The organism is Microbacterium sp. SLBN-146, assembly GCF_006715145.1.
GTDB lineage: Bacteria > Actinomycetota > Actinomycetes > Actinomycetales > Microbacteriaceae > Microbacterium.
In genome coordinates, this window is the sequence record NZ_VFMR01000001.1 from 2,124,437 (window position 1) to 2,180,033 (window position 55,597).

The 55,597-nt window shown below is 68.2% G+C and carries 57 protein-coding genes and 2 tRNA genes (2 of these 59 cut by a window edge); 35 read left to right on the plus strand and 24 right to left on the minus strand.

Features of this window, described 5'->3' with window-relative positions; translation table 11 throughout:
* Positions 1-380: the 5' portion of a hypothetical protein gene (locus tag FBY39_RS09140; RefSeq protein ID WP_141932012.1), read on the minus strand. It extends 94 nt beyond the left edge of the window; only the first 380 of its 474 coding nucleotides appear in the window; its start codon is at positions 378-380; its stop codon lies off the left edge, out of view.
* Between the two features lie 188 nt (positions 381-568).
* Between FBY39_RS09140 and FBY39_RS16845 the strand changes: the two genes are divergently transcribed.
* From FBY39_RS16845 to FBY39_RS09170, 7 genes are all read left to right on the plus strand, one after another.
* A complete protein-coding gene (locus tag FBY39_RS16845; protein WP_396652299.1) occupies positions 569-697 on the plus strand; it encodes a hypothetical protein in 129 nt (42 codons plus the stop codon).
* Between the two features lie 196 nt (positions 698-893).
* Positions 894-1,289 carry a hypothetical protein gene (locus tag FBY39_RS09145; protein ID WP_260837507.1) on the plus strand — a complete coding sequence of 132 codons (396 nt, stop codon included), beginning with the start codon at positions 894-896 and terminating at the stop codon, positions 1,287-1,289.
* A gap of 32 nt (positions 1,290-1,321) precedes the next feature.
* Entirely contained in the window at positions 1,322-3,622 is a 2,301-nt protein-coding gene (locus FBY39_RS09150) for an efflux RND transporter permease subunit (RefSeq protein WP_141932013.1), read from the plus strand.
* The gene (locus FBY39_RS09155) at positions 3,619-4,197 is read left to right on the plus strand and encodes an isochorismatase family protein (RefSeq protein ID WP_141932014.1); all 579 of its coding nucleotides are present in this window, start codon (positions 3,619-3,621) and stop codon (positions 4,195-4,197) included. Before FBY39_RS09150 ends, FBY39_RS09155 begins: the two co-directional genes overlap by 4 nt.
* Positions 4,194-4,646, plus strand: a complete 453-nt coding sequence (locus FBY39_RS09160) for a GNAT family N-acetyltransferase (RefSeq protein WP_141932015.1) — start codon at positions 4,194-4,196, stop codon at positions 4,644-4,646. The genes FBY39_RS09155 and FBY39_RS09160 overlap by 4 nt, the downstream gene beginning before the upstream one ends.
* Before the next feature lie 130 nt (positions 4,647-4,776).
* Entirely contained in the window at positions 4,777-5,403 is a 627-nt protein-coding gene (locus tag FBY39_RS09165) for a serine hydrolase (protein WP_141932016.1), read from the plus strand.
* Positions 5,390-6,271 carry a serine hydrolase gene (locus FBY39_RS09170; protein ID WP_141932017.1) on the plus strand — a complete coding sequence of 294 codons (882 nt, stop codon included), beginning with the start codon at positions 5,390-5,392 and terminating at the stop codon, positions 6,269-6,271. The genes FBY39_RS09165 and FBY39_RS09170 overlap by 14 nt, the downstream gene beginning before the upstream one ends.
* An 8-nt stretch (positions 6,272-6,279) precedes the next feature.
* Here the strand turns inward: FBY39_RS09170 and FBY39_RS09175 are convergent.
* Positions 6,280-6,355, minus strand: a tRNA-Lys gene (locus tag FBY39_RS09175).
* A 127-nt stretch (positions 6,356-6,482) separates the two neighbouring features.
* A complete protein-coding gene (locus tag FBY39_RS09180; RefSeq protein WP_141932018.1) occupies positions 6,483-7,145 on the minus strand; it encodes a fasciclin domain-containing protein in 663 nt (220 codons plus the stop codon).
* 203 nt (positions 7,146-7,348) lie between these two features.
* On the opposite strand from FBY39_RS09180, the gene sigK reads away from it, so the two are divergent.
* The 6 genes from sigK (at position 7,349) to FBY39_RS09210 (ending at position 11,486) form a co-directional block, all read left to right on the plus strand.
* On the plus strand, positions 7,349-7,939 hold the full coding sequence (gene sigK / locus FBY39_RS09185) for an ECF RNA polymerase sigma factor SigK (RefSeq protein ID WP_141932019.1): 591 nt from the start codon (positions 7,349-7,351) through the stop codon (positions 7,937-7,939).
* Complete coding sequence (locus FBY39_RS09190) at positions 7,936-8,826, plus strand: anti-sigma factor domain-containing protein (RefSeq protein ID WP_141932020.1); 891 nt, start codon at positions 7,936-7,938, stop codon at positions 8,824-8,826. The genes sigK and FBY39_RS09190 overlap by 4 nt, the downstream gene beginning before the upstream one ends.
* An 80-nt stretch (positions 8,827-8,906) precedes the next feature.
* Complete coding sequence (locus FBY39_RS09195) at positions 8,907-9,254, plus strand: helix-turn-helix transcriptional regulator (RefSeq protein ID WP_141934057.1); 348 nt, start codon at positions 8,907-8,909, stop codon at positions 9,252-9,254.
* Positions 9,255-9,301: 47 nt separating this feature from the next.
* Positions 9,302-9,709, plus strand: coding sequence for a VOC family protein (locus FBY39_RS09200; protein ID WP_141932021.1), 408 nt, complete (start codon positions 9,302-9,304; stop codon positions 9,707-9,709).
* A 54-nt stretch (positions 9,710-9,763) separates the two neighbouring features.
* Positions 9,764-10,399, plus strand: coding sequence for a DNA-directed RNA polymerase subunit beta (locus FBY39_RS09205; RefSeq protein WP_141932022.1), 636 nt, complete (start codon positions 9,764-9,766; stop codon positions 10,397-10,399).
* Positions 10,400-10,598: 199 nt separating this feature from the next.
* Positions 10,599-11,486: an aminodeoxychorismate lyase gene (locus FBY39_RS09210; protein ID WP_141932023.1), complete on the plus strand. Its 888-nt coding sequence runs from the start codon at positions 10,599-10,601 to the stop codon at positions 11,484-11,486.
* Positions 11,487-11,507: 21 nt separating this feature from the next.
* Here FBY39_RS09210 and pstB read toward each other — a convergent pair whose 3' ends face one another.
* The 7 genes from pstB to FBY39_RS09245 form a co-directional block, all read right to left on the minus strand.
* A complete protein-coding gene (pstB, locus tag FBY39_RS09215; protein ID WP_141932024.1) occupies positions 11,508-12,287 on the minus strand; it encodes a phosphate ABC transporter ATP-binding protein PstB in 780 nt (259 codons plus the stop codon).
* A 39-nt stretch (positions 12,288-12,326) separates the two neighbouring features.
* On the minus strand, positions 12,327-13,430 hold the full coding sequence (gene pstA, locus FBY39_RS09220) for a phosphate ABC transporter permease PstA (RefSeq protein ID WP_141932025.1): 1,104 nt from the start codon (positions 13,428-13,430) through the stop codon (positions 12,327-12,329).
* 1 nt (position 13,431) lies between these two features.
* The gene (gene pstC / locus FBY39_RS09225) at positions 13,432-14,385 is read right to left on the minus strand and encodes a phosphate ABC transporter permease subunit PstC (RefSeq protein ID WP_141932026.1); all 954 of its coding nucleotides are present in this window, start codon (positions 14,383-14,385) and stop codon (positions 13,432-13,434) included.
* A gap of 75 nt (positions 14,386-14,460) precedes the next feature.
* Entirely contained in the window at positions 14,461-15,576 is a 1,116-nt protein-coding gene (gene pstS, locus FBY39_RS09230; protein WP_141932027.1) for a phosphate ABC transporter substrate-binding protein PstS, read from the minus strand.
* A 138-nt stretch (positions 15,577-15,714) separates the two neighbouring features.
* The gene (locus FBY39_RS09235; RefSeq protein WP_141932028.1) at positions 15,715-16,653 is read right to left on the minus strand and encodes an NUDIX domain-containing protein; all 939 of its coding nucleotides are present in this window, start codon (positions 16,651-16,653) and stop codon (positions 15,715-15,717) included.
* Positions 16,650-18,815, minus strand: coding sequence for an RNA degradosome polyphosphate kinase (locus FBY39_RS09240; RefSeq protein ID WP_141932029.1), 2,166 nt, complete (start codon positions 18,813-18,815; stop codon positions 16,650-16,652). Before FBY39_RS09240 ends, FBY39_RS09235 begins: the two co-directional genes overlap by 4 nt.
* A gap of 142 nt (positions 18,816-18,957) precedes the next feature.
* Positions 18,958-19,656: a response regulator transcription factor gene (locus FBY39_RS09245; RefSeq protein WP_141932030.1), complete on the minus strand. Its 699-nt coding sequence runs from the start codon at positions 19,654-19,656 to the stop codon at positions 18,958-18,960.
* A gap of 116 nt (positions 19,657-19,772) precedes the next feature.
* Between FBY39_RS09245 and FBY39_RS09250 the strand changes: the two genes are divergently transcribed.
* The 4 genes from FBY39_RS09250 (at position 19,773) to FBY39_RS09265 (ending at position 22,999) form a co-directional block, all read left to right on the plus strand.
* Positions 19,773-20,063 (plus strand): hypothetical protein, encoded by a 291-nt coding sequence (locus FBY39_RS09250; RefSeq protein ID WP_141932031.1) that lies wholly within the window; start codon positions 19,773-19,775, stop codon positions 20,061-20,063.
* A 133-nt stretch (positions 20,064-20,196) separates the two neighbouring features.
* Positions 20,197-20,799, plus strand: coding sequence for an FABP family protein (locus tag FBY39_RS09255; protein WP_141934059.1), 603 nt, complete (start codon positions 20,197-20,199; stop codon positions 20,797-20,799).
* Positions 20,799-21,902, plus strand: a complete 1,104-nt coding sequence (locus tag FBY39_RS09260; protein WP_141932032.1) for a folate-binding protein YgfZ — start codon at positions 20,799-20,801, stop codon at positions 21,900-21,902. The genes FBY39_RS09255 and FBY39_RS09260 overlap by 1 nt, the downstream gene beginning before the upstream one ends.
* 47 nt (positions 21,903-21,949) lie before the next feature.
* On the plus strand, positions 21,950-22,999 hold the full coding sequence (locus tag FBY39_RS09265; protein ID WP_260838065.1) for an aromatic acid exporter family protein: 1,050 nt from the start codon (positions 21,950-21,952) through the stop codon (positions 22,997-22,999).
* A gap of 20 nt (positions 23,000-23,019) precedes the next feature.
* Here FBY39_RS09265 and FBY39_RS09270 read toward each other — a convergent pair whose 3' ends face one another.
* Entirely contained in the window at positions 23,020-23,862 is an 843-nt protein-coding gene (locus FBY39_RS09270; protein WP_141932034.1) for a class I SAM-dependent methyltransferase, read from the minus strand.
* A 42-nt stretch (positions 23,863-23,904) separates the two neighbouring features.
* Here FBY39_RS09270 and FBY39_RS09275 point away from each other — a divergent pair, with 42 nt between their 5' ends.
* Positions 23,905-24,654, plus strand: coding sequence for a phosphoglyceromutase (locus tag FBY39_RS09275; RefSeq protein WP_141932035.1), 750 nt, complete (start codon positions 23,905-23,907; stop codon positions 24,652-24,654).
* 74 nt (positions 24,655-24,728) lie between these two features.
* Here FBY39_RS09275 and phoU read toward each other — a convergent pair whose 3' ends face one another.
* Positions 24,729-25,430, minus strand: a complete 702-nt coding sequence (gene phoU / locus FBY39_RS09280; RefSeq protein ID WP_141932036.1) for a phosphate signaling complex protein PhoU — start codon at positions 25,428-25,430, stop codon at positions 24,729-24,731.
* 185 nt (positions 25,431-25,615) lie between these two features.
* On the opposite strand from phoU, the gene FBY39_RS09285 reads away from it, so the two are divergent.
* Together FBY39_RS09285 and FBY39_RS09290 are read left to right on the plus strand one after the other, a co-directional pair.
* Positions 25,616-26,830 carry a cell wall metabolism sensor histidine kinase WalK gene (locus FBY39_RS09285; protein WP_141932037.1) on the plus strand — a complete coding sequence of 405 codons (1,215 nt, stop codon included), beginning with the start codon at positions 25,616-25,618 and terminating at the stop codon, positions 26,828-26,830.
* Positions 26,827-27,510, plus strand: a complete 684-nt coding sequence (locus FBY39_RS09290; RefSeq protein ID WP_141932038.1) for a response regulator transcription factor — start codon at positions 26,827-26,829, stop codon at positions 27,508-27,510. Before FBY39_RS09285 ends, FBY39_RS09290 begins: the two co-directional genes overlap by 4 nt.
* Positions 27,511-27,564: 54 nt before the next feature.
* On the opposite strand, the gene FBY39_RS09295 is transcribed toward FBY39_RS09290, so the two are convergent.
* Positions 27,565-28,092, minus strand: coding sequence for a DNA modification methylase (locus FBY39_RS09295; protein ID WP_141932039.1), 528 nt, complete (start codon positions 28,090-28,092; stop codon positions 27,565-27,567).
* 169 nt (positions 28,093-28,261) lie between these two features.
* On the opposite strand from FBY39_RS09295, the gene FBY39_RS09300 reads away from it, so the two are divergent.
* Entirely contained in the window at positions 28,262-28,744 is a 483-nt protein-coding gene (locus tag FBY39_RS09300; RefSeq protein ID WP_141932040.1) for a CarD family transcriptional regulator, read from the plus strand.
* Positions 28,745-29,712: 968 nt separating this feature from the next.
* Positions 29,713-30,930, plus strand: coding sequence for a 2-C-methyl-D-erythritol 4-phosphate cytidylyltransferase (ispD, locus tag FBY39_RS09305; RefSeq protein ID WP_141932041.1), 1,218 nt, complete (start codon positions 29,713-29,715; stop codon positions 30,928-30,930).
* A 19-nt stretch (positions 30,931-30,949) separates the two neighbouring features.
* Here the strand turns inward: ispD and FBY39_RS09310 are convergent, their stop codons facing one another.
* Entirely contained in the window at positions 30,950-31,882 is a 933-nt protein-coding gene (locus FBY39_RS09310) for a DMT family transporter (protein WP_141932042.1), read from the minus strand.
* Positions 31,883-31,914: 32 nt separating this feature from the next.
* Between FBY39_RS09310 and cysS the strand changes: the two genes are divergently transcribed.
* The 4 genes from cysS (at position 31,915) to FBY39_RS09330 (ending at position 37,645) form a co-directional block, all read left to right on the plus strand.
* Positions 31,915-33,327, plus strand: a complete 1,413-nt coding sequence (gene cysS, locus FBY39_RS09315) for a cysteine--tRNA ligase (protein ID WP_141932043.1) — start codon at positions 31,915-31,917, stop codon at positions 33,325-33,327.
* Positions 33,320-34,303 (plus strand): 23S rRNA (guanosine(2251)-2'-O)-methyltransferase RlmB, encoded by a 984-nt coding sequence (gene rlmB / locus FBY39_RS09320; RefSeq protein ID WP_141932044.1) that lies wholly within the window; start codon positions 33,320-33,322, stop codon positions 34,301-34,303. Before cysS ends, rlmB begins: the two co-directional genes overlap by 8 nt.
* A gap of 175 nt (positions 34,304-34,478) precedes the next feature.
* Positions 34,479-36,920: a glycogen/starch/alpha-glucan phosphorylase gene (locus tag FBY39_RS09325; protein ID WP_141934061.1), complete on the plus strand. Its 2,442-nt coding sequence runs from the start codon at positions 34,479-34,481 to the stop codon at positions 36,918-36,920.
* Between the two features lie 83 nt (positions 36,921-37,003).
* Entirely contained in the window at positions 37,004-37,645 is a 642-nt protein-coding gene (locus FBY39_RS09330; RefSeq protein WP_141932045.1) for an NAD(P)-dependent oxidoreductase, read from the plus strand.
* Positions 37,646-37,673: 28 nt separating this feature from the next.
* Here FBY39_RS09330 and FBY39_RS09335 read toward each other — a convergent pair whose 3' ends face one another.
* Both FBY39_RS09335 and FBY39_RS09340 read right to left on the minus strand, forming a co-directional pair.
* A complete protein-coding gene (locus tag FBY39_RS09335) occupies positions 37,674-38,981 on the minus strand; it encodes a DUF4032 domain-containing protein (protein ID WP_141932046.1) in 1,308 nt (435 codons plus the stop codon).
* A 68-nt stretch (positions 38,982-39,049) separates the two neighbouring features.
* Complete coding sequence (locus tag FBY39_RS09340; protein ID WP_141932047.1) at positions 39,050-40,153, minus strand: ABC transporter ATP-binding protein; 1,104 nt, start codon at positions 40,151-40,153, stop codon at positions 39,050-39,052.
* Between the two features lie 333 nt (positions 40,154-40,486).
* Here FBY39_RS09340 and FBY39_RS09345 point away from each other — a divergent pair, with 333 nt between their 5' ends.
* Complete coding sequence (locus FBY39_RS09345) at positions 40,487-41,446, plus strand: thioredoxin domain-containing protein (RefSeq protein WP_141932048.1); 960 nt, start codon at positions 40,487-40,489, stop codon at positions 41,444-41,446.
* Between the two features lie 33 nt (positions 41,447-41,479).
* Positions 41,480-41,552: transfer RNA gene (locus FBY39_RS09350), tRNA-Thr, on the plus strand.
* A gap of 54 nt (positions 41,553-41,606) precedes the next feature.
* Here the strand turns inward: FBY39_RS09350 and FBY39_RS09355 are convergent.
* Positions 41,607-42,242 carry a hypothetical protein gene (locus FBY39_RS09355; RefSeq protein ID WP_141932049.1) on the minus strand — a complete coding sequence of 212 codons (636 nt, stop codon included), beginning with the start codon at positions 42,240-42,242 and terminating at the stop codon, positions 41,607-41,609.
* Between the two features lie 469 nt (positions 42,243-42,711).
* On the opposite strand from FBY39_RS09355, the gene FBY39_RS09360 reads away from it, so the two are divergent.
* On the plus strand, positions 42,712-43,674 hold the full coding sequence (locus tag FBY39_RS09360; RefSeq protein WP_141932050.1) for a DMT family transporter: 963 nt from the start codon (positions 42,712-42,714) through the stop codon (positions 43,672-43,674).
* Between the two features lies 1 nt (position 43,675).
* Here the strand turns inward: FBY39_RS09360 and FBY39_RS09365 are convergent, their stop codons facing one another.
* Both FBY39_RS09365 and msrB read right to left on the minus strand, forming a co-directional pair.
* Positions 43,676-44,233 carry a nitroreductase family protein gene (locus FBY39_RS09365; protein ID WP_141932051.1) on the minus strand — a complete coding sequence of 186 codons (558 nt, stop codon included), beginning with the start codon at positions 44,231-44,233 and terminating at the stop codon, positions 43,676-43,678.
* Complete coding sequence (msrB, locus tag FBY39_RS09370; RefSeq protein ID WP_141932052.1) at positions 44,230-44,637, minus strand: peptide-methionine (R)-S-oxide reductase MsrB; 408 nt, start codon at positions 44,635-44,637, stop codon at positions 44,230-44,232. The genes FBY39_RS09365 and msrB overlap by 4 nt, the downstream gene beginning before the upstream one ends.
* Positions 44,638-44,728: 91 nt before the next feature.
* On the opposite strand from msrB, the gene FBY39_RS09375 reads away from it, so the two are divergent.
* The 5 genes from FBY39_RS09375 (at position 44,729) to groL (ending at position 48,701) form a co-directional block, all read left to right on the plus strand.
* Complete coding sequence (locus FBY39_RS09375) at positions 44,729-45,727, plus strand: DUF2332 domain-containing protein (protein ID WP_141932053.1); 999 nt, start codon at positions 44,729-44,731, stop codon at positions 45,725-45,727.
* A gap of 9 nt (positions 45,728-45,736) precedes the next feature.
* Complete coding sequence (locus FBY39_RS09380) at positions 45,737-45,988, plus strand: DUF3263 domain-containing protein (protein WP_141932054.1); 252 nt, start codon at positions 45,737-45,739, stop codon at positions 45,986-45,988.
* Between the two features lie 9 nt (positions 45,989-45,997).
* A complete protein-coding gene (locus FBY39_RS09385) occupies positions 45,998-46,573 on the plus strand; it encodes a LytR C-terminal domain-containing protein (RefSeq protein ID WP_141932055.1) in 576 nt (191 codons plus the stop codon).
* A 136-nt stretch (positions 46,574-46,709) separates the two neighbouring features.
* A complete protein-coding gene (locus tag FBY39_RS09390) occupies positions 46,710-46,910 on the plus strand; it encodes a cold-shock protein (protein WP_141932056.1) in 201 nt (66 codons plus the stop codon).
* A 171-nt stretch (positions 46,911-47,081) separates the two neighbouring features.
* On the plus strand, positions 47,082-48,701 hold the full coding sequence (gene groL / locus FBY39_RS09395) for a chaperonin GroEL (RefSeq protein ID WP_141932057.1): 1,620 nt from the start codon (positions 47,082-47,084) through the stop codon (positions 48,699-48,701).
* A 68-nt stretch (positions 48,702-48,769) separates the two neighbouring features.
* Here groL and FBY39_RS09400 read toward each other — a convergent pair whose 3' ends face one another.
* The 3 genes from FBY39_RS09400 to FBY39_RS09410 all read right to left on the minus strand — a co-directional run bounded on the left by FBY39_RS09400 (position 48,770) and on the right by FBY39_RS09410 (position 51,678).
* Entirely contained in the window at positions 48,770-49,057 is a 288-nt protein-coding gene (locus FBY39_RS09400) for a WXG100 family type VII secretion target (RefSeq protein WP_141932058.1), read from the minus strand.
* 142 nt (positions 49,058-49,199) lie between these two features.
* Positions 49,200-50,960 carry a cell wall metabolism sensor histidine kinase WalK gene (locus FBY39_RS09405; RefSeq protein WP_141932059.1) on the minus strand — a complete coding sequence of 587 codons (1,761 nt, stop codon included), beginning with the start codon at positions 50,958-50,960 and terminating at the stop codon, positions 49,200-49,202.
* Between the two features lie 25 nt (positions 50,961-50,985).
* On the minus strand, positions 50,986-51,678 hold the full coding sequence (locus tag FBY39_RS09410; RefSeq protein WP_141932060.1) for a response regulator transcription factor: 693 nt from the start codon (positions 51,676-51,678) through the stop codon (positions 50,986-50,988).
* A 109-nt stretch (positions 51,679-51,787) separates the two neighbouring features.
* On the opposite strand from FBY39_RS09410, the gene FBY39_RS09415 reads away from it, so the two are divergent.
* Positions 51,788-52,789, plus strand: a complete 1,002-nt coding sequence (locus tag FBY39_RS09415) for a CPBP family intramembrane glutamic endopeptidase (RefSeq protein WP_260837534.1) — start codon at positions 51,788-51,790, stop codon at positions 52,787-52,789.
* Positions 52,790-53,127: 338 nt separating this feature from the next.
* Here FBY39_RS09415 and FBY39_RS09420 read toward each other — a convergent pair whose 3' ends face one another.
* Together FBY39_RS09420 and FBY39_RS09425 are read right to left on the minus strand one after the other, a co-directional pair.
* Positions 53,128-54,771 (minus strand): DNA repair helicase XPB, encoded by a 1,644-nt coding sequence (locus tag FBY39_RS09420; protein ID WP_141932061.1) that lies wholly within the window; start codon positions 54,769-54,771, stop codon positions 53,128-53,130.
* A gap of 50 nt (positions 54,772-54,821) precedes the next feature.
* Positions 54,822-55,597, minus strand: the 3' portion of a protein-coding gene (locus FBY39_RS09425; protein ID WP_186336940.1) for a helicase-associated domain-containing protein. It continues 931 nt past the right edge of the window; 776 of the gene's 1,707 nt are visible here — the last part of the coding sequence; its start codon lies off the right edge, out of view; it ends in the stop codon at positions 54,822-54,824.

Below are 55,597 nucleotides of genomic sequence, written 5' to 3' on the forward strand. Positions count from 1 at the left end.
TTGAGGAGCTGGTTCAGCACGTCGGACTGCGCTTCGATGTAGGGCACGATCGTGGGATCAGCGTTCCGTGACGCCCCGTCGAGGGAGCCGACTGTGGTGTCGAGCTCGTCCTCCGTCACGGTCGACAGGTCGGGTGCCTCGACGAACCGGGTGATGATGTCGGCAGCCTCCGTGACTGGACCGTCCACATTGGACCCGAAGAGGAGCCCGCATGTCGTCTCGAGGGAGACGGTCGGGAGGGCCTCTTCTGTGGCTGTCGGCGATGGAGCGTCTTCCGACTCCCGGGCGCCAGCGGCGGAGCGATCGACACCCGCGCAGCCTGACAGCACGAGCACCGACACGGCTGTGACGAGAGCGGCCGACTTGAATCGATGAGCCATGAACTTCCCCTTGATCGTGACGCGTCCTTCCCCAAGGACGACAATTCGCCGAGTGTATCGGCGTGCGCAGACCCCGCGCGAGCATCAATGTCGGAGGGTCAGACCAGGATCGGCTCTCGATTACTGCTGCGATCCTGCTCGACTTCGGGCGCACCTGGCCCCGTCACTCGAGCGCGTAGGAAGAGACCATCCGCGAGCAGCTCAAGCTGACGCCGGCGCGCTGCTACGTGCTACTCGCTCGCGCGGCCGCGTCGCACGAAGGACTGGCGCATGACGCCGTGACGGCTCATCGCGTGCTCCGCCGCACTGCCGCGTGAGCACCCACGTTTCACCCACAGACGCCTGGCGAGCAGCGCGGTTCCGCGGGTGTCGATGGATATGATCGGTGAGAGATTTCAAGACCAGGTCAGTGATGGATAGCCGCCGGATGGGGTTCGATTCCCTTAGGTGGCTCCAAACCGGAGGCGGCCACGAAAGTGGCCGTTTTCCGCATCCGTGGGGAGGTTCCGCGACGTGAGCGAACGAGCGATCGATGCGATCCTCGAGATCTTCACCTGGACGGGCTTCGGTGGTGCCGTCGTTTTCGGTCTCGTGGCGGTCATCGGGCTCATCGCGGACGGCTCGTGGGTTGCCGCTCAGATCGTCATCGCCGACGACGAGCACGGTCGCATCGCCCGCTGGTTCGGGAATGAGGGCAGAGTCGGTCAGGCGCGGCTGACACACGACCAGGTGCGTGCGCTCGCAGGGCGCGAGACCGCGGACGCTTTCGTGAGGCTCGGAACGCGCGACAAGGTGCGACTCACGCGCGGTTCGCCTTTCGTCCGCCTCTTCTTCTGGCTCTCGATGGGAATGCTCGCCCTCGGGATCCTGTCCGCCGGCGCATCCCTCGCGGTGCTCTTCATGCGATAGCGCTGAATCATGTAGCTAGATAATCTAGCTAGATGGTTCAGCCGCACCACGCCTCGCGCACGCCCGGCCGGTGGGTCCGGATCGGCATCCCCGTCATCCTGGTCCTCGTCTGGCTCGTCGGCGGTTCCATCGGGGGACCGTACTTCGGCAAGGTCGATGAGGTCTCCAGCAACGACCGGTCGAGCTTCCTCCCGCAGAGCGCGGATGCCACCCAGGTCAACGAGCGGCTTCCCGACTTCCTGGGCGACGACAGCATTCCGGCAGTCGTCGTCGTGGCATCCGATACGGCGCTCACCGACGACCAACTCGCCGAGGTGCAGACCCTCGCCGACGACATCTCGGGCATAGACGGGGTGCAGGAGGGTGTCTCGCCGCCGATCGCCTCGGAAGACGGTCTCGCTGCGCAGATCTTCGTGCCGATCGACGCCGAGGGCGAGATCGCCGAGATCGTCGGAGAGATCAGGACGCTCCTCGTCGACGATCTGACCGGTGATCTGGAGGGGTGGGTCACCGGTCCGGCAGGCTTCACCGCCGACCTCGTGGCAGGGTTCCTCGGCATCGACGGGCTTCTACTCGCCGTCGCGCTCATCGCCGTCTTCGTCATCCTCGTCATCGTCTACCGATCGCCGCTCCTGCCCGTCCTCGTTCTCCTCACGAGCGTCTTCGCCCTGTGCGTCGCGCTGCTCACGGTGTGGTGGCTCGCGTTCGCGGGGATCGTCGTCCTCAACGGGCAGGTGCAAGGCATCCTCTTCATCCTCGTGATCGGCGCCGCGACCGACTACGCACTCCTCTACGTCGCGAGATATCGCGAAGCCGTCGCGATGGGGGAGAAGCGGTGGGATGCCACGATCCGCGCGTGGCGAGGGGCGTTCGAGCCGATCCTCGCTTCGGGCGGCACGGTCATCGCGGGCCTCCTGTGCCTCCTTCTCTCCGACCTCGCCACCAACCGTGCACTCGGGCCCATCGCATCGATCGGCATCGTCTTCTCGATGCTGTCGGCTCTGACATTCCTCCCCGCGCTTCTCGCGCTGACCGGCAAGGCGGCCTTCTGGCCGTTCATCCCGAAGCACGCCATGGCTGAAGTTCCGGATGACCTCAGCGTGCCGGTGAAGGGCATCTGGCCACGCCAGGCCCGCTTCGTCGCGCGGCACGCGCGGGCGGTGTGGATCGTCTGCACCGTCGTGCTGCTCGCGGGTGCCGTGGGCATCACTCAGCTCAAGGCCGATGGGGTGCCGTCGAGCGATCTCGTCCTCGGTGCGTCGCAGGCGCGCGACGGGCAGGACGTTCTGGCCGAGCACTTCCCCGCTGGTTCGGGAAGCCCCGTCTACGTCGTGGTCGCGGAGGACGAGCTGCCGGCGGTCGTCGAGGCGCTCGACACCTCCGACGGTGTCGATGCCATCGCCGTCGCCTCGGAGGACTCACCGTCGGGCCAGGCGACCGTGACGCTCGAGGACGGCGAGGTGACGTTCGCCGCAGCCGGTCCGCCGGGAACCCCGGCCCCGGCGCCGACCGTCTCGGAGGGCGATGTCCTCGTCATCGGCACGCTGACGGATGCCGCGGACTCGATCGCCGCAGAAGACACCGTGCGCGAGCTGCGCACGACGTTCGACGACTCTCTCGGCGAGGGCGTCGCGCTCGTCGGGGGTGAGACGGCGACCGACATCGACACGAACGACACATCGATCCGAGACCGGACACTCATCATCCCCGTCGTGCTCATCGTCGTGCTGGCGATCCTCATGCTGCTCCTCCGTGCCGTCGTCGCGCCGGTGATCCTGATCCTGACGGTCATCGTGTCGTTCGGAACGGCGCTCGGCGTCTCGGCGCTCGTCTTCAACGGCATCTTCCAGTTCCCGGGCGCCGACCCCGCCGTTCCGCTCTACGGATTCGTCTTCCTCGTCGCCCTCGGCATCGACTACAACATCTTCCTCATGTCGCGCGTGCGGGAGGAGTCGATCCTGCACGGCACGCGTCGCGGCATCCTGCGAGGTCTCGTTGCAACGGGCGGCGTCATCACGTCGGCGGGTCTCGTGCTCGCCGCGACGTTCGCGGCCCTGGGAGTCATCCCGATCCTGTTCCTCGCGCAGATCGCGTTCATCGTCGCGTTCGGTGTTCTGCTCGACACGTTCGTCGTGCGCTCGCTTCTCGTGCCCGCCCTGTCGTACGACATCGGCCGGGCGATCTGGTGGCCCTCAAAGCTCTCGCGCTCGCCGCAGCCCGTTTCCGGTCCCGAACAGCCGCCCGCGATTCCCGACGCGACAGACCCCGATCTCGTGACCGACGGCGGACGCCCCCTCACGCGCGGTGAGTACCGGCGTACGCTCGAATCATGAGCAAGGCACTGTTCATCGTCGACGTACAGAACGATTTCACTGAAGGCGGCGCACTCGGCGTGACAGGAGGCGACGCCGTCGCGGTCGCGATCACGCGCCATCTCGAGGCGCATGCCGGCGACTACGCCGTCATCGTGGCCTCGCGTGACTGGCACCACGGGCACACCGACAACGGCGGGCACTTTCACCCCGAACCCGACTACGTCGATTCGTGGCCCGTGCACTGCGTCAGCGGTACGGAGGGGGCCGAGTACGACCCCGGCCTGACGACGGATGCCGTCACCCACCACGTCAAGAAGGGTCAGGGCGTGCCCGCCTACAGCCTCTTCGAGGGCATGACGGACGACGGCATCACCGTTGCGCACCTCCTGGAAGAGCACGGCGTCCTCGAGATCGACGTGACCGGAATCGCGACGGACTATTGCGTGCGCGCCTCCGCGCTCGACGCGATCGCGCACGGGCGCAAGGTGCGGATCTTCACCGACCTCGTCGCGGGCGTCGCGCCGGAGTCGAGTGAGGCAGCGCTCGCGGAGCTCGCCCACGCGGGCGCCGAGCTGACGGAGTCGGGCGCGTGAGCGGCGTGCGGATCGAGCGGCTCGTCGATGCCGACCGCGACGACTGGCTGCCGCTGTGGCTCGGGTACCTCGAGTTCTACGAGACGGATCTGAGCGCCGAGCAGACGGCCCTGACGTTCGCCCGGATCACCGACCCCGACGACGTCGTCCACGGCGCGATCGCGCGTGACGACGAGGGGAGGGCGGTCGGCTTCGTGCATTGGCTGACGCACGCGAGCACGTGGTCGGAGGGCCCGTACTGCTACCTCGAGGACCTGTTCGTCTCGCCGGAGGCGCGAGGAACCGGCGCAGGCCGGAGTCTCATCGCACACGTGACGACGTGGGCGCGCGCGGCGGCGTGCGCGAAGGTCTACTGGCTCACCCAGTCGCACAATGCGACCGCTCGCGCCCTGTACGACGCCGTCGCGACCGACACCGGATTCGTCCACTACGAGATCGACCTGGCCTGAGCCCGAGCTGCGGCTCACGGTTCGGGCGACTCCCGATTCGTTGACAGGGAAGTCTCGTTGCCCTTGACTGACGGGAGGATCTGGTGACGCAGTCGCATCTCCGCTCCGCCCCGGATGGAGGACGACAGCCGTGCCTACGCGCTCCCCGCGACGTCACCCCCGAAGGTCTGCGGCGTTCATCGCGGCGCTCGTCACCCTCTCGCTGAGCGCGACGACGCCTGTCGAGGCGGCCGATGCGGCATCCGTCGGCGTCGTCCACCTGACGCCCGAGCTCGAGCGGCAGATCCAGACCATGATGGTCGACTACCGGCGCGAGTATGGAATCCCGGGGATCTCGGTCGCCGTCGTGACGCCGCATCCGCTCGGAACGGGCCCCTCGGTCACGTACTACGTCGACGGTGTCCCGGAGTTGGAGTCCCCGACGCCGGTCGTCTCGTCGACGCAGTTCGAGTTGGGGTCGGAGACGAAGATCTTCACGGCCGACCTTCTGGCATTCCTCGTCGCCTCGGGGCGCGTGTCGCTCGATGACCAGGTGCAGGCCTACTCGCCGGACGGCTACGTGGTGCCGGAGTACGTCGACCCTGCCGACCGGAGAGCGCACCCCGATCACTCTGGGGCATCTTGCCACCCATCAGGCGGGTCTGCCCGACGATCCGGCGAACGCCGAGCGGGGATGCCCGGATGCCGCGGTCGTCTGCGAGAACTGGCGGCCGGGCTACACGTAGACGCTCCTGTGGGAGGCGGTGGGAGGACTTGAGCTGCCATGGCAGCCGGGAACGAATTTCCTCTACTCGGACTTCGGCTTCGGGCTGCTCGGCACCATCCTGTCGAACCTCCTCGTTCCCGACGTGCCGATGTCGGATCCGCCACCGTTCCAACGGGCGCTGGACACCGCGTTCCTCGACTCGCTCGGCCTGAGCTCGACCGTGCTGGAAACCCCCGACACGAACCCTGCCACGCCCTACTCCGCCAGCGGTGTCCCGACGTTCCGATGGGACAACACCAACGCCTTCAGCGGGGGAGGCGGCCTCATCTCGAGCGCCGAAGACATGGGGACGATGGTGGCGAGGCACCTCGACTATCCGGCGCCGGATGCGCCGCTCGGAGTGCGCACGATGGCGGAGACGGTACGGCCCGTCAGCGCCATCACCACCGCGTGCGCGACCACGTCGCTGGACAGCTGCGCTCCGGCATCGTTCCAGATGGGCCTCGCCTGGCAGCTCTATGGGCCCTCGGAAGACATCCCGGTTCCGACGGCGTACAAGAACGGCGGCACGGCCGGCACGAGCACCGATACGCTCCTCGCGCCGACGATGGGGATCGGCGTCACGACGATGTTCAACCGGACGGGCATCCACGTGCAGCTCGCGAACGCCATCCTGCGTCTGCTCGTCGCGAGTGCGCCGAACCCGACCCCCGCCCCTCCGACACCCGCTCCCGAGGGCGGTGGCGCGGCTCTGGCGGAGTCCGGTGGAACGACGGGCGGGCTTCTCGTCCCTCTGTCCGTTGCCGCCGTCCTGCTGGCGGCCGGCGGGATCGCGCACCTGAGGAGATCCGCGATTCTGAGGGCGGATGCTCGGTGGTCGCCTTCAGATCTGCGGATCCCCTCAGAAACGCGCGAGTAGGCGCAAGATGGTGGGCCCCGTGGGGCTCGAACCCACGACCCGCGGATTAAAAGTCCGATGCTCTACCGACTGAGCTAGAGGCCCCTGTGACAAGCCTACTTCGACGGAACATCGTCGCGCGCACACGACGAAGCCGCCGGTGCGAGGACTTCCAGGTCAGCACCGGCGGCTTCGCCGCTTACCGCCACCCGTCAGGCGGCGTCGACAGTCGTCACATCGCGGGCATGAGCACCGTGTCGATGAGGTAGACCGTCGCGTTGGCGGTCTTGACGCCACCGCAGATGACGCTCGCGTCGTTGACCATGAGGGCATCGGTCGAACCGGAGACCTCGACGTCGCCGCCCTGGACCGTGGTGTGCGTGCCGGCGATGTCAGCGGGGTCGATCTGGCCGGGGACGACGTGGTACGTGAGGATCGACGTCAGAAGGTCAGAGTCGGTCTTCAGGGTCTCGATCGTTGCGGCGTCGATCTTCGCGAAAGCCTCGTCCACGGGTGCGAAGACGGTGAACTCGCTGCCGTTGAGGGTGTCGACGAGGTTGACGTTCGGGTTGAGCTCACCCGACACCGCCGAGACGAGCGTCGTCAGGAGCGGGTTGTTGGATGCCGCGGTCGCGACCGGGTCGAGGGCCATGCCTTCGATCGATCCGTCGCCCGAGGGAACCTGCTCGGCGTAGGCGGCGCAGCCGGGGCCGACGAGGCTCGCCATGTCCATGTCCATGTCTTCTTCCATGGCGGGGGTGGTCTCTTCGGTCATGGGGGCCGACGACTCTTCCGACGGTGCCGACGAGGATCCACCGGCGCAGGCGGAGAGCGTGAATGCGGCGACGAAAGCGAGTGCGACGCCGGCCGTGACCTTCTTGGTTGTGCTGAGCATGACTTCCTCCGAATGTCTGAGTCCCGAGGGACTTCGCTGTGTCTTACCGCCGTGATGCGGTGTACGAGGCTTCTTCGACGCCCTCGGGGGATCGGATTGGAACGGATGAGAATTCGTTCCGTTGAGCGGCGGTGGAGCCTCCGGTTCGCGCCTCGCCTCGCGCGCGCGTCAGAAGAGGGGGGAGAGTAGGGCATGCTGGAGGGATGGTGATCGACGGGCTGGAGGTGTCTGAAGGCGACTCCGCGCCGATCGACCATGTCGGCATCCTTCTCGAGCGCATCGCGCAAGGTGAGCAGCGGGCCTTCGCCCGCCTCTATGACATGCTTTCGGGCCGTGTCTTCGGTCTCATCCTTCGCGTCCTCGTCGATCGATCGCAGAGCGAAGAGGTGCTGCAAGAAGTCTTCCTCGAGATCTGGCAATCCGCCTCTCGGTTCGCTCCGAACAAGGGTCAAGGAAGATCGTGGGTGCTCACGATCGCACATCGCCGAGCTGTCGACCGCGTGCGGGCGTCACAGGCGAGCAGCGATCGTGACGTACGCGTGGGCTTCCGGGATCTCGATGTCGCGCATGACAGCGTGGCCGAGCAGGTGGAGCTGCGAGTCGAGGGTCGGAAGGTCGCGGGGGCGCTCTCGACCCTCCCCGAAGCCCAGCGCGAGGCTCTGACTCTCGCGTACTACGGCGGATACAGTCAGAGCGAAATCGCGGCACTCGTGGGAGTACCGCTGGGGACGATAAAGACGAGGATGCGCGACGGGCTCTCCCGCCTGCGCACAGAGATGGGGGTGACGACGTGAACATCGAAGAGTTCGCCGAACTCGCCGCCGGCGCTGCCCTGAACGCGCTCTCCGACGAGGATCGTCAGGCGTTCGAGGCGGCTCTCGCCGAGAACCCGGAGTGGCAGGGCATCGTCGACATGGATGCCGCCACGGCAGCCGTGCTCGCGGACTCCGTTCCCGCCGAGGCACCCCCGCTCGCTCTTCGCGGCACGCTTCTGTCCAGGATCGCGACGCTCCCGCAAGACACCGATGCCGCGGTGGCCGACGCACCTGCGCCGATCGCGATGATCCCCGACGCACCCGAACGTCCCGCCGAGCCTGCCCAGACCACGGGAGACGTCGGCCAGGGACTCTTCGACGCGCGGGTCGCGGATACGGGACAGAACGATGCGGCGGGGGAGCCGCCTCTCGACACGACGGCGATCCAAGCCGTCTCTCGAGGTCGCTGGACTCGCGGGCTCTTCGGCCTCGCGGCATCGCTGGTGATCCTGGTCGCACTGGGATTCGGCGCCGTCAATCTCAACGAGTGGGTGAATCGCCCGGCGGCAGTCGTCGCTCTCGATGAGATCGAGAACGCGCCGGATGCCGAGTCGGCCACTGTCGAGCTCGTCGACGGAAGCGGCAGTGCGACGGCGTACTGGTCGCCGTCGCTGGGCAAGGTCGTCCTCGTGACCGATGGCCTGCCGACCGTCGCGAGCGGTGAAACTTTCGAGATGTGGTTCGTCCGCGAAGACGGTACCCCCGTCTCGGCGGGCACGTTCGAGGCCGCGGGCCCGACGACCACGACGTTGCTGGACGGTGCCGTAGAGGCGGGTGACACGATCGCCGTCACCGTCGAGCAGGCCGGAGGGTCTGAGACGGGCGCACCGACGACCGAGCCGATCGTCGCGATTCCCACCGTCTGACCCGCGGGTAACGTGAAGGCGTGGCATCCGCGTCGCAACACATCCAGACTCTCGTGCATTTGCGACGTGCACGCGATCTGATGGACCGTGGGTACGCGCAGCCACTGGATGTGCCGACGCTCGCGGCGAAGGCACTCATGTCGCCGGCCCACTTCTCGCGAGAGTTCAAGGCTGCGTACGGGGAAACCCCGTACGGCTACCTCATGACGCGACGCATCGAGCGGGCGATGGCGTTGCTGCGGGCTGGTTCGAGCGTCACGGATGCGTGTATGGCGGTCGGAGCGACGTCTCTGGGCTCGTTCAGCTCGTCGTTCACCGAGATCGTCGGCGAAACGCCGAGCGCCTACCGTTCACGTCCGCATGAGGCAGCCGAAGCAATGCCACTGTGCATCGCGCGGATCCTCACGCGGCCCGCCCGTTACGTCTGAGCAGGATCGGAGAAGCGGCGGAGAGTCAGCGGTCGTAGCGTTGCCCCATGACGACCATCTCCCTCGCCTTCTGTCCCATCACCGTCGACGACGTCGACGCGGCGATCCCGTTCTATCGCGACGGCCTCGGCCTCGAGATCGTCAACGACGTCTCGTACGAAAGCCATCGCTGGGTCAGCTTCGGCCTTCCGCAGCAGGCCGGACTCGCGGTGGTCCTGTCCAACCCGCAAGCCGGCCGATCACCCGAGGACGGCGAGGCGCTGGAGCGGCTCGTCGTGAAGGGCTCGGCTCCGGGGCCCTACGTCTTCTCGACGGACGATCTCGATGCGACGTTCGAGCGGCTCCGAGCGTCGGGAGCCGAAGTGCTGCAGGAGCCGATCGCTCAGGACTGGGGACCCCGCGACTGCGCGTTCCGCGACCCTGCCGGCAACCACATCCGCATCAACCAGGTGTGATCCCGGCTGTCGAGGCCCGCGCCGGGGGCGGCGTCCGCGGGTAGCCTGGTTCGAATGAGTGACGCCCGCGACTTCCATAAGCCCGTCCGGCGCCCCGCCGAGCTGTTCGACCGGCTCTTCGCCGCCGAGGACCCGGCCGAGGTCTCGCGCATCGCCCATTCGACGGCTCATGCGCTGCTCGCCCGGGTGCGAGAGGACCCGTCGGGCGAGGTCGTCGACCGCCTCATCGCTTTCACCGACGACCACGGCATCGATGACATCGCCGAGCTGTGGTCGAGGTCGCCGGCGAAGACTCTCCCCGGCGCTCTCTGGCGTCTGTACCTGCTGCAGTTGATGATCCACGACGATCCCCAGACGGCGGCCCTCCTGTACGAGCGCGGGCGCCTCGAGCTCGATTCCGTCGATCCCGTCGTCGCGGGTGCGCCCGTGCCCGCGGGTCCGGACGAACTCGTCGCGCTCATCGACATGATCCTGAGGGGCCTGTTCGAGGGGGACTTCGCGGTGGCACTCGATCGCGCGGCGGCCTTCTGCCGCGTGCAGGCATCCGGCTCGACGCACCTCGCCGACGATTACGAAGCGACGGAGCCCGAGCGCGCTTCGACGCTCACGACGCGGGCTCTCCGCTTGTCGACATACGCGGGCGATCTTGCCGCGGCAGCCGCGCTCTGGCGCCGGGACGGCCTCACTTGACGGCGGTGCTTGACGACCTTCGGCGGCGGAGCACCGGGGAAAAAGAAGATGCCGGGCCGCAGAACGCCTCTCGGCGCGGAGCCGCTCGTAGCGGCAGATGATGGAGCCCGGGGTTACTGCGGCCCGGCCGTTCCATAATAACGGACCTGTGCCGTGAGGCATTCCCGAGGCGACGGATATCAGCATCTAGGCTCGGGACATGACTTGGCGTTTCGCGCTCGTGATCGTCCCCGCGGCATCCGATGATCGTCGCATCGACTTCGCCGACACCTTCCGCGAGATCGATCCGTCTGCACCCGCACTGAGCGTGGGGGAGTTGAGCACGCAGCGCGGCGACGGCATCTTCGAATCGATCGGCGTCGTCGACGGGCACGCGCAAGAAGTCGCGGCGCACCTCGACCGTCTCGCGCACTCGGCCGACATCTGCGATCTGCCGCGCCCGAACCGTGAGCAGTGGCGGCAGGCCGTCGTGCTGGCGGCCGCACAGTGCCCGCCACGAGGGGAGGGCGTCATCAAGCTCATTCTCAGCCGAGGAGTCGAGCACGGGCCGGCACCGACGTCGTGGGTCACCGCGGCCGAAGCGCCCGACAATACGGCGGTCCGTGAGCGCGGAGTGCGCGTCGTCACGCTCGACCGCGGGTACGGCAGCGACGTTCCCGGCCGTGCACCGTGGCTGCTGCTCGGGGCGAAGACGCTGTCGTACGCCGTCAACATGGCGGCGATCCGTGAGGCGAAGCGTCGCGGGGCGGACGACGCGATCTTCCTCACGACGGACGGTTTCGTGCTCGAGGCTCCGACGGCCTCCCTCATCCTGCAGCAGGGCCGCCGGTTCGTCACTCCGGCGCCGAACGGCGGCATCCTGCACGGGACGACGCAGCTGAGCCTCTTCGAGCACCTGCGCGAGGGTGGTTACGAGACGGCCTACGAAACGATCCCCGTGGCGGATCTCACAACCGCGGATGCCGCGTGGCTCGTGTCCAGCGTTCGGCTCGCAGCACCGGTATCGGCGATCGACGGCAGAGAACTGCGTGTCGATCGCGGCCTGACGGCGTCGTTCAACCGCTATCTGTTGTCACCCCGCACCTGACTCCGGGTCAGGTGCGGACGGTCACCCGAATCGACCGGAGACGTAGTCTTCGGTCGCCTGAACCGACGGCGTCGTGAAGATCGTCTTCGTGTCGTCGTATTCGATGAGCTTGCCCGGCTTGCCGGTGCCGGCGATGTTGAAGAACGCCGTCTTGTCGCTCACGCGCGAGGCCTGCTGCATGTTGTGCGTCACGATGACGACGGTGTAGTCGTTCTTCAGTTCGCCGATGAGCTCTTCGATCGCGTAGGTCGAGATCGGGTCGAGAGCCGAGCACGGCTCGTCCATCAGGATGACCTCGGGGGAGACGGCGATGGCACGCGCGATGCACAGACGCTGCTGCTGTCCGCCTGAGAGGCCGGACCCCGGCTTGTCGAGGCGATCCTTGACCTCGTTCCAGAGGTTCGCGCCCTTGAGGGACGTTTCGACGAGCGCGTCGGCGTCGGACTTCGAGATGCGCTTGTTGTTGAGCTTGACGCCCGCCAGCACGTTCTCCTTGATCGACATCGTCGGGAACGGGTTCGGGCGCTGGAAGACCATGCCGACTTGGCGGCGGACCAGCACGGGGTCGACGTTCGCGCCGTAAAGATCGTCGCCGTCGAGCAGCACGCTGCCTTCGACGCGGGCTCCCGGAATGACCTCGTGCATGCGGTTGAGCGTGCGCAGGAAGGTCGACTTGCCGCATCCGGACGGGCCGATGAAGGCCGTCACACTGCGCGGCTCGATGTCGAGCGAGACGCCCTCTACGGCGAGGAAGTCACTGTAGTAGACATTGAGGTCGTTGACTTCGATGCTTTTTGACACGGGGTCCTCTGGTTCTTTCGGGTGAGAGTGGGTGGGGCCTCAGCGGCCGAGCTTCGGGGCGAAGACCTTCGCGACGAGTCGCGCGACGAGGTTCAGCGCCATGACGATGACGATGAGGACGAGCGCAGCGGCCCATGCCCGATCGATGTATGCCGAGGCGGGAATGCCCTGGTTCATGTACTGCGAGTAGGCGAAGACGGGAAGCGTCATCATTCGCCCGTTGAAGAGGTCGTAGTTCATGGATGCCGTCACGCCCGCTGTCAGCAGCAGTGGTGCCGTCTCGCCGATGACACGAGAGATCGACAGCATGACGCCTGTCGTGATGCCCGCGATCGCCGTGGGGAGGACCACCTTGCTGATCGTGAGCCACTTCGGCACACCGAGTGCGTAGGAGGCCTCGCGGAGCTCGTTCGGCACGAGGCGGAGCATCTCCTCGCTCGAGCGCACGACAACGGGGATCATCAGTACGGCGAGGGCGACAGAGCCCATGATGCCCATGCGGATGCCGGGGCCGAAGAAGAGGGCGAACAGGGCGTACGCGAAAAGACCCGCGACGATCGAGGGGATGCCGGTCATGACGTCGACGAGGAAGGTGATCCCGCTGGCGAGCTTCTTGCCTGCGCCGTACTCGACCAGATAGATCGCGGTGAACAGGCCGATGGGGATCGAGATGACGGCTGCAGCGAGCGTGATGAGCAGCGTCCCGACGATGGCGTGGAGCGCTCCGCCGCCCTCGCCGACGACGTTGCGCATGGAGCTCGTGAAGAACTCGGCAGAGATCCCCGCGACGCCGTTGGCGACGACGGTCCACGCCACCGAGACGAGCGGGACCATCGCGATGAGGAACGCCGCGCTGACCACGCCGGTCACAAGGCGGTCGACGCCCTTCCGGCGGCCCTCGACGAGGCTCGAGATGACGGTGATGAGCACGAGGTAGAGGAGTGCTCCGACGACGGCCACGCCGGCGACGTTGATCGTGTTGCTCTCGACCACGGCGAGGACGCCGAACGCGATGAGGCTGAGGCCGATGCTCACACCGAGGATGGCCCACGGGGCCCACTTCGGCAGGCGTCCCGACGTGAGGGAAAGGTGCTCGCGGGTGAGGCCGGAGGTCGGCTCGACGGGAGTGGAGGTGAGGGTCATGTCAGTTCGCTCCCGAGAATTCCTTGCGGCGGCTGACGATCCAGCGCGCGAGTGCGTTCACCGCGAAGGTGACGACGAAGAGGATGAGACCCGTCGCGATCAGGACGTTGATGTTGATGCCGTAGGCCTCGGGGAAGGTGAGCGCGATGTTGGCGGGGATGGTGCTGGGGTTCTCGGAGGTGAAGAGCTGGAACGTGATGACCCCCGTCGCCGAGAGCACCATCGCGACGGCCATGGTCTCACCGAGGGCGCGGCCCAGACCGAGCATCGAGGCCGAGACGATGCCGCTGCGGCCGAACGGGAAGACAGCCATCCGGATCATCTCCCAGCGCGTCGCGCCGAGAGCCAGAGCCGCCTCTTCGTGGAGCACGGGGGTCTGGAGGAAGATCTCGCGACAGATCGCCGTGATGATCGGCAGGACCATGACGGCGAGGACGATGGAGGCGGTGAAGATCGTGCGGCCCGTGGCCGATGCCGTGCCGCTGAAGAGCGGGAACCATCCGGCGTTCGTCGTCAGCCAGACGTAGACGGGCTGGACCGCCGGAGCGAGGACCAGGATGCCCCAGAGTCCGAAGACGACCGAGGGGACCGCGGCCAGCAGGTCGACGATGTAGCCGAGACCCTGTGCCAGGCGGCGCGGGGCGTAGTGCGAGATGAAGAGCGCGACCGCAACCGAGAGCGGGACGGCCATCAGGAGCGCGAGCAGCGATGCCCAGACCGTGCCGAAGGCGAGCGGCCAGACGTACTCCCAGAAGTTGCCGCCCAGGAGCGACGCGTTCTCGCTCGTCGCGGTGAGACCGGGGATCGACTGCACGATGAGGAAGATCGCGACGGCGGCCAGGGTCACGAGGATCATGGACCCCGCGAACAGCGCAGTGCCCGAGAACCAACGGTCACCGGGCCGTTGCTTCGGCTTGGGCTTTGCCTCCACAGCGGGGGCGGTAGTCGTGCTCATGAGATCCCGTCTCGGGTGTTCACTATCGGGAAGATGCCGGGCCCGCTGCGCGCAACGGGCCCGGCATCTGGCAGATTACTCCGCGACGATCAGATCGATCGCGGCGTTGACCTGGTCGCGGAGCGTGTCCGAGATCGGGGCGCTACCGGCTGCGGCAGCGGCGGCGTCCTGTCCCTCGGCGCTGGCGATGTACTGGAGGAAGCTCTTCACGATCGGGCCCGCGGCCGCGTCGGTGTACTCCTCGCAGGCGATCATGTAGCTGATCAGGACGATCGGGTACACACCGGCAGCGTCGCTCGTGCGCTCGAGGGCGATCGCGAGGTCGCCCTCGGTGCGGCCCTCTTCGAACGGCGATGCGTCGACGATTGCGGCAGCGGCCTCGGGCGAGTACTCCACGAACTCGTCGCCGACCTTGACGGCGGCGGTGCTGAGACCCTCTTCAGCGGCGCGCGACGCGTCGGCGTAGCCGATGGTGCCGTTTCCGCCGGAGACGGCCGACACGACACCTGAGGTGCCCTGCGCGGCTTCACCGCTGGACAGCGGCCAGACGCCGTCGGGCTCCGACGACCAGGTGCCGCCCGACGCCTGGAACAGGTAGTCGGTGAAGTTCTCGGTCGTTCCCGAGTCGTCGGCGCGGTGCACGGGCGTGACAGCGAGGTCGGGCAGTTCGACGCCCTCGTTCAGCGCGGCGATCGCGGGGTCGTTCCAGTTCGTGATGGTGCCGGCGAACAGGCTGCCCATCGTCGCAGCGTCGAGGTTGAGCGAGTCGACACCCTCGAGGTTGAAGATGACGGCGATCGGCGAGATGTAGGTCGGGAGCTGGACGATGCCCGAGCCGTCGACGCAGCCGTCGAAGGGACCCTCGGCGATCTCGTCGGTCGTGAACGCGCGGTCCGAACCGGCGAACGGGAAGGCCCCGGCCTGGAAGGACTCGCGGCCGGCACCCGAGCCAGAGGGGTCGTACGTGATCGTGACGTCGGGGTTCGCCGTCTGGAAGCCGGCGGTCCAGGCCTGGACGGCGACCTCCTGCGACGACGCGCCACCACCGGCGATCTCGCCCATGAGTGACGAGCCACCGTCGGCGGGCTCGGAGGAGGAGCCTCCGGACGTTTCGTTGGAGGCGCAGCCGGCGAGAGCGAGTGCCGCGATGGCGGCAATGGCGCCCACCTGGGCGATGCGGGGAATCTTCACTGTGAATCCTTCACGTGTCAGAGGATGAGGGTCCGTTCGAGGACCTTCGGGTGTTCGGCCCGGTGCAGGGCACGCACTGACCGTAGGTGCGGACTGTTAAGAGAGTCCGCTGGACGGGTGAACGGAAGGTGAACGGGCCTAGAGCGTCGAGGCGTGCGTCTCGATCGCGACGATGCCCGATCCGGGTGCGTCGGAGGAGAGGTGCACGACCGAGAACGCCGCCGGTTCGAGGGCGGACGCGCTCCCGAGGTAGGAGCCGCGCAACGTGCCCGTCGCCAGGGCGATCTCGCGCAGGATGTCGGGGAGCACCGGCCCATGGCTGCACATGACGGCCGGCTTTCGCGCGCGGACACGCTGGCCGACGATCGTCCGTGCGTCCGACGCCCCTTCTTCCCACGCATCCTGACTGAGGAGATCTGTCGTGTCGATCCGCCGCCCCAGAGCCGCCGAGAGCGGTGCCACCGTCTTGACGCAGCGTACGGCGGGGCTCGAGATGATGCGGCGCGCGCCGAATGCGCGAAGAGGTCCCACGATGGCATCCGCCTGTCGCTTGCCGCGCGGTGAGAGCGGCCGCGCGGCGTCACTGGCGTCCCACTCCTCGCGGGAGAGCGCTTTGGCATGGCGGAGCACGATGAGGGGGAAGGTCCTCAGGACGCCGTCGTCGACGAGGCGCGCGAAGTTCTCGAGGATCTCGACGTCGACGGGATAGCTCAGCCGCTTGAGCGCTTTGGGGACAGACAGCCATTCGAGGGCGGCGATCTCCTTGTTCGGCACGAAGGCCGAGGCGCGGATCGCGGCATCCGTCGCTTCGGCTGCCCAGTAGTGCACGATCTTCTGCCGTTTGTTGGGCATGCGGTAGCGGGAAACGCCGATCGCGACACCGAGGGCGACGCGGATGCCGGTCTCCTCGAAGATCTCGCGCGCGGCGGTCTCGGCGAGCATCTCGCCGGGATCGACCTTGCCCTTGGGGAGGGTCAGGTCGCGATACTGCGCGCGGGAGACGAGCAGGACCTTGAGTTTGCCGTCGACGAGTCGCCAGATCACTCCGCCCGCCGCGTAGATGGCGGTCTCTGTCATCGGGCGACCCGCGCCCGCCTCCGACGCTGGACGGACGACATCGTCCGCTCCTGCAGGTCGACGAGGGGCGCCCCGTCGTCGCGGGTGCTGTGCCGCGTCCAGAGTCCGTCGGCGCCGAGGTGCCACGAGCTCGTCGAGTCGCTCATCGCGAGGTCGAAGAGGCTCGTGAGCTCCTTGACGTGATTCGGCGCGACGACCCGCACGAGTGCTTCGACCCGACGGTCGAGGTTCCGGTGCATCATGTCGGCGCTGCCGATGTACACCTGCGGGTCGCCGTTGTTCTCGAAGGAGAAGATCCGGGAGTGCTCGAGGTAGCGGCCCAGGATGCTGCGTACCGTGATGTTCTCGCTCATCCCCGCGACGCCCGGCTTCAGGGAGCAGATCCCTCGCACCCAGATGTCGACCTTCACACCCGCCTGGCTCGCACGGTAGATCGCATCGATGATCTGCTCATCGACCATCGAGTTGACCTTGATCCGGATGCCGGCGGGCTTTCCCGCCTCGGCATTGCGACGTTCCTTGTCGATGAGTCGGAGGAGGCCCTTGCGCAAGTGCAGGGGGGCGACGAGGAGACGCTTGAACTTCTTCTCGATCGCATAGCCGCTCAGTTCGTTGAACAGGCGCGTGAGGTCGCGTCCGACCTGCTCGTCGTTCGTGAAGAGTCCGAAGTCCTCGTAGATGCGGCTCGTCTTGGGGTTGTAGTTGCCCGTGCCGATGTGGCAGTAGCTGCGGAGCATCCCGCCTTCTTCGCGGATGACCAGCGCCAGCTTGCAGTGCGTCTTGAGTCCGACGAGGCCGTAGACGACGTGCACGCCCGCCTTCTCGAGCTTGCGCGCCCAGACGATGTTGTTCGCCTCGTCGAAGCGTGCCTTGACCTCGACCAGGGCCAGCACCTGCTTCCCTGCTTCAGCGGCGTCGATGAGGGCCTGCACGATGGGGCTGTCGCCCGACGTGCGGTAGAGCGTCTGCTTGATGGCCAGCACGTGCGGGTCCTTGGCGGCCTGCTCGAGGAAGGCCTGAACGCTCGTCGTGAACGACTCGTAGGGGTGGTGCACGAGCACGTCGGAGGCGCGGATAGCGGCGAAGAAGTCCGCGCGCCCGTTCTGCTCGGCGGGTTGGAAGGCGACAGCCGTCGTCGGCACGTGCGGGGGGTACCGCAACTCGGGACGATCGATCTTGCCGAGCTCGAAGAGCGCTCGCAGGTCGAGGAGTCCCGGGAGTCGGTAGACCTCCTGCTCCGTGATGTCGAGCTCGTCGATCAGCAGACCGAGTGTGAGGTCGTCCATGTCGTCGGTGACCTCGAGTCGGATCGGGGGTCCGAAACGACGGCGGAGCAACTCGGCCTCGAGGGCCTGGATCAGGTTCTCGGTCTCGTCCTCTTCGATCACGACGTCTTCGTTGCGCGTGAGGCGGAACGTGTGGTGATCGAGGATCTCCATGCCGGGGAAGAGGTCGTCGAGATTGTTCGAGATGAGGTCTTCGAGCGGCAGATAGCGGATGCGGTCGCCTTCGCGCGACACCTCGACGAAGCGCGGCATCATCGGCGGCACCTTGAGGCGGGCGAACTCCTGCCGTCCCGTGCGGGCGTTTCGGATGCGGATCGCGAGGTTGAGGGAGAGGCCCGAGATGTAGGGGAACGGGTGTGCCGGGTCGACCGCGAGCGGCATGAGGACGGGGAAGACCTGGCCCTGGAAGTACTCGTAGAGCGTCTCGCGCTCGCTGTCCTCCAGAGTGTCGTACGAGACGATCTGGATACCCCGCTCTTCGAGCCCCGGCTTCACGAGATCGGCCCACGCTTTCGCGTGCCGCAGCTGCAGCGCGTGGGCTTCGGACGATAGATCGGAGAGGACGTCCTGCGGCGCCCGCCCGACGTTCGTGGGAACGGCGAGACCCGTGATGATGCGGCGCTTGAGACCCGCGACGCGGACCATGAAGAACTCGTCGAGGTTGCTCGCGAAGATCGCGAGGAAGTTCGCACGTTCGAGCATGGGGACGGCGGGGTCCTCGGCGAGCTCCAGGACGCGCTGGTTGAAGGCGAGCCAGCTGACCTCGCGGTCGAGATAGCGATTGTCGGGCAGAAGGGAATCGAACGTCTCCGGCACGTCGAAGTCGTCGTCGTCCGCGTCTTCCAGGCCCGCGTCGAGCACCTCGTTGTCGATCATCCCCTCATCATTGCAGGGAGAGGTGTTCAGGAGGCAACGAACAGCGCCGTCGACGTGCCTCGGGAGGATGCTTCGCGCGCCGTTTCCCGTCCGTTCACCGTGGCTCTGCCGTCGACCGCGGCTCTACCGACGACGGCGGGTTTCAGGCGTCGGTGCGCTCGCGAGCCGTGGGCAGCTGGTCGTCCTCGTAGACGTTGAACCGATAGCCCACGTTGCGCACGGTGCCGATCAGCTGCTCGAGATCGCCGAGCTTGGCGCGGAGCCGCCGGACGTGCACGTCGACGGTCCGCGTGCCGCCGAAGTAGTCGTATCCCCACACTTCGGAGAGGAGCTGCTCCCGCGTGAAGACGCGCGAGGGGTGCGTCGCGAAGAAGTGGAGGAGCTGGAACTCCTTGTACGTCAGGTCGAGCGGCTTTCCGTGCACCTTCGCGGAGTAGGACGACTCGTCGATCGTGATGCCGGAGGTCTGGATGCGCGTCGTGACCTGCTCCGCCGTTTGCCGGCCGATCGCGAGACGCACACGCGCGTCGACCTCTGCGGGGCCCGCCGAGACGAGGATGACGTCGTCGACGCCCCAGTCGGTGGACACAGCCGTCAGCCCGCCTTCCGTCACGACGAGGATGAGCGGCGCGTCGAGGCCGGTCGTGTTGAGGATCTTGCAGAGCGACTTCGCCCCGACGAGATCCACGCGCGCATCGACGAAGATGACGTCGGCATTCGGAGCGTTGACCAACTGAGCGGGTTCGGCCGGGATCTGCCGGACGCGGTGGCTCAGCAGCTCGAGGGAGGGCAGGACGGGGCCACCTCCATGCGTGGAGCTGAGTACGAGAAGCTGTGCCAAGAACGTCGTCCCTCCGGTGCCGCGGGTTGCACCGTGCCCCACAGTCTAAGTGCACACTCGGCAAGCGTTAACCCGGCCCGTCGCGCGCGGGCCCGTCCATGGGCGAGAATAGCGGCGTGACCCTGCCCGAACTCGTCCCGCGCCGCACCATCGGCGGCATCGTCGCGGTGTGGATCGCGGCGGGGATCATCGGGATCGCCGTCGGTGTCTTCGCCGACTCGGCATGGCGCGCACCCTGGCTCGTCGTGGGGATGGGCGGATGCGTCATCCTCGCCTTCGCCATCCAACTCGCATACGGGCGCTCGCAGGGGTTCACCGAGCGCGTCGCGACGAGCGCCCTCGGCGCCCTCTTCGTCCTCGGTGTCATCAGTCTGGGGTTCGGTCTCGCGACCATCGTTCCGAGCTAGAGTGGTGCCATGGACCTCTTCGCGCTCGAACTGTTCTTCGTGGGCCTCCTGGGCCTCGCGTCGCTTGCGATCGTGTTCGTCTCCGCCGTCGTGTTGAAGAACCTCTACCGCGGCCAGCGCTGATTCGATGTCGATGCACGAGATCCCGACCGGCCTGCCGTCCGATCTCGTCCCCCTCTCCTGGCTCCTGGGCGTCTGGGAAGGAACGGGCGTCATCGACTACGGCGTGGGCGACCGGCATTTCACGGGCGAGTTCACTCACCGCGTGAGCTTCAGCCACGATGGCGGCGACTTCCTGAACTACTCCGGCAACGCCTGGCTGCACGGTGCCGACGACGCCCGTACGCCCCTCGTCTCCGAGGTCGGATACTGGCGACTCGCGCGACCCGCCGCCGAGAGCGACCCTGGTCCTGGACTCCTCCCCGCACTCCAGGAGTCGACGGTGCGGACCGTCGACGACGTCGAGGAGCTCCGCAATGCAGAGGGCGGCTTCGACATCGAAGTCTCCCTCGTCCACTCCGACGGCGTGAGCGAGCTCTACCTCGGGCAGGTCAAGGGGCCGCGCATCGATCTCGCGACCGACGCCGTCGTACGCACGGCCGGCGCCAAGCCCTACTCCGCGGCATCCCGCATCTACGGTCTCGTCGACAACCATCTGCTGTGGGCGTGGGACATCGCGGCGTTGGGCCGTGAGCTCGGGTCTCATGCCTCGGCACGTCTCGCGCGGGCGGAGTGATGTCGCAGACGTTCGCGGGGATCCCCGGAGCCGTCGTCGATGACGGCGGCCTCCGTCATCTGGGCAGCCCCCTCACCGAGCAGCGCGCGCTGCAGGCCGGAAAGGCCCTCGCGCCGCTCGGCGAACGCGTCGTCCTCGCCGTTCCCGGCGAGGACCGCCTGTCGTGGCTCGACTCGCTCGCGTCGCAGGCCGTCTCCCGACTCGCTCCCGGCGTGAGCACCGAACTGCTCATGCTCGACCCCCACGGCCGCGTGCAGCACGCGGCATCCGTCATCGACGACGGCCACACGACGTGGCTCATCGCGGATCGCGGCGACGCCGCGGGGCTGCTGGAGTGGCTCCGCCGCATGCGCTTCCGCCTGCGCGTGGATCCTCAGGATGCCGGCGAGGAGTACGCCGTCGTGGGCGGCACGCGGTCGGCCGTCGCGGGGCTCGAGCCTGCATCCCCCCACGGCGTCCCTCTCGTCTGGATCGATCCGTGGCCCGATGTCGCGATCGGCGGCTGGGGCTACGCTCCGGCCGACCCGCACCCCGGTGCGGAGCGCGACTGGGCGGAGGCGATCGTGACGCGCGCGGAAGAGCGGAGGCTCGCCGACGAAGCGCGCCGGGGAGCGATCGCGCTCGCCGGCCGCGATGCCGTCGAAGCACTCCGCCTCGCGGCCTGGCGACCTGGATTCGCCGACGTCGACGATCGTGCGATCCCGCACGAGCTCGACTGGCTCCGCACGGCGGTGCATCTCGACAAAGGCTGCTATCGCGGGCAGGAGACGGTCGCGAAGGTGCACAACCTCGGGCATCCTCCTCGTCGCCTCGTCGCCCTGCAGCTCGACGGAAGCGCGAGCGTGCTGCCATCGCCGGGTGCGATCGTGCGCACCGTAGATGATGAGGTCGGCCACGTGACGTCGGTCGCCCGCCACTTCGAACAGGGCCCCATCGCCCTCGCGATCGTCCGACGCTCCACGTCCGCCTCCGCCGAACTCACCGTCGACACCGAGGACGGCCCGATCGCGGCAGCCCAGGAGATGATCGTGCCGCCCGAAGCGGGCGCGACGGCGAACGTGCCGCGCATCACGAAACTCTCGCGGCGGCCGCTCGCGACGTGAGCACGGCGCCCGAGACGGCGGCCATCCCCTCGGGATGGCGTCGGCGGATGGATCCCCGTCCGGCCCTGCAGCGCGTCGCAGACTCGGGCATCGCGATCGTGCAGATCGTCGTTGCGGCGACAGGCGCCTATGCCTTCGCGCACTTCGTGCTGGGTCATGCCGCCCCGCTGCTCGCAGCGACGGTGACCTTGTCGAGCCTCGGACTCGTGCGGGATGCCCGCCCGCGCCGCGTGCTCGAGACCGTCATCGGCATGATCATCGGGATCCTCGTCGCCGAGGTCCTTCTCCTCGTCGCCGGATCGGGATGGTGGCAGCTCGCGATCGCACTCGCGCTGACTCTCACGGTCGCACGATTCCTCTCGGCGCAGGCGAGCTTCGCGATCGCCGCCGGCATCCAGTCGATCATCGTCATGGTGATACCCGCGGCCGCCCCGTTCGAGCGCCTCGTCGACGGCGCGGTCGGGGGAGTGGCGGCCCTCCTCGTGACGGCGCTCCTCCCGCGGAATCCCGCCCGCGCCGAGCTTCGTGACGCACGCGCGGTGTTCGCAGCGGTGGACGGAGCGATCGCGACGATCGTGCAGGGACTTCGTCGCGGCGATCGTCTTCGCGCCGACCGCGGGCTCCAGAAGGCGCGGGCGATCCAGCCGCTGCTGGAGAACTGGCGCTCATCCCTCGAATCGGGCGCGGCGATCGCGCGGATCGCGCCGTTCCTCCGGCGCCAGCGGTCGGAGCTGGCCCGTCATCGCCGGATCCTCGAGGCGATGGATCTCGCGACGCGCAACCTCCGTGTCGTCGCCCGGCGGGCGGCATACCTGGTCGACGACGGCAGCGCCCGACCGGTCATGGCCGATGTGCTCGCCGAGCTGGGGCGGGGTGCGCACCGGATCGCCGATTCGCTCGACGACATCTCGCTCGAACCCGAGGCTCGCGCGACGCTCGTCGCCGTCGCCTCGCACCTGGACCCCGCCGAGATCGCGCCCTCGGGCTCGTTCGTGGATCAGAACCTCGTGGGTTCGCTCCGCCCGCTGGCCGTCGACCTGCTGACGGCGACGGGGATGCCGCAGGATGCTGCGAGGGCCGCCGTTCCGCGCATCTGAGCGCCGTCGGCGGCATCCGATCAGGTCGTCGGTGCCACCGAGCGCCACGGCACCGTCACTTCGCCGAGCCGCCATCTGCTCGACTCCTGCAGCGGCCACCCCGCGGCTGCCATCTCGGTGAGTGTCCGCTTCCATCGGTGGACGGGTCCGAAGGGCGCGACGGCCGCCTGCCGCACCCACTCGCCATCGAGGGCGGAGAGGAACGCGTGAACGGGCTCGCCCGGAACGTTCCGGTGGATGAGGGCCTTCGGCAGGCGTTCCGCGGCGATCGAGGGTCGCCACTCCGGGTCGGTGGATGCCGCGGCGAGGCGCAGCGAAACAGTGAGCGATCGCGGCGCCGCGTCGTCGTCGAGGGCGATCCACGTGCAGATCCGCCCGATCTCGTCGCAGGTCCCCTCGACGAGGAGCCCACCGGGCGCGAGCCGTGCCGCCATCGACGCCCAGGCCGCCGCGACCTCGCTCTCGTCGTACTGGCGGAGAACGTTCATGACGCGGATCACGGCGGGTCGACGGCCGGATGCCACGGGAACCTCGAAGCCTCCGCGCGCGAAGGACACACGGGCATCCGGTGAGAACGGCGTGCGACCGTCGCGGACGAGCTCGAGCTGCCGGTCTGCGTGGGCGACGCGGTCGGGATCGATCTCGAGTCCCAGCACCTCGACGTCGTCGCGTACGGCGGCGAGACGTGCTTCGAGCTCGAGAGCCGTGACGGCGCTCGCCCCGAAGCCGAGGTCGACGACGAGGGGATCCGGGCTCCGTCGCAGCACCGGATGCCGGGCGATCCACCTATCGACGCGCCGCAGGCGATTGGTTCCCGTCGTCCCGCGGGTCGCGTGTCCCGTAGGAGCGTGGCGGGGCGACATGAGCCCATGATCTCAGAGCCCGCTGCTGGCTAAGCTGGGGGTATGAGTGCGCCTTACACGCTGATCCTCCTCCGTCACGGCCAGAGCGAATGGAATGAGCTCAACCTCTTCACCGGATGGGTCGACGTCCGGCTCACCGAGCAGGGGAAAGCCGAGGCCCGTCGCGGTGGCGAGCTCCTCGCCGAAGCCGGCCTCCTTCCCGACGTCCTCCACACCTCTGTCCTCAGCCGCGCGATCCAGACGGCGAACATCGCGCTGGACTCCGCCGATCGGCTGTGGATCCCCGTCAAGCGCTCGTGGCGACTCAACGAGCGTCACTACGGTGCGCTGCAGGGCAAGGACAAGGCTCAGACCCTCGAAGAGTTCGGACAGGAGCAGTTCATGCTGTGGCGTCGCTCGTTCGACGTGCCGCCGCCGGAGCTCGCCGACGACAGCGAGTGGAGCCAGGTCGGAGACCCCCGCTACGAAGGCATCGACGGCGACGTCCCCCGCACGGAGTCGCTCAAGATCGTGATCGACCGCATGCTCCCGTACTGGCACAGCGACATCGCCCCCGATCTCCAGGCCGGCAAGACGGTGCTCGTGACGGCGCACGGCAACTCGCTCCGCGGTCTCGTGAAGCACCTCGACGGCATCAGTGACGCCGACATCTCCGAGCTCAACATCCCCACCGGCATCCCGCTCGTCTACCGGCTCGACGAGAACCTCGTTCCGATCCAGCCGGGCGAGTACCTCGACCCCGAAGCTGCCGCGGTCGGGGCTGCTGCCGTCGCTTCGCAGGGCAAGCACTGACCTTCGCTTGAACGAAAGAGAGACCGGATGCCGCGGCATCCGGTCTCTCTTTCGTGGCGGCCGTGCCGCGGTGACTACTGCTGTTCTGCTGCGAGCTGCTCGGCAGCGGCGACGACGTCGATCGCGTCGGTCGGTGCGGTCCAGTCGCCCGTCGAGAGGTAGGCGACCTTCTTCGCGACCGAGACGGCGTGGTCGGCGAAACGCTCGTGGTAGCGGCTCGCGAGCGTCGCGTCGACCGTCGCGGCCGCCTCGCCCTGCCACGAGTCGCTCAGGACCTTCTCGAACACCGAGACATGGAGCTCATCGAGCTTGTCGTCGGTGTTGCGGATCTCTTCGATGAGCGCGAGGTCCTCGGTGCGGAGGAGCTCGGTGAGCTTGCGGGACACCTCGACGTCGTACTCGCCCATCTTCAGGAAGGTCGACTTGAGGCCCTTGGGGATGGCCCGCTCGGGGAACCGCATGCGGGTCAGCTGAGCGATGTGCTCGGCGATGTCGCCCATGCGCTCGAGCGATGCGCTGATGCGCAGGGCGCTCACGACGATGCGGAGATCGCGGGCGACGGGCTGCTGCCGCGCGAGGATCTCGATCGTGAGCTCGTCGAGGGCCAGTGCCTTCTCGTCGATGATGGGGTCGGCGTCGATGACCTCTTCGGCCAGCGCGACGTCGCTCGTTCCGAAGGCCCTCGTCGCCTTGTCGATCGCGACCGTCACGAGTTCGGCGATCTCGACGAGGCGACCCTGGACGTCTTCGAGGGACTGGTGGAAGACTTCGCGCATTCGGGAACCTTTCGTGTTCGCGGGGCACCGGTCCGGGCCGATCCACGGCGGCGCGCCCACGACCCTGGCGATTGTCGTCAGCAAAGGTTAACGAACGGTGCCGACGCAGTGAACAGTACAGGCCCGCGGCACGTGTGGCATCGAAGCGCACAGGTATGCCGGTGCGCGCACCTTACGCTGGAGACATGTCCACGACGCAGCTCGCGCTGCTCGCACTCTTCGCGGGCGTTGTCATCGGCGGATCTGTCGCCCTGGTGATCATGCTCTCCCTCCGAGCACGGGACCGGCAGCGGGTCCTCTCCTCCGCAACCGTCCCCGAGGGAGTGCGCGAGGTTCTCCACGGGATGGATGACGCGGCGGTGGTGGTGGATGCGTCCGGGACGGTCCTCGCGGCGTCGGTACCGGCATCCCCCTTCCATCTGTCCGAGGGAGAAGTCCTGCCCTCCGAGGAGTTGCGTGCTCTCCTGCGCCGGACGCGGGGGACGGAGCTCGCCGCGAGCGAGACGATCCGCCTCCGTCGCGGTGCGCCGCCCGCCGAGCCGCGCCTCGTGTCGGTTCGTGCCTCGAGGGTGTCCGCGCGGTTGACGCTGTTCGTCCTGCGCGACATCACCGAGAAGGAGCGGGTCGAGCAGATGCGGCGCGACTTCGTCGCCAACACGAGCCACGAGCTGAAGACTCCTGTCGGGGCCGTGACGCTCCTCGCGGAGGCCGTCGAGTCGGCCGCCGACGATCCGGATCAGGTCCGCATCTTCGCGGCCCGGCTGAGCGCCGAGGCCAATCGCCTCGCGCAGCTCACGACGCGCATCATGAGCCTCTCCCGTTTGCAGTCGACGGACGAGCTGACCGACGATCGGGTCGTCGCGGTCGACGAGATCGTGGCATCCGCCGTCGATGCCCATTCGATCCAGGCGGACTCCGCCGGCGTGCAGATCGTCCGCGGCGGCGCACGTGGCGCATACGTACGGGGCGATCCGCAGGTCTTGAGCGAAGCGGTGGGCAACCTCATCGCGAACGCCATCGCCTACTCGCCGCAGGGCGCGAGCGTCGGCATCGGCGTCAAGATCGTCGACGGCGTCGTCGAGATCGCCGTCACCGATCGCGGGATCGGCATCTCCGAGCGCGATCAGGATCGCGTGTTCGAGCGCTTCTACCGCGCCGACCCGGCACGCGCCCGGCGCACAGGCGGCACCGGACTGGGGCTGTCGATCGTCAAGCACGCCGTCCAGCGGCACGGGGGAGAGGTGCGGCTGTGGTCACGCCCCGGCCGCGGCTCGACCTTCACGGTCCGCCTTCCCCTGACCGCCGCACCCGATGATGTCCCGCCGCGGAAGAAGCGCAAGAAGAAGCGCCCCGCCGCGGCGGTCCTTGAGAACATGCCCCAGAACGGAGATCTTGCATGACACGTGTCCTGATCGTGGAGGACGAGCCAGACCTCGCCGACCCTCTCGCCTACCTTCTGCGCCGCGAGGGGTACGAGGTCGAGATCACGGAGGACGGGCCGGCCGCCCTGTCGGCATTCCGCGAGCGAGGCGCAGACATCGTGCTGCTCGACCTGATGCTTCCCGGCATGCCGGGAACGGAGGTCTGCCGCCAGATCCGTGCCACGTCGCCCGTCCCGATCATCATGCTGACGGCGAAGGACTCCGAAGTCGATATCGTGGTCGGCCTCGAGCTCGGCGCCGACGACTACGTGACGAAGCCGTACTCGTCACGTGAGCTCCTGGCCCGCATGCGCGCCGTGCTGCGTCGGCTCTCGGCGACCGACGCCGATCTCGACGACCGCGTGCTCGAAGGAGGCCGCGTGGTCCTCGACATCGATCGCCACACCGTGGCCGTCGACGGCAGCGAGATCGCGATGCCCCTGAAGGAGTTCGAGCTCCTCGAGGTCCTGATGCGCAACGCGGGCCGCGTGCTGACGCGTGGCCAGCTCATCGACCGGGTGTGGGGGAGCGACTACTTCGGCGACACCAAGACGCTCGACGTACACATCAAGCGCATCCGGTCGCGCATCGAGGAGAAGCCGGGAGACCCGAGCATGCTCGTCACCGTGCGCGGCCTGGGATACCGCTTCGAAGGCTGAGGGAGGATGCCGCGTGCCGCCGCTCGGCCGGTGGCACGCGCGTTCGTCCGTCCGTCAGTCGAGGCCGCCGACCGAGGGTACGAGGTCGGTGAGGTAGTCGAGCTGCCCGTCGAGGATCGGGAGAGAGACGAGGGTGCCCTCGTTGTCGCCCGACTCGAAGAAGCCGGGGATGTCGGCTCCGGGGAGCATCTCAGGGCCCTCGATGAGGATCGGCTCGGCGTCTTCCGAACCGAGGCTCAGCACCGAGCGTGCCGGTACGCGGATCGAGAGGTCGACGGTGTCGCCCTCTCCGATCGAGACGCGCAGAGTCTGCGATTCATCGGTCTCGTTGACGATGGCGGCGACGAAGTTGCCCAGCGTGCCGTCGTCGTTGGCGACGATGAAAGCGTTGCGAACCGCGAGCGGTCCGTCGCCGAACACGTTCACGCCCTCGGCGGCGGAGTACTGGACCTGCGTCGACTGCGGCGTCATGAACGTACAACCCGTCGTGCCGAGGGCAACGGCAGCGCCGACCGCGATCGAAGCGATCAGGCGGGACCGCTTCGGGGAGCGGGACACGCCCAAGGTGCGATGAGTCGACATCACGGATCCTTCCAGGCTGGACGACGGCTTCCTGACACATTCTAGGGGGCGTGCCTCCCCGTTCGCTGGCACCCGGGGAGCGCGCCGCGGGCATCACCGGAGCGTGAGCGGCGAACCTTATCGCATAGTCGCTGTGGTATTCTGGAGTTTGCCGAAAGGACACAACTGCATGCTTTTTGAGGTTGGCGAGACCGTCGTTTATCCGCACCACGGGGCCGCGACGATCATCGAAGTCAAGGAACGCGTCATCAAGGGCGAGACGAAGAAGTACTTGAAGCTCAACGTCACGCAGGGAGACCTCGTCATCGAGGTTCCCGCTGAGAATGTCGACCTCGTCGGCGTTCGCGACGTGATCGGCAAGGACGGTCTCGAGCGGGTCTTCGAAGTCCTGCGTGCACCGTTCACCGAGGAGCCGACCAACTGGTCCCGCCGCTATAAGGCGAACCTCGAGAAGCTCGCCTCCGGCGACGTGATCAAGGTCAGCGAGGTCGTTCGCGACCTGTGGCGCCGCGATCAGGACCGCGGACTCTCCGCCGGTGAGAAGCGCATGCTCGCGAAGGCGAAGCAGATTCTCGTCTCCGAGCTCGCGCTCGCTGAGAAGACCGACGAAGAGAAGGCCAGCGTCATTCTCGACGAGGTCCTCGCCTCCTAACCCGAGCGGTCCGCCCCCGTCCGGGGCGTGGTTCGCCGCGCGTGGGGCGTGGTTCGTCGCGGTTGGGGCGGGGTTTGTCGTTCCGGGGAGCTGATTGTGCGCCCCGAGGGGCCGGGATGCGCCCCGAGCCCTTGCGAGGGTTGGTGCGGTTCTGCCGTGGCATCCTTCGGCCTGGTGAAGCCGCCTGTGCCCCGCTGTGTTGCGCCGCCGCCTCGCCGTTGGGGCGTGGTTCGTCGCTCCGGGGGCGTGGTTTGTCGTTCCGGGGCGCTGATTGTGCGCCCCGAAGGACCGGGATGCGCCCCGGGCGCTGACACGTGGGTTGCCGCGGTCCCACCGTGGCATCGGTCGGTCCTGTTCCGTCCTGCACGGCTCGCCGCGTTCCGCTGCTGTCTCGCCTTTGGGCCGTGGTTTGTCGTTCCGGGGCGCGGATGGCTGCCGCGGTTTTGCCGTGGCATCCTTCGGCCTGGTGCAGCCGCCTGCGACTCGCTGTGTTGCGCTGCCGTCACGCCGTTCGGGGGTGGTTCGTCGCGGTCGGGGCGGGGTTTGTCGTTCAGGGGCGCGGATAGTGCGCCCCGAAGGGACGGGGTGCGCCCCGAGCCGTGGCGAGGGCCGGTGCGGCCTGCCGTGGCAGCTGTCGGTCCCGTGTCGTCCTCTAAGGCTCGCCGCGTTCCGCCCCGTGCCGCCTTGGGGCGTGGTTCGTCGCGGGTGGGGCGTGGTTCGTCGTTATGGGGCGTGGATAGTGCGCCCCGAAGGGACGGGATGCGCCCCGAGCCGTGGCGAGGGCCGGTGCGGTCTGCCGTGGCATCCGTCGGCCCGGCGAAACCGCCCCTATACCGCTGACCGCGTTCCGCCCCGGCCTCGTTGGGGCGGGGTTCGTGGTTTCGGGGCGTGGGAACTTCGCCCCGAGCTGACGGGGTACGCCCCAAGACCGGCGAGAAGGGTGCCGTCTCCGGCGGTAGCGTGGGCGTGTGTCCACAGGCTCCGTTCAGAACCCCGTCGTCCCGGTACCTCGTGTCGCGATCATCGTCGTCGCCGCCGGATCCGGCACGCGACTCGGTGGCGACGCACCGAAGGCGTTCGTCGGTCTCGATGAGCACACCATCCTCCGGCACGCGCTCGAGCACGTCGTCGCTTTCCCCGGCGCGCAGGTCGTCGTCGTCGCGCCCGCGGGTCGGGAGGGAGATGCCCTGACGGAAGCCCTTGCGGTGTTCGGCGACGCGCGCGAACTCGTCTCCGTTGTGACGGGCGGGGCGACCCGCCAGGCATCTGTCGCGGCGGGGCTTCACGCCGTGTGGCCGGATGTCGAGATCGTCCTCGTTCACGACGCCGCGCGCGCACTCGTCCCGCTCGGCGTCTTCGATCGTGTCGTGAGCGCGATCGACGACGGGGCCGCCGGCGCCATCCCGGTCCTGCCCGTGGTCGACGCGATCAAGCGCGTCGAGGAGCGCGAGGTCGTCGGCGTCGTGGACCGATCCCTCCTGTCGGCGGCGCAGACTCCGCAGGGCTTCCGCCGCGACATCCTCGAGACGGCGTACCGCACGGCGCGCGATGAGTTCACCGACGACGCCGCCCTCGTCGCGGAAGCCGGCCACCGGGTGGCGGCCGTGCTGGGGGATCCGCTCGGTTTCAAGATCACGACCCCCGCAGACCTCGACCGTGCGCGCTCGCTCGTCGCGCGGCATCCGCATGCCCCCGCCACTTTCGCCGGGCCTCCCGCCCTGCCGCGCGTCGGCGTCGGCACCGACGTCCACGCCTTCGGAGGCGAGGGGACCCTCTGGCTCGCGGGACTCGAGTGGCCCGGCGAGCAGGCGCTGTCGGGGCACTCCGACGGCGATGCCGTGGCGCACGCGATCGTCGACGCCCTGCTCGCCGCCGGCGGCCTCGGCGATATCGGAACGCACTTCGGCACGGACTATCCCGAGTACGCCGGCGCTCACGCCGAGGTCTTCCTCCAGCGCACGCGCGCCCTGCTCGCCGAAGCGGGACTGCGGATCGGGAACGTCTCGGTCCAGGTCCAGGCCAACCGCCCGCGCTTCGCCGCCCGCCGCCGCGAAGCGGAAGAAGTGCTGTCGCAGGCGCTCGGAGCGCCCGTCGCCGTATCGGCCACGACGACCGACGGGCTGGGGTTCACCGGAACGGGCGAGGGAGTCGCCGCCTTCGCCGTCGCGCTCGTCGTGCCCGCCTGAGCGCCCCGGCCGCGCCGACTCAGCCCTCGACGGCGAACGGCCGAGGATCCCGCGCTGAGCGTGAACCCCACGCGAGGAGTGCGAGCCCGACGGCCAGCACGACGAGCCCGAGGATGGCGAGGACCGACAGGCGCTCGCCGAGCACGACGATTCCCAGAACGGATGCCGTGAGCGGCTCTCCGAGCGTGAGCGTCGCCGCCGTCGCGGCGGTGAGCCCACTGAGGCCCCATGTGAAGAGCACATAGGCGACCGAGATGGTCGCGAGGCCCAGCCACAACGCCACCACGATGCCGCTCGGCGTCGCGACCCAGGAGACGTCGACGAAGGGGAGTACGACGGCGAACAGGATCGCGGAGCTCGCCCCCATCGCCCCGACCACCGTGAAGGGGTCCCACCCCGCGTCGAGGAGGCGCCGCTGGGCATTGGCGATGACGGCGAAGCAGGCTCCCGCACCGATCGAGCCGAGAAGCCCCACGGGGTCGGTGCCGCCCGCATCGGCGGCCCCGCCGAAACCGAGGAGGACGACTCCTGCCGTCGCAAGGGCGGTCGCAACCATCCAGGTCGGGGAGGGGAGCTTCCGCGTGAGCGCCCACTCCAGGACGCCGGCGAGGATGGGTGCCGATCCGAGCGCGACCATCGTCGCGACGGCGACCCCGTTGCGCTCCGTGCCGAGGAAGAAGAGCGGCTGGTACAGGGCGAGGCACAGCCCCGTGAGCACCATGAGGGCGAGGGGTCCAGCGGTGAGCCGCGGTCGTGTCGCCTGCGGTTCTCGACGACGATGACGGGCTGCGAGCGCGAACGCGATGATCGCAAGGCCCGTTCCGCCGATGACCATGCGGATGACGCCGAGCGACAGCGGCGTCGTCCCTTCGGGGCCGAGCGCCTGCGACGTTCCCGTCGTTCCGAAGAGGAGCGCTGCGGCGAGGACGGCGAGAACATGCACGACTCCCATTTGTACCGGAAACGCGCGGGTAGGCTGGGGCGGTGACCATCCGGCTCTATGACACCGCTGCGCAGACCCTGCGCGACTTCGAGCCGATCGACCCCTCGAACGTCTCGGTCTACGTGTGCGGACCGACGGTGCAGTCCGGACCGCACATCGGACACCTCCGCGGGGCACTGAGCTTCGACCTGCTGCGGCGCTGGCTCGCGTACCGCTATGGACGCGTCACGTTCGTCCGGAATGTCACGGACATCGACGACAAGGTCCTCGACAACGCGACCGCGTCTGAGCCGTGGTGGGCCCTCGCCTACCGGATGGAGCTCGCCTTCTCACGCGCCTACGCGGCGATCGGCGTGCAGGCCCCGACGTACGAGCCTCGGGCCACGGCATCCATTCCCCAGATGATCGAGCTCATCGAGCGACTCATCTCGCGCGGTCATGCGTATCCCGCAGGAGAGGCGGCGCCGGGGGATGTGTACTTCGACGTGCGGTCGTGGGCCCGCTACGGAGCACTGACGAACCAGTCGCTCGACGCGATGGAACCCGCGGCGGACGCCGATCCACGTGGCAAGCGCGATCCACGCGACTTCGCCCTCTGGAAGGGCGCCAAGGGTGATGAGCCGTCGTCGGCGACATGGGAGTCCCCCTGGGGACGGGGGCGACCCGGATGGCACATCGAGTGCTCCGCGATGTCGCGACGCTATCTGGGTGAGTCGTTCGACATCCACGGCGGCGGGCTCGACCTGCGTTTCCCGCATCACGAGAACGAACTCGCCCAGTCGACGGCGGCGGGCGATGGGTTCGCGCGCTACTGGGTGCACAACGGACTTGTGACGGTCGGCGACCAGAAGATGTCGAAGTCGCTCGGCAACTTCCTCCTCGCCGACGATGTCCTGGCCGAGCGCGACCCTCTCGTCGTCCGCTATGCGCTCGCTGCGGCGCACTACCGCTCGAGCCTCAACGTCGCGCCGTCGTCGTTCGACGAGGCGGAGGCGGCTCTCGACCGGATCCGCACCTTCCTCGAGCGGGCAGGCCGCGTGCTCGGTTCCGCGAGCTGGCTCACGGCGGCCGACCTTCCGGCGGACTTCGCGGCGGCGCTCGACGACGACCTCGGGGTTCCCCAGGCGCTGGCCGTCGTACACGAGACGGTGAGGGCGGGGAATGCCGCTCTCGATGCGGGGGAGCGGGATGCCGCGGCTCGCGCACGCGTCGAGGTGGCCCGGATGACGGGCATCCTCGGCCTCAATCCGCTCGATCCGCACTGGCGGACAGCGGATGGCTCTGCCGAGGCGACAGCGCTCGACACACTCGTGCAGACCATGATCACGCAGCGTGCCGAGGCGCGCGCTGCGAAGGACTGGGCGTCCGCCGACCGGATCCGCGACGCGATCGCGGCGGCCGGCATCGCCCTCGAAGACGGTCCCGACGGGACGCATTGGAGTATCGATGGCTAAGCCAGGGCGCCCCGGCGCAAGCAAGGGCGGCAAGGGTCCCACGAAGGGCACCGGCGGCAAGAACAAGCGGTCCCTCGCGGGCCGCGGACCCACACCGAAGGCCGAGGACCGCGCCTGGCACCCCGCCGGGAAGCGCAAGGCCGCCGCGGAGCGGTACGCCGCCGCGGGCGGCAAGGGCGCGCCGGGCCAGTCGACGCCGCGTCCGCAGCGCTCCTCGAAGAAGGACGACGACACCGAGACCGTCACGGGACGCAACTCCGTGCTCGAAGCGCTGCGGGCGAAGATCCCCGCGACGGCGTTCTACATCGCGCAGCGCGTCGAGATGGACGACCGCGTCAAGGAGATGCTCTCGATCGCGACGCACCGCAACATCCCCGTCCTCGAGGTGATGCGCCCCGAGCTCGACCGGATGGCCGGATTCGACGGCGTGCACCAGGGCGTCGCGCTCAAGGTGCCGCCGTACGAGTACGCGCATCCGCAGGACCTTCTCGAGAACGTCATCGAGGCGGGCAAGACGCCCCTCTTCGTCGCGCTCGACGGGATCACCGATCCCCGCAACCTCGGCGCGATCATCCGTTCGACGGCGGCGTTCGGCGGTCAGGGCGTCATCCTGCCGCAGCGCCGCTCGGCGAGCGTCAACGCCGCCGCGTGGAAGACGAGCGCGGGCGCGGCAGCGCGCATCCCGGTCGCGATCGCCCCGAACCTCACGACGACTCTCAAGGAGTTCAAGAAGCAGGGCGTCTTCGTCCTCGGGCTCGCCGGCGACGGCGATGTCCTCCTCCCTGAGGTGCAGCTCGCCGATCGCCCCGTCGTGATCGTCGTCGGCTCGGAAGGGAAGGGCCTCTCGCGCCTCGTCACCGAGACGTGCGATCAGGTCGTCTCCATCCCGATCTCGACAGCGGCCGAATCGCTCAACGCGGGGATCGCGGCATCCGTCGCGCTCTACCAGATCGCGACCCTGCGCTCGAAGGACTGACCGGGCGACCGGCGGCGATTGTGACCGCCGAGTAAACTCCTGCCGCGAGATCCTCCCTCGTTTCGGCTCGCCCGGTCGGTGCCGGTAACGTCGAGTCGTGACTCTTGAAGCCTCTGACCCGGTCGCGGCAGCCGGACACCCGGCCGGCGCGACGCACCCGCTCGCCCTGGCCCCCGTGCCGTCGCCGCCCTCGAGCGTCGACGGGTTCGTGCGGGAGTTCCTGCTGAACCTCAACTTCGATCGCGGCGTCGCGCTGTCGGCGTCGAATGTCAACGATCGGTACTTCGCGCTGGCGTACACCGTGCGCGACTACCTCATGGCGCGATGGCTCGAGGATCAGCGGCGCCAGAAGGCGACGCAGGCGAAGGGGGTCTGCTACCTCTCGGCGGAGTACCTTCTCGGGCGGCAGCTCGACAACAACCTCCTCGCGTCGCGCCTCACCGACATCGCCACGGAGGCGATGGAAGCGTGCGGCATCGACATCGAGGATCTGCGGGCGCAGGAGATCGAGCCCGGCCTCGGAAACGGCGGCCTCGGCCGCCTCGCGGCGTGCTTCATCGATTCGCTCGCGACGATGAGCGTCCCGAGCATCGGGTACGGCATCCGATACGAGTACGGGATCTTCCGCCAGACGTTCGTCGACGGCCAGCAGGTCGAGCAGCCCGACACGTGGCTCGAACTGGGGTCGCCGTGGGAGTTCCCGCATCCGGAGTCGGCGCAGACGATCGCGTTCGGCGGTCATACCGAGACCTACGACGACGAGGGCGTCGAGCGCGTGCGGTGGGTGCCGGCGTGGAACGTCAAGGCGGTCCCGTACAACTACATGGTGCCCGGCTATCACAACGGCCGGGTGAACACCCTGCGGTTGTGGCGCGCCGTCGCGACGAACGCCTTCGACCTGAGGATCTTCAACTCGGGCGACTACGAAGAGGCCGTTCGCGCGCAGACATTCGCCGAGAACATCTCCAAGGTGCTGTACCCCGAGGACTCGACGCCGCAGGGCAAGGAGCTGCGCCTTCAGCAGCAGTACTTCTTCAGCGCTGCGTCCATCGCCGACTTCCTCGACAACATGCTGTCGGAGGACTACGACCTGCACGCCCTTCCCGACCGCGTGATCTTCCAGCTCAACGACACCCACCCCGTCATCGCGGTGCCCGAGCTCATGCGCGTGCTCGTCGACGAGAAGAAGCTCGAATGGGATGCCGCGTGGACGATCACGCGTCAGTGCTTCGCCTACACGTGCCACACGCTCATGCCCGAAGCACTCGAAGTGTGGTCGGTCGACCTCATCGAGCGGCTCCTGCCGCGGCACATGCAGATCATCTACCGCATCAACGAGGAGTTCCTGGGTGAGGTGCGCGAGACGTTCGGCGACGACGAGATGCGTATCCGCAACATGTCGATCATCGGGGAGCACCCGTCGCGCTCGGTGCGCATGGCGTATCTCGCGACGGTGGCCGGCGCGAAGGTGAACGGCGTCGCCGAGCTCCAGTCGGAGCTGCTGCGCACGAAGGTCCTTCCCGACTTCGACGAGTTCTATCCCGGCAAGTTCACGAACGTCACCAACGGTGTCACGCCGCGCCGCTTCATCCGTCTCGCCAACCCATCTCTCGCCGATCTCATCAGCGAAGCGGTCGGAGCGGGGTGGACCGTCGACCTCGAGCGACTCCGCGGACTCGAGCCCTTCGCGGAGGACCCCGAGTTCCGCGCGCAGTTCGCCGCCGTCAAGGCGGGCAACAAGCGCGCTCTCGACAAGGTGCTGTTCCAGCGCGACGGCTTCCGGGTCGACGACACCCACATGCTCGACGTCATGGTCAAGCGCCTCCACGAGTACAAGCGGCAGCTCCTCAAGGTGCTGCACATCGTCACGGAGTACGAGGGCATCGTGTCGGGCCGGGTCGAGGCATCCGCTGTTCAGCCGCGGACGTTCATCTTCGGCGCGAAGGCCGCTCCCGGCTACGCGATGGCCAAGCGGATCATCCACCTCATCAACGCGGTCGGTTCGGTCGTCAACAACGATCCCCGCGTCGAGGGACGACTCAAGGTGCTCTTCCCGCCGAACTACAACGTCACGCTCGCCGAGCGTGTCATCCCCGCAGCCGACCTCTCCGAGCAGATCTCGCTCGCGGGCAAGGAAGCCTCGGGGACGGGGAACATGAAGTTCGCCCTCAACGGCGCTCTCACGATCGGCACGGACGACGGCGCGAACGTCGAGATCCGCGAACTCGTGGGCGACGACAACTTCTTCCTGTTCGGCATGAGCGAGCCCGAAGTCGAGGCACTCTGGGCGAAGGGGTACCGCCCGGCCGACGTGTACCAGAGCGACGAGACCCTCCGTCGCACGATCGATTTGATCGCCTCGGGCACCTTCTCGGATGGAGACCGCTCCGTCTTCGAGCCGATCGTTTCGAACCTGCTCTACGAAGACAGGTTCATGGTGCTGGCCGACTACGCCTCCTACATCGCCGAGCAGAAGAAGGTCGACGCCGCCTACCAGGATCAGGATGCCTGGACCCGCTCCGCGATCCTCAACGTCGCTCGGACGGGGTTCTTCTCGTCGGACCGGTCGATGCGGGACTACATCGATCGGATCTGGCACACGCCGCCGGTCTACTGACCGACATCGGGAGCGGCATGCGGGAATGAGTACGCGCGTGTTCGTCTTGCAGAACACGAACGCTTCTCGTCGAAGGGACTGACATGGCTCGTATTGCCGTCATCGGAGGAACCGGCTACGCCGGCAGAAACATCGTCACCGAGGCTGTCAGCCGCGGGCACACGGTCGTGTCCGTCGCTCGCTCCGTCCCCGCGGAGCGGGTGGAGGGCGCGACCTATGTCGAAGGAACGCTTCTCGACGTTCCGGGACTCGTGGCCGAGCTGGAGGGCGTCGACGTCGTCGTCGTCACCGTGCCCGCGCGCGGCGACATGGAGGGACAGGTGCGCCCGAACGTCGCCCAGCTCGTCGCGGCGCTTCCCGAGTCCGTGCGCGTCGGTGTCATCGGCGGTGCCGGTGGCAGCCTCATCGCGCCGGGCGGTGAGCGTCTCGTCGACCAGCCGTCGTTCACCGAGGAGTACAAGCCCGAGGCGCTCGAGGCTATCGGTGTCCTCGAGGACCTTCAGGAGACCCCGTCGTCGCGCGACTGGTTCTACATCCACCCCGCGGGCGGCTTCGGCGCATGGGCGCCGGGCGAGCGCACCGGGTCGTACCGCGACGGCGGCGACGTTCTCGTGACGGATGCCGATGGCGAGTCGTTCATCTCGGGACCCGACCTCGGTGTGGCCGTCGTTGACGAGATCGAAACGCCCAAGCACTCGCGCGAGCGCTTCACTGTCGGGTACTGACGCCGACGACTGACGAGGGGCTGGCCGGTCAGACGAGATCGCGCCAGTCCACCGCGTCATCCTCGTCTTCGCCGACGGGCACGGGCGACGTGATGACGGGGAGCCCCATCGTCTCGGTGGGCGGACCCATGACGGTCGCTTCGTCGCGACGGTGGCGCAAGACGGTGTCGATGTAGCTCGTGAGCACTTCGGCCAGCGGTGCCGACTTGCCCTTCGCCTGCGACATGTACCACCGGTGCTCGAGCACCTGATGGAACACTTCGGCGGGCTCGAGCTTCGCGCGCAGATCCCACGGGATCGCCTTGACGACCGGTTCGAAGACACGCGTGAGCCATTCGTGCGCCACCATCTCCTCGTCGTCGCCGAGGCGTGAGATGCGCGCGCGGAACTCGTCGAGGTCGTTCAGCAGGCGCCGAGCCTGGTTTTCCTCGACGTCGAGACCCGTCAGTCGGAGGAGGCGTCGCTGGTGGTGGCCGGCATCGACGACCTTGGGCTGGATCGAGACGCGCGTGCCGTCGGCGGCCTGCTCGATCGACATCTCGCCGATGTCGAATCCGAGGTCGTTGAGCTGGCGGACGCGCTCGGTGATGCGCCAGGACTCGGAAGAGCCGAACGTCTCGGCATCCGTCAGTGCGCGCCACAGGGATCGATAGGAGCTCACGATCCCGTCGGCGATCGCGACGGCATCGACGCCGCCCTCGAGGCGTCCACCGGCTTCGAGGTCCATGATCTCTCCGGCGATGTTCGTCCGCGCCACGTCGAGATCGTGTTCGCGCTGACCGCGCGTGAGGCCGGCCTCGTGGAGCTCACCCGTCTCGGCGTCGACGAGGTAGGCGGCGAATGCGCCGGCATCCCGTCGGAAGAGCGTGTTGGACAGCGACACGTCGCCCCAGAAGAAGCCGACGTTGTGCAGCCGCACGAGGAGGGCAGCAAGGGCATCGACGAGCCGAGTCGCCGTGTCGGGCCGCAGTGTCTGGGTGAACAGCGCGCGGTAGGGGAGTGAGAACTTCAAGTGCGCCGTCACGAGAGCTGCCGGGAGCGGCTCGCCCGCGGCATCCGTCCGCTTCGCGATCACCGCGACGCGCTCGACACACGGGGCATCGAGACGCGCGAGGTTGCCGAGCATGTCGTACTCGCGACGCGCCATCGCCTCGGTCGTCTCCTTGATGGCGACGACGCGCCCCGAGAGGCTCGAGAAGCGCACGAGGTGGCGGGAGATCCCTTTCGGAAGCGACACGATGGCGCTCGACGGCCATTCGCCGAGGGGAGTCGACCAGGGGAGCGTCAGCAGCGCGGGGTCGACCGAGCTCGCGGTGATGGTGAGAGCGTCCTGCACGTGTCCTCCTGGAATGCGCGAAGGCGCGGGAGGCTGTGAGCCTGCCCGCGCCTTCGCGATGTCGATCGTCAGGCCGAGACGACCGGCTTGTCGTTGAGGCGCTCGCCCGATTCGATGTCGAAGGCGTGCACGTGGCCCGCCGTCGCAGCGAGGGTGACGGTCTCACCGGCGTTGGGGTGGCTGCGGCCGTCGACGCGCGCGACGATGTCGGAGCGCTTGCCGTCGATGTCGGCGTGTCCGTAGAGGTAGCCGTCGGCGCCGAGTTCCTCGACGAGGTCGACGACGACCTGCAGGCCCTTGCCATCGGCCGGGCCGACGACGATGTCCTCGGGACGCACACCCACCGTGACCTGGCTGCCGTGCGCACGGCCGACCGTGTCGCGGTCGAGCGGCACGACCTCGGAGCCGAAGTACACGCCGCCGTCGGCGAGGTTGCTCGGGAACAGGTTCATCGCGGGCGATCCGATGAAGCCGGCGACGAAGACGTTGTTGGGCTTCTCGTACAGGTCGCGGGGCGTACCCACCTGCTGCAGGAGGCCGTCCTTCAGCACGGCGATCCGGTCACCCATCGTGAGGGCTTCGGTCTGGTCGTGCGTGACGTAGACCGTCGTGACGCCGAGGCGGCGCTGGAGCGACGCAATCTGCGTACGCGTCTGCACGCGGAGCTTCGCGTCGAGGTTCGACAGCGGCTCGTCCATGAGGAAGACCTGGGGCTGACGGACGATCGCGCGACCCATCGCAACGCGCTGACGCTGACCACCCGAGAGTGCCTTCGGCTTGCGGGTCAGGTAGTCCTCGAGGTCGAGGAGCTTCGCCGCTTCGAGCACACGCTGGGCGCGCTCTTCCTTGCCGACGCCGGCGATCTTGAGCGCGAAGCCCATGTTCTCGGCCACGGTCATGTGGGGATAGAGGGCGTAGTTCTGGAAGACCATCGCGATGTCGCGATCCTTCGGGGGAACGTCGGTGACGTCGCGGTCTCCGATGAGGATGCGGCCCGCGTTGACCTCTTCGAGGCCGGCGAGCATGCGCAGCGACGTGGACTTTCCGCAGCCGGACGGGCCGACGAGAACGAGGAACTCGCCGTCGGCGATGTCGAGGTTCAGCTTGTCGACCGCGGGGCGAGTGCCGCCCGGGTAGAGACGCGTCGCGTTGTCGAACGTGACAGTAGCCATTTTCTTCTCCTTCACCGGCAGGTACGTGCCGGACGATCCGTTGTGAATGGAAGCGGCGGGAGATCACCCGCCGTGACCCGCCTTCGGGTCAGGGTCATTATGTCACAGCGCCCCGCGCCCGGGCCGTGCGCCCCCTGGGCGCCCGAGCTGCGGATGCCGGTGAGCACGATGCACAGCGAGAGGCCATGCCCTGTCTGGGCATTTCTCAGCCTCCCTGGCTAGCATCGTGATCGGCCCGAACGCTGAGACGCAACGCTGATCGCGACATCGCATCGCACCGCGCGAGGGTTCGCCATTCCGGTCCCCCGACCGCCACCAGTCCCGAGAGGTTCCATGTCGAGCGACGAGTCTTCGAACGCCCCGAGCGAGCGCCGCGATGCCGTCCGTGAAAAGGCGCAGCAGGTGCAAGCGCGCCAGACGCGGGCGCGTCGCCTCCGGGCCGCCGCGCTCGCCGTTTCCGCCGTCGCCGTCGTCACGATCGCGGCGGTCGTCGTCACCTGGACGGTCTCGTCATCGGCATCCCGCCCTCAGCTCCAGCCCACGAACTCCAACGACGACGGCTTCGTCGTGACCAACGCGATGGGCATCGCCGACTCGACGGCAGCAGTGGCGGCGACCCCCACACCCACCCCGACGGCTGAGGAGCAGGGCGACGAGACCGCCGCGACCCCGTCGGCTGAGCCGACCGAGAAGCCGGTCATCGACATCCGCGTCTACGTCGACTACCTCTCCACGGGGGCACGTGACTTCCAGCTCGCGAACGCCCAGCAGCTGTCGAAGTGGGTCAACGAGGGCGCGGCGACCCTGTCGTACTATCCCGTCGCCATGCTGACGGCGAAGTCCAACGGCACGAAGTACTCGCTCCGCGCCGCGAGCGCGGCCGCGTGCGTCGCAACGCATTCGGGAGAGTCGTTCTTCGCGTTCAACCACGCTCTGCTCCAGCAGCAGCCCGAGATCGACTCCGACGGTCACTCCGACGCTGAGCTCGCCGACATCGCGCAGGCGAGCGGCGCGAAGTCTCCCAAGGTCGTACGCAAGTGCATCGAAGAGGAGTCGTTCGCCAGCTGGGCCAAGGCCGCCACCGAGCGCGCGCTGCAGGGACTCCCCGACACCGACGGCGTGAGCCTCACGGGCGCACCCATGGTGCTCGTCAACGGCGTTCCGTACGTCGGAGCCCTCGACGATCCGAAGGAGTTCGCACAGTTCGTGCTCACCGCCGACAGCGACGCCTACTACCGCTCGACGCAATCGCCGACCCCGACGGCGACGCCCGAGCCCACCGCGACTCCGTAGCACCCGGCGCCGGTCGCTAGACTGGAGCCTCTTGCCGGCTTGGCGCAATTGGTAGCGCACCTAACTTGTAATTAGGGGGTTGCAGGTTCAAGTCCTGTAGCCGGCACAGCGTATTTCTGGCTGGTCTGGCGTGCGATCGCCGCGGTCGCGACGTCGGTGGCTACCAGAAGAACGCAACCGAAGCGACCACGACGTATCCGCCAAGGGCGATCGTGATGCCAGCCCAGACGAGTGCCGGGACCCACTTCCTGGACGCCACGCACCACGCGGTCGTGGACACCAATGCGAAGACGAGTGCCCACCCGATCGCGGCGGTCCACCGCTGGGCTATCGGCTGGACATCGTGGGCACCTGCCATCGCGAAGCCGTACACAACCACCGTGGCGAGGAGCACGAGCCCGACCCACATTGCCCAGGCGAAGACGATGAATGCGCCCCAGGGCTGCCACTCGTCGTCCAGCCGTCGGCCCTTGACTGCACGCTGCACCTGATCGGGGAGTTCTGCCTCGGCAGGGATGAGGCTGAGCCTCCGCGTGGCTGACTCGTCGGTATTGAGAGCCCGCACCATCGACGCATACGCGCGAACCTCAGCGGATCGTGCTCCTTCGTCCAAGCCGATGGCGAAGCGACCCGCCTGATCGAGGTGTCCGAGTTGACGGTACGCATCGACGACATGGCGCCGTGTGGATTGGTCGCCCGGGCTTTCGTTGAGCCGCGCTTTGAGCGCGCCGAGCATCTCTCGACGTGTTGGCGTGTCCAGGGCCTGCCAATCATCGGGCAGCCGCAACGGGATCATCTGATCACATTATGGTCGGACGGCAAACGCTGGCGTGACGATGACGAGCAGGCCCCACAACAGTGCGAGCAGCAGGAGGATGCCGCCGCACGATAGAGCGACGAGGACCCAACGCGGCAATGACGGAGTCGAAGCGCCATTGTTCGCAGCCCTCCTTCTCAGGGAGGCGCCCAGGAGGGTGATCGCCATAGTCGAGATGGCGATGCCAAGACCCACTGCAACATGTGACGGCATCAGGGAAATGTAGGCCCCCGGGTCCGTGCGCCGGGCCGGATGCTCAACGGAGCGCGCGTCGGCGGGGGAAGCGTCACCTACCGAGTCACCCGCCTCTGTCCGCTTGGCGCCGACTTCGGAAACTAGGATGAGTACGTCCACTCGCGAAGCGGGTGGCGAAGCCCGTTCAGGTGAGACCCGCGTGACCCATCAGGAGTCCGAGGGTTGCAGGTTCAAGTCCTGTAGCCGGCACGTGATGGTGGATTCCCGCGATTCCGCGCGGCTGCCGCTCTGGCTCGCCCTTTCCGGGGCGGTGTTCGTGGGCGCGCTGACAGCGATTCAGGCGCGTATCAACGGCCAGTTGGGTGTGCGGCTTGATGACGGCTTCGTCGCGGCCGCCGTCTCGTTCGGGTCGGGGTTCGTCATCCTCATCGTGCTGTCGGCGGCCCTCCCCGTCGGGCGAAGAGGCCTCGCGACGCTCGTGTCAGGACTGCGCGAGCGCTCCATCCCGTGGTGGATGCTCGCGGGAGGCGCCGCCGGTGCATTCACCGTCGCCACGCAGGGCCTGGCCGTCGGGTTCATCGGGGTGTCGCTCTTCACCGTCGGCGTCGTGGCGGGCCAGACCCTCAACGGACTCGTGCTCGATCGCCTCGGTTTCGGACCCGGCGGAGTCGTCGCCGTCACGGTCCCGCGCCTTCTGGGCGGTGCGCTGGCGCTCGCCGCCGTGGGGGTGTCGCTCCTCGGCGACGGCGTGAGCGGCATCCCGCTCTGGATGCTCGTCCTCCCACTCCTCGCCGGAGTCGGGATCGCGTGGCAGCAGGCGACGAACGGGCGCCTCAGGCAGCGGGTCGGCATGCCGCTGACGGCCACGCTCGTGAACTTCACGGGCGGCACAGCCATCCTCGTGACCGCAGCCGTGATCCACGTCGCGATCGTCGGGCCGCCGGCGCCGTTCCCGCTCGAGCCGTGGCTCTACCTCGGGGGCGCCCTCGGGGTCGTCTACATCTTCCTGTCGGCCGCGCTCGTGTCGCGCACCGGTGTGCTGTTGCTCGGCCTCGGCACGGTCGTCGGTCAGCTGGTCATGTCGGTCGTGATCGATGCGGCCTGGCCGGCGCAGGGGAGTCCCGGCATCCTTCAGGAGACCGCGATGGTCGCCGTCGCCCTCGCGTCGGTGGTCGTCGCCGCTGCACCGTGGTCGCGGCTGAGGCGTCGCCGCTGAATCAGCCCTTCGACCGCTTCGGACGCGGCATGGGCGAGACGTGGTGGCGCGCGTCGACCGCTCGGCGACGCTCGGGCCGCGAGCGCGGAGGCTTGCCGCCGACGTAGAGCCAGCCGAGCAGAACTTCGTTCTTCTCGAGCCCGTGCGCCTTCGCGACGGCCTTCGACCGCGTGTACGAGCCGGTGCGCCAGAAGACGCCCCAACCGGCTTCGTCGAGCAGCAGGCTCAGCATGTGTGCGACACCGGATGCCACGGCCTCCTGCTCCCACCGTGGAACCTTGCTGCTCTTCCGGAAGCTCGCGACGACAGCGATGAGCAGCGGAGCACGCAGCGGCTTCGACGACGGCTTCTTGTCGCCCTCGGCCTTGGCGATCGCCTGGGCGAGGCGGACGCGGTCGTCGCCTCGCAGTTCGATGAGCCGCCAGGGTCGCAGTGACGAGTGGTCGGCGACGCGTCCTGCCGCCGCCACCAGGGTCAGCAGTTCCTCGTGCGTCGGAGCGGCGTAGGTGACCTTCGACGACGACTTCCGGGCGAGAACCGCGTCGAGGGCGCTCGTCACGCCTGCTCTTCGGGCGTGAACGACAGCGACAGCGAGTTCATGCAGTAGCGGTCGCCCGTCGGGGTGCCGAATCCGTCGGGGAAGACGTGGCCGAGGTGCGAGCCGCAGTTGGCGCAGCGCACTTCGGTGCGCACCATGCCGTGGCTGTTGTCTTCGATGAGCTCGACCGCCTCGGGGCGCACCGACTCGTAGAAGCTCGGCCATCCGCAGTGGGAGTCGAACTTGGTGCCGCTCTGGAACAGCTCCGATCCGCAGGCTGCGCACGCGTAAAGGCCCGCGCGCTCCTCGTCGAGGAGTTCACCCGTCCAGGCGCGTTCCGTTCCCGCTTCGCGCAGGACCGCGTACTGCTCGGGCGTGAGCTCTTCGCGCCATTCGTCGTCGCTCTTGTTCACGGTGTACGTCATGTGAGCTTCCTCTCGTGCTGCGCATCCATTCAACCGCAGGCTGAGCCCGCGCGGCTCGCCTCGGCGTCGCGTTCGCCGAGAGAATGATGAGATGACCCCGGATGCCGCGACGATCGCCGCCGTGATCGAGCGCTACGCGCGCTTCGCGCGGGAAGAGGCGCCCGGGCGGTCGGAGCTGTATGCCGAGTGGTCGGCGGGGATCGCGGGTGACCCGGATGCCGCCGCCGTGCTCGCCCGCATCCCTGAAACGCGCCGGCAGCCCCCGCTCGTCTTCGCCGTCGCCCGCATGCTGGGCTCGACGGACGTGCCGTACCCGCAGTGGCGGGCGTGGCTCCTCGGCCATGCCGACGAGCTCGTCGCCGAGGCATCCGTCCGCAGCCTGCAGACGAACGAACCGGGACGCTGCGCCGCGCTCCTTCCGGGCCTGAGCCGGTTCTCGGGCCCCCTCGCGCTCTTGGAGCTCGGAGCGAGCGCGGGACTGTGCCTGTATCCCGACCGCTATTCGTACCGGTATCGCGGGGGACCCTCGCTCGACCCGCCGGGTGGGACGTCGACCGTCGTTCTCGAGGCCGACCTCGTCGGGTCGCCGCGATGCGAGCTGCCCGACGTCGTGTGGCGGGCGGGGATCGATCTCGCACCGCTCGACGCGGCCGATCCGGGAGATCGGGACTTTCTCACGGCGCTCGTGTGGCCGGGGGAGACGGGGCGGGCTGAGCGCATCGCCGCCGCCCTCGACATCGTGGCGGCCGATCCTCCGCTGCTCATCACGGGAGACGCGTCCGATCCACAGGTGCTGAGGGATGCCGTGGCTCTCGCGCCCGCTGATGCGACCCTCGTCGTGACGGCGCCCGGAGTGCTGCCGCACATTCCGCGCGAAGGGCGGGAGCGACTCCGTGCGACGCTCGATGCTCTCGGCGTCTCCTGGATGTCGATCGACCCGCCGTGGATGCACGACGCGTGGCATCCGCCGGTCGTCGCGGGCGCTCGCTCGGACTTCGTGCTCTCCATGAACGGTGTGCCCGTCGCAGCCGTCGATCCGCTCGGCGGCTTCGTGGAGTGGCGTGCGAACGAAGGACGCGTCCGGGGTTAGCGTGAAGACGTGCCCCTCGACGACCGCGACCGCGCCATCCTCGACTTCGAGGCCGAGTGGCGTCGGCACGGCGCGGCGAAGGAAGAGGCCATCCGCACCGACCTGTCGCTCGCACCGGCCCGCTACTACCAGCTGCTCGACCGCCTGCTCGAGACGGCGGACGCGCAAGAGTACGATCCGATGCTCGTCAAGCGTCTGCGGCGTCGCCGCGACGCCCACCCTCAGGCGCGCGTGCCGGGACCGCTCGTCCAAGAGCGGTAGCATCGGGGGGTGCCGAGATCGACCTTCCCCCGGGATCGCTTCGACGATATCCCGGCAGAAGTGGGCCGAGTCGGTGCCCACCGGACCGAGAACCCGCGCATGCGCGGCGGTGTCGTGTTCCTCTGGGCCGCCATCGCGACGATCATCCTGGTAGCCGTCGGCATCTTCGGCACGCTGCTCGTCTCGGGTCGCATCGAGCTCTTCCCGACACCCGCACCGACCGTGACGCCGCCTCCCGTCGTCGAGCCCGTCGTCGACACGACCTATGACGTCCTCATCCTCAACGCGACACCTGAGTCGGGCCTCGCAACGCAGACGAAGGATGCAGTCGTCGCGGCAGGGTGGGCGGCAGATCGCGTCCAGGCGGGCGATGCGGGCAGCGACGACTTCCCCACGACGACGGTGTTCTACGTCTCCGCCGAAGACGAAGCGGCCGCACTGGGTCTCGCCGAGGTCATCGGCGGCGCCGAGGTCGAGCAGAGCGATGCGTACCAGCTGAGCGACGACCCGGCGGTGAAGCAGCTCGCGATCGTCATCGGTCTCGACCGGACGGCGAACCCTCCGGCCCCCGAAGAGACGGGCTGAGCCGCTCGAAACAGGCCCCGTGTTTCCGCGGAGTAAACGTTTCGATGCGCGCGTGTCAATAGACGCCCGCGGGGCTCTGAACGGCGCCGTGGCGTGAATAGCATGGCGATGTTCCCCCGCAGCACAGGAGTTTCGCATGACCCAGGGCACCGTCAAGTGGTTCAACGCCGAGAAGGGATTCGGCTTCATCACCGTCTCGGACGGTCAGGACGTCTTCGTCCACTATTCGAACATCGACATGAGCGGCTTCCGCGTCCTCGAGGAGGGGCAGACGGTGGAATTCACCGTCGGTTCCGGCCAGAAGGGCCCGCAGGCCGAGTCGGTCCGCGTCGTCTGAGACGACGTCGACGAAGAGAACGGGATGCCACGTGGCATCCCGTTCTCATTTGTTGCGCCGCCCTGCCACGTGGCTTGCACTCGTATGGGTCGAGTGCCAGAATGGCTGTTAGCACTCGGTATCTCTGAGTGCTAATTCCACAAGCCAACGTCCTGGGAGGACGAAACACACATGGCAAAGATCATCGCTTTCGATGAGGAGGCCCGTCGTGGCCTCGAGCGCGGCCTGAACATCCTGGCCGACGCCGTCAAGGTGACGCTTGGCCCCCGCGGTCGTAACGTCGTGCTCGAGAAGAAGTGGGGCGCTCCCACGATCACGAACGACGGTGTCTCGATCGCCAAGGAGATCGAGCTCGACGACCCGTACGAGAAGATCGGCGCGGAGCTCGTCAAGGAGGTCGCCAAGAAGACCGACGACGTCGCCGGAGACGGAACGACGACGGCTACCGTCCTCGCTCAGGCGCTCGTCCGCGAGGGCCTCCGCAACGTCGCCGCCGGCGCCGACCCGATCTCGCTCAAGCGCGGCATCGAGAAGGCCGTCAAGGCGCTCACCGAGCAGCTGCTCGCCGACGCCAAGGAGGTCGAGACCAAGGAAGAGATCGCCGCGACGGCATCCATTTCCGCGGGCGACACCGAGATCGGCGAGCTCATCGCCGAGGCGATCGACAAGGTCGGCAAGGAAGGCGTCGTCACCGTCGAGGAGTCGCAGACGTTCGGCACCGAGCTCGAGCTCACCGAGGGTATGCGTTTCGACAAGGGCTTCATCAACCCCTACTTCGTGACCGACCCCGACCGTCAGGAAGCCGTCTTCGAGGACCCCTACATCCTCATCGCGAACCAGAAGATCTCGAACATCAAGGATCTTCTCCCCGTCGTCGACAAGGTGATCCAGGACGGCAAGGAGCTCGTGATCATCGCCGAGGACGTCGAGGGCGAGGCGCTTGCGACTCTCGTGCTCAACAAGATCCGCGGCATCTTCAAGTCGGTCGCCGTCAAGGCTCCCGGCTTCGGCGACCGTCGCAAGGCGCAGCTGCAGGACATCGCGATCCTCACGGGTGGCCAGGTCATCACCGAAGAGGTCGGCCTCAAGCTCGAGAACGCGACGCTCGACCTGCTCGGTCGCGCTCGCAAGGTCATCGTCACGAAGGACGAGACCACGATCGTCGAGGGTGCCGGCGAGGCAGACCAGATCGAGGGTCGTGTCACGCAGATCCGTCGTGAGATCGACAACACCGACAGCGACTACGACCGCGAGAAGCTCCAGGAGCGCCTCGCGAAGCTCGCCGGTGGCGTCGCCGTCATCAAGGCCGGTGCTGCGACCGAGGTCGAGCTCAAGGAGCGCAAGCACCGCATCGAGGACGCCGTCCGCAACGCGAAGGCAGCCGTCGAAGAGGGCATCGTCGCCGGTGGTGGCGTTGCGCTCATCCAGGCCGGCACGAAGGTCTTCGCGACCCTCGAGCTGACCGGTGACGAGGCGACCGGTGCGAACATCGTCAAGGTCGCCATCGAGGCTCCGCTCAAGCAGATCGCCCTCAACGCCGGTCTCGAGCCGGGCGTCGTCGCGAACAAGGTCTCCGAGCTCCCCTCGGGCCAGGGCCTCAACGCCGCGACCGGTGAGTACGTCGACATGCTCGCTGCCGGCATCAACGACCCGGTGAAGGTCACGCGCTCGGCGCTGCAGAACGCAGCGTCCATCGCGGGTCTCTTCCTCACCACCGAGGTCGTCGTCGCCGACAAGCCCGAGAAGGCTCCGGCTCCCGCCGGTGACCCGACGGGCGGCATGGATTTCTGATCCACACCTGCACGAAGGGGTCCCTCCTCACGGAGGGGCCCCTTCGTCGTTGTGCGAGGACTAGCCGCTCAGCGGAAGAGGCCCATCGTCGCCTGTTCGGCGTCGGCGTACTGGCGTCCGGCGGTGCCGAGCGCGGTGCTGATTCCGGCGAGCGAGTCCTCGACTGTGCGCTGGGTCGCGCGCCACTGCTCGACCGTCGACTGGAAGGCGATGGCGGCGGCGCCCGTCCATGACCCCTGCAGCTGAGTGAGCTGGGCCATGAGCGCGGACGTCTCTGCCTGGAGGCGCTCGATCGTGCCCCGCACGACGGTGGTGGATGAGAGAACGGCATCGCTGTCGACGGAGAAGACGGCCACGGGTGCTCCTTGTGGGTGAGGGGCGACCGGATGCCGCCGCGCTGACGGCAACGCTAGGTGTCGCAGCGAACGGCTCGCGGCATCCGTCATCACTGTGTGGAGAACGAGCGTGACGGGTCCAGCTGGGGAGGAAATGTCGCGATCAGGCGTCGGGGTCGTCGACGAGGCTCCGGGGAAGTCGCGGCAGAGGCTGCGTCTCGATCAGGGCATGCTCCGCCGCGCTGCGGTCGCGGGCGAGCGGGAAGGACACCCGGAAGGTCGCGCCGCCGCCGGGGGTGTCGACGACCGTCACCGACCCGTGCAGCGCCTCGACGATCGACGCGACGATCGACAGACCGAGGCCCGTGCCACCTGTCTCGCGCGCACGCGAGGTGTCGGCCCGCCAGAAGCGCTGGAAGATCTTGTCCTTGATCTGATCGGGCACGCCGTCGCCGTGGTCCACGATCTCGATCCACCCCGTCGAGGCCACCGGGTCGATGCCGAGACGCAGTTCTATGGGGGAGTCGTCGCTCGTGAAGCGACGGGCATTGCCGAGAAGGTTCGTCACCACCTGCCGAATGCGGTTCTCGTCGCCGAGCACGATCGGTGCGGACAGCGTCGCGATGTCGTCGTCGACGGGGTTGAAGATCTGCACCTCCGGCTCGGCGGGCTCGCCCGCACCCGCCGCCGCGCTCGCTGGAACGGAGCGCGGCTTGCGGCGCAGGAGGGAGAGCGCGACGCCTGTGCGGGGGCTCGACCGTTTTCGGGGCGGCTCGTCTACCGGCTCATCAGCAGGGCGAGCCGGTTCGACGGGTGTCGCCGCGGTGAGGTCGATGACCGTCACGACGCGCCTCGGCGAGGTCGCGCGGACGTCGAGGGCGGCATCCCGAGCAATCGGCCGGAGATCCACCGGGGCTGTCACGACGTCGCGGCGCTCGTCGAGACGAGCGAGGGCCAGGAGGTCTTCGACGAGACCGCCCATCCGCTTCGCTTCGCTCTCGATGCGGTCCATCGCCTGGCGGACGTCCTCATCGCCGCGGATGGCACCCATGCGGTACAGCTCGGCGTATCCGCGGACGGTCACGAGAGGGGTTCTGAGCTCGTGGCTCGCGTCGCCGATGAACCGGCGCATCTGACGCACCGTGGCGTCGCGCTGCGACAGCGCCGTGTCGACGCGGCCGAGCATCGCGTTGATGGCGGTCTTGAGGCGGCCGACCTCCGTCGTGGTGGGTTCGATGGCGGTCATCCGGAGACTGAAGTCTCCGCCCGCGATCGACATCGCCGTGGTCTCGACCTGTCCGAGACTCCGGAACGTCAGAGTCACGAGCAGACGTGTGAGGAAGGCGCTCACGAAGATGATGAGGAGCGCGACGATCGAGTAGATGCCCGCTGCCGCGGCGACGACGGCGTTGGTGGGCGCCAGAGGCAGGGCCACCATCTGGGTGAAGAACTCGGGTACCTGCAGCGGGTAGATGGCGACGCTCGCGTGGAAGATCCCGGCGCCGTCCTCGCTCGGGAGCGAGAACGTCGAGAACTGCTCCCGTGTCGTGTCCTCCGGGGTGAACTTCTCGGGGAACTCTGGCGCCTGCCCGCGGTCGCCGCCCGCGGTCGCCTGAAGTTCTCCGTTGGAGTCGTAGATCGCCACGAAGTACTGGGTGTCGGGAGCATCCGCTTTCGGGCTGAAGCGCACTCCCTCGCCCTCGACGTACACGATGTCCATGAGCCCACTGGCAAGGTCGGTGGGCGCGAGCGCGATGAGCTGCTCGTCGGTGTTGCTGATGAGGGCATTGCGCAGGAAGGCGAGGGTGCCGATACCGGCCGCGAGCAGGCCGACCGTCAGCAGAGCGACGGTGACGCCCGTCACTTTGGCGCGCAGGCTCGTGCCGCGCCACCATCGGGTGACCGCATCGGTCTTGTGCGCCATGCGGCCCCTTCTGATCAGCCGCCGACTAAGCGGACTTGCCGGCCTTCAACATGTAGCCGAAGCCGCGCTTGGTCTGAATGAGCGGTTCCGACGAGTGGGGATCGATCTTACGTCGAAGGTAGGAGATGTAGCTCTCGACGATTCCCGCGTCGCCGTTGAAGTCGTACTCCCACACGTGGTCGAGGATCTGCGCCTTCGACAGGACGCGGTTCGGGTTGAGCATGAGGTAGCGCAGCAGCTTGAACTCGGTGGGGCTCAGATCGATCGACACGTCGCCGACGAGCACATCGTGGGTGTCCTGGTCCATCGTGAGTTCGCCCGCGCGGATGATCGACTCCTCGTCGGCCTGCATCGTGCGGCGGAGGATCGCCTGGATGCGGGCGACGATCTCGTCGAGCGAGAACGGCTTTGTGACGTAGTCGTCGCCACCGGCGTTGAGGCCGGCGATCTTGTCCTCGGTCTCGTCTTTCGCGGTGAGGAAGAGGATCGGCGCGGTGTAGCCGGCGCCGCGAAGACGCTTGGTGACACTGAAGCCGTTCATGTCGGGGAGCATGACGTCGAGGATGATGAGATCGGGCTCTTCCTCGAGGACGGCCGAGATCGTCTGGGCCCCGTTCGACACGGCTTTCACTTGGAACCCCGCGAACCGAAGGCTCGTGATCAGCAGGTCGCGGATGTTCGGCTCGTCGTCCACGACGAGGATGCGCGGTGCGGTCATAGGGCCATACTGGCACTGCACACCATGTGGTTGCTGGATATCGTGCGGATCGGCGCGCTGACGATGACGCTCGCGGCGGTTCTCAGGTGGGTTCGGGAATGATGGACGGATGACCTCTCCGGATGCCATGCCCGCCATGCCCGCCCCACCCGCAGCCCGTCCTGAGGCCGTGACGTCGCCGCGCGACGCCTACGAGGGAGGCCTCGCCTTCCATCGGCTCGTGTTCGCGCGTCACCGCCACGCATGGTGGACACCGCTTCTCGTAGGTGTCCTCGGGTCCGCGCTGTACGCGGCGATGCTGCTCGTCGCAGTGCTCGCCTTCGCTTTCGTGTCGCTCGTGGATCCGGTGCTCGCAGCGGGCCTGCTTCCGGCATCCGACACGGTGAACTTCGATCTGACGAATCCGCTGATGCTCGTCGTGCTGCTGGGGTCGATCGCGCTCATGCTCCCCGCGTACGTGCTCGCGTCGCTCATCGTGAACGGGCGACGGGTGGGGCTCATCTCGTCGGCGCGCGGAAGGTTGCGGTGGCGGTGGATGCTGCTGTGCACGGGAGCCGCCGTCGTGGTTGCGGCCGTCCTCACCGGTGTGTCGTTCCTCCTCCCCGCCGAAGAGGTCGTGGGCGGGACCGTCGTCGCTCCGGCGGACAATCCGTATCTGTGGGCGAGCTTCATCGCGATTCTGCTCGTCGTGCCGTTCCAGGCGGCGGCTGAGGAGTACGTGTTCCGCGGATACCTCATGCAAGCGATCGGGCGGTGGCTGCGGCATCCTGCCTTCGCGATTCTGCTGCCGGTGCCGCTGTTCGTGCTCGGACACCTCTACGACCCGCTCGGGCAGGTGAGCGTCGGGGTGTTCGCCGTGGCGGCGGGCTGGCTGACGTGGCGCACGGGCGGCCTCGAGGCGGCGATCGCGCTGCACGTCGTCAACAACCTGCTGGCGTTCATGCTCGGACTCGCGGGCGTCAGCGACGTCAACGCGACCTCGCCCGGCGTCGACAGCTTCATCTGGTCGACGGTGGTCGTCGCGGCCTACGTCGGTGTCGTCGAGGTGCTGTACCGCCGCTCCCACCTGCCCCGCACCCTGACCTTCACCACCCCGGCCCTCGCCGTATAGCCCGGCTCCGCGGCCCCCGGCTCCGCGGCGCCCGGCGCCCGGCTCCCGGGCTCTGGGCCCCTGCCCTAGCGCCGAGAAGACCCAACCTGCGCGGTTTTGGCCACCGATTGAGCAGTTCGGGTCTTCTCGGTTCTAGGGGGCGGATGCCGCAGGGTCGGGCCGCGCGGAAGGGACTGCGGCCGTGTTCGCTCGTGACCCGGGTGCCACGGGTGTCGAGAAGACTCGAACTGCGCGGATTTCGCCGCCGAGGCGACGGTTTGGGTCTTCTCGGCACCCGCGGGCCGGATGCTACGGAGCCAGGCCCCTGCGGAAGCGAGACGGGGCCGGCCTCGGCGCCGCTAGGCGGCAGCGACCCCGTCGGCGTCGAGGATCGTGTAGGCGTAGCCCTGCTCGGCGAGGAAGCGCTGGCGGTTCTGCGCGAAGTCCTGGTCGACGGTGTCGCGCGCGATCAGGGTGTAGAAGCTCGCCGTGTTGCCCGACTCCTTCGGACGCAGCAGGCGACCGAGTCGCTGCGCCTCCTCCTGGCGCGAACCGAACGATCCGGAGACCTGGATGGCAACGGATGCCTCGGGCAGATCGATCGAGAAATTGGCGACCTTCGACACGATCAGTAGCGAGATCTCGCCCACGCGGAACGCCTGATACAGCTCCTCGCGCTCGTCGACCGGCGTCTGTCCCGTGATCTTCGGCGCATCGAGCGCCTCGGCGAGCACGTCGATCTGGTCGAGGTACTGCCCGATGACGAGGATCCGCTCGCCCTTGTGCCGTTCGACGAGGTTCCGCACGACGTCGATCTTCGCCGGCGCCGTCGCCGCGAGCCGGTAGCGCTCGTCGTCGGCGGCCGCGGCGTACTCGAGCCGCTCGCCGGCGGGAAGGTCGACCCGGACTTCGTAACAGACCGCGGGGGAGATGAAGCCCTGAGCCTCGATCTCCTTCCAGGGCGCGTCGAAGCGCTTGGGTCCGATGAGGCTGAAGACGTCGCCCTCGCGTCCGTCCTCGCGCACGAGCGTCGCAGTGAGGCCGAGCCGGCGGCGGGCCTGCAGGTCGGCCGTCAGCTTGAACACAGGCGCGGGCAGAAGGTGGACCTCGTCGTACACGATGAGGCCCCAGTCGAGCGCGTCGAGTAGCGCGAGGTGCGCGTACTCGCCCTTCCGCTTGGCGGTCAGGATCTGGTACGTCGCGATCGTGACGGGCTTGACCTCTTTGACCTGACCCGAGTACTCGCCGATCTCCTCGGCGGTGAGCGACGTGCGCTTGAGCAACTCGTCGCGCCACTGCCGCGCACTGACGGTGTTGGTGACGAGGATGAGCGTCGTCGTCTTGGTGTCGGCCATGGCTGCGGCGCCGACGAGCGTCTTGCCGGCGCCACACGGCAGCACGACGACGCCTGAGCCACCTTCGCTGAAGATGTCGACCGCCTGCCGCTGGTAGGGGCGGAGCGTCCATCCGGCTTCGTCGAGATCGATCGGATGCGGCGTCCCCGGCGTGTAGCCGGCGAGATCCTCCGCGGGCCAGCCGATCTTCAAAAGCTCCTGCTTGATCTGACCGCGTGCCCACGCGTCGACGAGGAACGCGTCGTCGGAGGGTCGACCGACGAGGAGCGGCTGGATCCGCTTGTTCTTGGAGACTTCGGCGAGCACCGCGGCATCCGTCGAGCGGAGGACGAGCTCGCCCTCGTCGTTGCGCTCGATCACGAGTCGCCCGTAGCGGTTGACCGTTTCGCGGATGTCGATCGAGACCGACGGCGGCACGGGGAAGCGCGACCAGCGCTCGAGCGTCGCCAGCATGTCCTCGGCGTCGTGTCCCGCGGCGCGCGCATTCCACAGTCCCAGACGCGTCACGCGGTAGGTGTGGATGTGCTCGGGCGCCCGCTCGAGCTCGGCGAAGATCGCGAGCTCGTGGCGCGCGTTCTCGGCATCGGGATGCGCGACTTCGAGCAGCACCGTGCGGTCGCTCTGAACGATGAGGGGTCCGTCAGCCATAACGTGCCAGTCTACCGGCCACCGTGATGTGTGGACGCGTGTCGCCGCGGTCAGACGGGCTTGACGCTCACGATGCTCGACAGCGGAAGAGTGCGCTCGATGTCGGCAGCGCGGTCGCGGCCGCGCAGGCGCCCGCCTCCCAGACCGGATGCCTCGAGAGTGAACGTGCGCTCCTCGCCGTTGGGCAGCCGCACGACCGCGATGATCGTCGAGCGGGAACGCACGGCCTGGTCGAGCTCGCGCTCGAGCCACGCGGCATCCCCATCCGAGCCGTGGCTCGCTCTGAGCACGGCGATCAGGTGGGCGTAGTGCTCGGCGGCGCTCGACGGGGGAGCAGCGACCGGTGGGGGGATGCGGCGGCGGAGCGGCTCCGGCTCGCCGGTCTCGTCGAGCGCGGAGACGGGATACCGTGCGTCGGCGAGCGCCCAGTAGACGGCGTCGCGGGCGACCCGGGAGCTGAGGCCGTCGTCGTCTCGGACGAACCCGAGGGCGCGGAGCCCCTGGTCCACCGCGATGGCGTCGATCATGCCCGGGTCGGGGCTCGTGACGAGGGTGCGCGCCTGTCCCGGCGTCGTGCCGACGCGGACGAGGCCGTGTCGCGCCGCGGTCGACTCGATGAGGTAGTCGAGCGGCTGGGGGATGCCGGTGAGCGAAAGCGACGTCAAGAACGCGCGGATCGACTCGGCGGACTCTCCGTCGGCGAGGCCCGCACCGATGGACTCGGCCGTGAAGCGGTAGGTGGAGGCCTGGGCTCGCGACTCGCGGTGGGCGATGCGGCGCAGGCGAAGATCGAGCGCCGGACGCAGCGGCCCGGGGGCGATCGCCG

Coding starts and splice junctions, on each gene's coding strand:
- phoU (WP_141932036.1), bottom strand. CDS start 25,430: ATGCGCGAAGTCTTCCACCAGTCCCTCGAAGACGTCCAGGGTCGCCTC.
- FBY39_RS09360 (WP_141932050.1), top strand. CDS start 42,712: ATGGTGGATTCCCGCGATTCCGCGCGGCTGCCGCTCTGGCTCGCCCTT.
- FBY39_RS09310 (WP_141932042.1), bottom strand. CDS start 31,882: ATGGGAGTCGTGCATGTTCTCGCCGTCCTCGCCGCAGCGCTCCTCTTC.
- FBY39_RS09290 (WP_141932038.1), top strand. CDS start 26,827: ATGACACGTGTCCTGATCGTGGAGGACGAGCCAGACCTCGCCGACCCT.
- FBY39_RS09405 (WP_141932059.1), bottom strand. CDS start 50,960: ATGGCGCACAAGACCGATGCGGTCACCCGATGGTGGCGCGGCACGAGC.
- rlmB (WP_141932044.1), top strand. CDS start 33,320: ATGGCTAAGCCAGGGCGCCCCGGCGCAAGCAAGGGCGGCAAGGGTCCC.
- FBY39_RS09205 (WP_141932022.1), top strand. CDS start 9,764: ATGAGTGACGCCCGCGACTTCCATAAGCCCGTCCGGCGCCCCGCCGAG.
- FBY39_RS09355 (WP_141932049.1), bottom strand. CDS start 42,242: ATGATCCCGTTGCGGCTGCCCGATGATTGGCAGGCCCTGGACACGCCA.
- FBY39_RS09155 (WP_141932014.1), top strand. CDS start 3,619: ATGAGCAAGGCACTGTTCATCGTCGACGTACAGAACGATTTCACTGAA.
- FBY39_RS09330 (WP_141932045.1), top strand. CDS start 37,004: ATGGCTCGTATTGCCGTCATCGGAGGAACCGGCTACGCCGGCAGAAAC.
- groL (WP_141932057.1), top strand. CDS start 47,082: ATGGCAAAGATCATCGCTTTCGATGAGGAGGCCCGTCGTGGCCTCGAG.
- pstA (WP_141932025.1), bottom strand. CDS start 13,430: ATGACCCTCACCTCCACTCCCGTCGAGCCGACCTCCGGCCTCACCCGC.
- FBY39_RS09345 (WP_141932048.1), top strand. CDS start 40,487: ATGTCGAGCGACGAGTCTTCGAACGCCCCGAGCGAGCGCCGCGATGCC.
- FBY39_RS09295 (WP_141932039.1), bottom strand. CDS start 28,092: ATGTCGACTCATCGCACCTTGGGCGTGTCCCGCTCCCCGAAGCGGTCC.
- pstC (WP_141932026.1), bottom strand. CDS start 14,385: ATGAGCACGACTACCGCCCCCGCTGTGGAGGCAAAGCCCAAGCCGAAG.
- FBY39_RS09270 (WP_141932034.1), bottom strand. CDS start 23,862: ATGTCGCCCCGCCACGCTCCTACGGGACACGCGACCCGCGGGACGACG.
- FBY39_RS09235 (WP_141932028.1), bottom strand. CDS start 16,653: ATGACAGAGACCGCCATCTACGCGGCGGGCGGAGTGATCTGGCGACTC.
- FBY39_RS09260 (WP_141932032.1), top strand. CDS start 20,799: ATGTCGCAGACGTTCGCGGGGATCCCCGGAGCCGTCGTCGATGACGGC.
- msrB (WP_141932052.1), bottom strand. CDS start 44,637: ATGACGTACACCGTGAACAAGAGCGACGACGAATGGCGCGAAGAGCTC.
- FBY39_RS09150 (WP_141932013.1), top strand. CDS start 1,322: ATGGTTCAGCCGCACCACGCCTCGCGCACGCCCGGCCGGTGGGTCCGG.
- FBY39_RS09240 (WP_141932029.1), bottom strand. CDS start 18,815: ATGATCGACAACGAGGTGCTCGACGCGGGCCTGGAAGACGCGGACGAC.
- FBY39_RS09410 (WP_141932060.1), bottom strand. CDS start 51,678: ATGACCGCACCGCGCATCCTCGTCGTGGACGACGAGCCGAACATCCGC.
- FBY39_RS09195 (WP_141934057.1), top strand. CDS start 8,907: ATGGACCGTGGGTACGCGCAGCCACTGGATGTGCCGACGCTCGCGGCG.
- FBY39_RS09390 (WP_141932056.1), top strand. CDS start 46,710: ATGACCCAGGGCACCGTCAAGTGGTTCAACGCCGAGAAGGGATTCGGC.
- FBY39_RS09415 (WP_260837534.1), top strand. CDS start 51,788: ATGACCTCTCCGGATGCCATGCCCGCCATGCCCGCCCCACCCGCAGCC.
- FBY39_RS09210 (WP_141932023.1), top strand. CDS start 10,599: ATGACTTGGCGTTTCGCGCTCGTGATCGTCCCCGCGGCATCCGATGAT.
- FBY39_RS09285 (WP_141932037.1), top strand. CDS start 25,616: ATGTCCACGACGCAGCTCGCGCTGCTCGCACTCTTCGCGGGCGTTGTC.
- FBY39_RS09420 (WP_141932061.1), bottom strand. CDS start 54,771: ATGGCTGACGGACCCCTCATCGTTCAGAGCGACCGCACGGTGCTGCTC.
- sigK (WP_141932019.1), top strand. CDS start 7,349: ATGGTGATCGACGGGCTGGAGGTGTCTGAAGGCGACTCCGCGCCGATC.
- FBY39_RS09200 (WP_141932021.1), top strand. CDS start 9,302: ATGACGACCATCTCCCTCGCCTTCTGTCCCATCACCGTCGACGACGTC.
- FBY39_RS09275 (WP_141932035.1), top strand. CDS start 23,905: ATGAGTGCGCCTTACACGCTGATCCTCCTCCGTCACGGCCAGAGCGAA.
- FBY39_RS09340 (WP_141932047.1), bottom strand. CDS start 40,153: ATGGCTACTGTCACGTTCGACAACGCGACGCGTCTCTACCCGGGCGGC.
- FBY39_RS09180 (WP_141932018.1), bottom strand. CDS start 7,145: ATGCTCAGCACAACCAAGAAGGTCACGGCCGGCGTCGCACTCGCTTTC.
- FBY39_RS09375 (WP_141932053.1), top strand. CDS start 44,729: ATGACCCCGGATGCCGCGACGATCGCCGCCGTGATCGAGCGCTACGCG.
- FBY39_RS09300 (WP_141932040.1), top strand. CDS start 28,262: ATGCTTTTTGAGGTTGGCGAGACCGTCGTTTATCCGCACCACGGGGCC.
- FBY39_RS09255 (WP_141934059.1), top strand. CDS start 20,197: ATGCACGAGATCCCGACCGGCCTGCCGTCCGATCTCGTCCCCCTCTCC.
- FBY39_RS09265 (WP_260838065.1), top strand. CDS start 21,950: ATGGATCCCCGTCCGGCCCTGCAGCGCGTCGCAGACTCGGGCATCGCG.